This window comes from Hymenobacter sp. R533113 (assembly GCF_056835965.1).
Genome location: NZ_JAKWBD010000013.1, coordinates 223,088 through 280,175, shown reverse-complemented (window position 1 = coordinate 280,175; position 57,088 = coordinate 223,088). Strand labels below are relative to the sequence as shown.

Genomic DNA, 57,088 nt, shown 5'->3' with positions numbered 1-57,088 from the left:
GTTTGAATAGCCTCAGCTACCACGGGCCAGTTGGCGTTAAGGTCGCGGCGCAGAGCGTCTTCATCGAGCGCCAACTTGCTTAAACCGCGCTGCAAGGAGTTGAGCGCCAGCAGCGTATGGCCAAGTGGCACGCCCAGGTTTCGGAGTACCGTGGAGTCGGTAAGGTCGCGCTGAAGGCGGGAAATGGGCAGCTTAGCAGCTAAATGCTCCAACAAAGCATTAGCTACTCCCAGGTTGCCTTCAGCATTTTCAAAATCAATAGGATTCACCTTGTGCGGCATAGCCGAAGAACCTACTTCGCCGGCTTTAATGGTCTGACGGAAATACCCTAGCGAAATGTACTGCCACACGTCGCGGGCAAAGTCAATCAGAATGGTATTCAGCCGTTTTAAGCCGTCGCAGGTAGCGGCTAAGTGGTCGTAATGCTCAATCTGGGTAGTCGGGTGGCTCCGATGCAGGCCTAACGTGGTGTTCACGAACTGGTCCGCAAACGTCTTCCAGTCTACCATTGGATAGGCCACGTGATGCGCATTGAAGTTGCCGGTGGCGCCTCCGAACTTAGCTCCGTACGGCACCTGAGCCAGCAGCGCTAACTGGGCTGTCAGCCGGGCAGCAAATACTTCAATTTCTTTTCCCAAGCGGGTGGGGGAGGCAGGCTGACCGTGGGTGCGAGCCAGCATCGGAATTGCCCCCCAGGTTTGGGAAAGCTCCTGCAGATGCTGTTGCAGGCCAGCGTATTGCGGCAAAATTGTTTCTGTCAGAGCCTCGCGCAGGCTCAACGGAATAGCGGTATTGTTAATGTCCTGGGAGGTGAGGCCAAAGTGAATAAACTCCAAGTAATTGCCTAGCCCCAAGGATGAGAACTGGTCGCGCAAGAAATATTCAACCGCTTTCACGTCGTGATTCGTCACGCGCTCATGGGCTTTCACCACCTCGGCTTCATCAGCAGAAAACATCTCATAAATAGCGCGTAGAGGCTTAAATAGCGCAGAATCGACACCGGTTAGTTGGGGTAGCGGCAGCTCGCAAAGCGCGATAAAGTATTCCACTTCTACCCGGACCCGGTAGCGAATCAGCGCCAGCTCGGAGAAATAGGGCGCTAACGGGGCCGTCTGGCGGTGGTAGCGGCCATCGAGGGGGAGAGAGCGGTGAGCGGTGAAAGCGCAGTGTCAGGGGCAGACATGAGGAGCAGAAAAGTTCGGAAGGGCCAAAGGTAGCGAATGCGCCCGCGCTACCATAAACGCCGCGTGCGGCTTTTCGCTACCTTTGGGGCTCGTGCGGCCGTGGGTTCGGCGCGAAATTCGCAGAGCCTGGTCGCGATATCCTCTCCCTGATTATTCGCGTGACTCCTGCTACTAAGAAAAAAATCGCCCTTGGCTTCGGCATTCTCGTGCTGCTGTTGGCCGGCGCCGTTGGCATATTCTTTCTGAAGCGCCAGCAACTGCTGGACTACGCTCTTGCACAGGTCAAAACGCGGGTAGAGCGCAAGTACCCCGCGCGGCTTACCCTTGGGCCGGCTAAGTTTATTGACTTCAATACCGTGCGTATTGATGGTGTGTCGCTGGTGCCTACGGGCAAGGATACGCTGTTGCGTGCTCGTAGTATCAATGCTTCGCTCAGCGCCCGCTCGTTGTTCGCGGGGCGGCCGGTATTCAGCAACTTACAGATCGACGATGCCCAACTGACGGCACTTAAAACGGCTGCTACCGATAACTTTTCCTTCCTCTACAAAACCAAAAGGCGCCCGGCCACTGTAGCCCGCGATACCACGCAAGGCACTAATTATGGCCTGTTGTTAAATCAACTTATTGAGGCCGGATTTGACAATCTTCCCGCTGAGGCTGACTTTAAGAACTTCCTTGTTACCTACCGCAGCCCAGGACACGCGGCGACCATTTCTATGCCCCGCCTCACGATTGAGGATGGCAACATCGCGGGCCAGCTGACAGCTACTTTCGATTCCGTCGAGAACAGAGTAGGCATTCAGGGGCGCGTAGAGCCCCGCGACTACGCGGTGCAGGCCAAGGTATATGGCCTGAACAAGCGGCCGGTGGTGTTCCCTTATCTACAGCAGCGCTACAAGGCTCGCGTGCAGTTTGATACGCTACGTTTTAGTCTGACCGATAAGGAGTTAGACGACGATGAGCTAACCCTGCGCGGCGCGGCGGCAGCCAGCAACTTTGCCGTCTATCAGGCCAAGCTTTCTGATCGGGATATTGTGGTGCGCAGTGGAGTTATGGACTTTGTGGCTACGCTGGGCCAGGGGGCTTTCTCGCTGGATAAGGGCACAAAGGTGACGCTGAATAAAATGGTGTTTTACCCCGCCATCAGCTTGCGCAAACTGCCTGTTCAGCAGCGTCGCATTGGCAAAAAGCTGAACGGGCTAACCTCCCGCAAAGATTTATTGGCTGGCTTGCAGTTCAGTGCTGATATTAAGTCAACGGAAACGACGGCCAACGACTTTTTCGCTTCGCTGCCGGAGGGCATGTTTGAGACCCTAGAAGGAACGAAGGGGGAAGGCACGCTTACCTATAGCCTCCAGGCAGCGCTGGATATGAATAAGCTTGATAGCCTGAAGTTTAACTCAACGTTGCGGAGCAAAAACTTTCGGATTACCCGTTGGGGTAATGAAGACCTGAGCAAGCTCAACCGGGCTTTTGCCTATACGGCTTACAACGATAAAGGCGACTCGATTCGCACGTTTGCCGTAGGGCCTCCCAACCGGGATTTTACGCCTTTCAATCAAATTTCGAATCACCTCAAAAACGCCATCCTAACGGCCGAAGACCCGCGCTTTTTCACGCATAAAGGCTTTATGGAAAGAGCCTTTGTAAAGTCGGCCATTCAAAACATTAAGGAGAAGCGCTTCGCACGCGGCGGCAGTACAATTTCGATGCAGCTGGTTAAAAACGTGTTTCTGACTCGCAAGAAGACCCTAGCTCGGAAAGTGGAGGAAACCCTGATTGTGTGGATTATCGAAAACACGCGTTTGGCGTCGAAGGAGCGCATGTTTGAGGTATATCTCAATATTATTGAGTGGGGACCTAAAGTGTACGGGGTAACGGATGCGGCGCGGTTTTACTTCGCCAAATCGCCCGACGAGCTGAACTTGTCTGAGAGCTTGTACCTGGCTAGCATTGTGCCCAAGCCCAAGTTCTACCGCTACTCCTTCGACAGCTACGGTAATCTGCGGGGTAGTGCGCGCTATTTCTACCGGCTCATCGCCGGCATTATGGCCAACCGTGGCATGATTTCGCAAGGCGCTTATGATGATCTGTCGTTGGGTGTGGCGCTCAATGGCCCGGCGCGCAAGTACATCGTGACGGCCGTGGATACCGTCCGGGCCTTCGCGCCTGCCGACTCCGCGCAGTTTGAGCCTCTGAACCTGATTGATTTGCTCGGCGGCAATACGACGCCGGATGCGGGTGTAAACACCACCGCGCCCAATCAAGAAGATAATAATACACCTGCCCCAACGCCGCAACAGCCCTAATAAAGTAGATGCTCTGCTCGGGTTAGTTGATAAGAGAGAGCTACTATCAGTTCCTGTCTTAACATCATTTGGCAGAGAAACTACTAAGTAATGTTGTAAGCCTAAGTAGCGTAGTGCCGCAAAAAAAGCCCCCCAGAGATGTTTCTGGGGGGCTTTTTTTGCGGCGCTACGCTACTTAGGCAATGGCAAAGTATCTTCCTCTTCCTTCTTAGGCAAGGCCAAGGATACAATGACTGATACGGCCAGAATGAAGCCTACTACTCCCAACGAAATTGCCATGGGAATATGGAGGTAATCAGTAACCAAGAGCTTGAAACCGATAAAGATCAGGATGAGCGATAAGCCGTAGTGCAGATAGTGGAAAAGCCGCATGAGACCTTCCAAAGCGAAATACAAAGCCCGTAGCCCCAAGAGCGCAAACACATTAGAAGTGTACACAATAAATGTGTCGCGGGAGACGGCGAGAATCGCGGGAATGGAATCGGCGGCAAATACGACGTCTGTTGTTTCGACCATCACCAACACTACGAACAGTGGGGTAGCGAAGAGCAGATTTTCCTTGCGCACGAAAAAACGGCCGTCCTCTATCTTACTGGTAATGGGCATGTAGCGGCTCAGGAACTTGACCACTGGATTGTTGTCCGGATCAATTTCGGGCTCACTGCCGCTGGTGGCCATCTTTATGCCGGTATAAATCAGGAACGCGCCCAGCACATACAGCAGGAAGTGAAATTTGGCCAGCAGCGCTGCCCCCACCAGAATAAATATTGCCCGCAACACCAAGGCTCCGATAATTCCCCAAAAAAGGATTTTGTGCTGGTACTGTTGCGGAACCTTGAAGTAGCTGAAAATGAGCAAAAACACGAACAGGTTGTCCACGCTCAGGGACTTCTCAATCAGGTAGCCGGTGAGAAACTCCAGCCCGGCCTGTTGGCCCATCGTGCGATACACGAGGTAATTGAAAGTAAGGGAAAGGGCAATCCAGAACGCGCTCCAACCCAGGGCTTCACGCATTTTTACCACATGGGCCTTGCGGTTGAACACCAGCAAATCCAGCATTAGCATTGCTAATACAAAGACGTTGAAGCCAACCCAAAAGGCGGGGGTATTTTCCATTCGTTGTTAGTAGGTAGATACTAGACCGCTGCCTGGCAGCAACTCCGCCGTAGGTGCCTTACCTGGTTTGGCGGGCCGGGGTTGCGGTCGGAACTGAAATAGCGTCGGGGCTGACTGATAAAGTCCGGTCGAAGCGGCGAAACCAACTGGCCACTTTCATCTGCACGACGCCAAAAAACGCTTCCTTAAAAATGCCCTTCGACATCTTGGAAGTGCCGCGGGTGCGGTCGGTGAAGATGATCGGGACTTCTTTAATACGGAAGCCATACTTGTAGGCCAGCCATTTCATCTCAATCTGAAAAGCGTAACCCACAAAGCGGATGCGGTCGAGCTCAATAGTGCGCAGTACTTCCGCCGAATAGCATTTGAAGCCCGCCGTAGCATCGGCAATGGGCATACCGGTAATGAAGCGAACATACGCGGAGGCAAACCACGACATCAGCACCCGATCCATGGGCCAGTTGACGACGTTTACGCCCTGGCAGTAGCGACTGCCGATGGCCATGTCGTAGCTCTCCGTGGTGCAGGCTTCATACAAGCGCTGTAAGTCATCGGGATTGTGCGAGAAGTCCGCGTCCATCTCAAATATGTAGCTATAGCCGTGCTTTAGAGCCCAGCGGAAGCCATGAATATAGGCCGTGCCTAAGCCCAGCTTACCGCGCCGCTCCTCCAGAAACAGGCGGTCAGGAAACTCGCTTTGCAATTTTTGCACAACCTGAGCGGTGCCGTCAGGCGAGCCATCATCGATGATAAGTACGTCGAAGGCTTTAGGCAACGAGAATACCTTGCGAATAATCAACTCCGCGTTTTCGCGCTCGTTATACGTCGGAATCAGAACCAGCCCATCGTTCATTGGATCAAAGATAGAAATATAGGCACTCAAGCTGCACTTTCGGCGATTTTTTCTGCCATTCGGCGAGCGTAGCGCACACAGTCGGGCACGCCCACACCGGCCCGCCAATTGGCCACAGACTCTATGCCCTGGACCGCCAGAGCATCGGCAGCGGCATGAGCCGCTACAATATGCGTGTCAAATTGTGGAATGGCCCTGGCCCAGTAGTATTGGTGCTGCCAGAGTGGAGCGCCCTTTATGCCATAAAAACGGCTCAATTCCGTATGTACGGCCGCTTTTTGCTCTAGGGCCGTTTGTCCGGCCTGCTCTGCATACTGGCTGCCACCCACGAAGGTGGTAAACAGTACCTGATCGGAGGGGCAACGGTCGGGAAAGATAGAGCTGGTCCAGATGCTGCCGGCTGCGTAGGGCTGCTCCACCTTTGGGTGAAGCGCCCCAAAGCCATCAAGCGGGTGGGTCACATCGGTACGGCGGTAGGCGGTGAATACGGCCGCCATTGGCGGATAATTCACAGAGGCCAGAGCCGAAGCCGCTTCCGGGAAAAGTGGTTTTAGCAACGGCGCGGCAGCGTAGGCTGGCAGGGCCAGGACCACCAGATCGTAGGAGTCATCCGAAAAAGCCCCCCGAGCCGTTTGAACGTGGTATTTTCCCGCCGCATCACGCGTCAGGCCTGTAACCGTTTGGCCGGGGTGGCGGTGCGTGAGGTGGTTGGTAAGGGCTAGGGCCAGGGTTTGAAGGCCGCCGCGCAGAGAGAAGATTTTGCGCCGCCCGCCCGCCCCGCCCGATTTGGCCAAGCCGCGCAGTACCGATCCGTGGGTTTGCTCCAGGGCAGCAAGTTTGGGGAAAGTCTTGTGCAGTAGCAGTTGCTCCGGGTCGCCGGCATAAATGCCCGAAATGAACGGATTAAGCGCATAATCCACGACTTCGGAGCCAAAGCGACGCCGAAAAAAGCCCCCCAACGTCTCTTGGGTATCGGAGGGGACAGCAGGGCGGGTCAACTCGCGCAGCAGATTTAGCTTGGCTTTTAAGCTAAAAAAACCACTGGTGAGCAAGGCGGGAGGTGAAGCCGGCAGACGATGGTAGCGCCCATTACGCAATACATAACGATTGGCGCTTACGGCGGCCGTGTCCTGAATTTCGTTGGTGAGGTTCAGGTCATCGAGCAGGTCGCGCAGCTCGTCGCTGAGCTGGAGGGAGTTGGGGCCGGTTTCGAGCAAGTAGCCGTCACGGCGCTCAGTGCGCAAATTGCCCCCCAGCGTCTCATTACCCTCAAACAAATCGTAAGCAATGCCGGCTTTTTGCAGATAAAAAGCGAGTGTAAGCCCCGAAATTCCTCCTCCCAGAATAGCGACTTTCATAGTCAGCAAAAAGTAAATGTTACTGCATTATGCGAGCTGAATAGTGCCCCAAATAGCAACACTTTCACAAACACATAATGCGGCTAATAAATGCCCTTTGTTGGCAGTGGCGTCAAAGGTAGGCTGCTAATTTGCCCCCCAGCCAGAATCCGTAGCTTTATGCCGATGAATAACCCGCAAATTGCTGTTTCCTCCCGCGCCAAAGCCATTTTTCTGGACCGCGATGGGGTGTTAAACAAAGAAATCGGCGAATACGTGTGGCGCCTAGAGGACTTTGAGATATTGGAAGGCGTGCCCGAGAGTCTCGCGCGTCTCAAGGCAGCTGGCTATTATCTGATTGTAGTGACTAACCAGGCCGGCATTGCCAAAGGCTTGTACACGGCCGCCGAGGTAAAGGCCTGCCACGCCAAGCTGCAAGCGGCCTGCAATAATGCACTTGATGCTCTTTATTTCGCTTCAGCGCACCCTTCGGTGAGCGAGTCGCTGCGGCGCAAACCGGATTCCTTAATGTTGGAAAAAGGTCTCGCCCGATTTCATCTTGATCCGGCTCAGTGCTGGATAATCGGCGACCGACTCCGCGACCTGGAGGCCGGCGCTCGGGCCGGGGTACGGGGCATTTTAGTCGGTGACCCCACGCTTCACCCTAGTTTAGTGCAGGCCAATGATCTGGTTGGCGCTACCGACCTTATTCTTAATGGGGCCTAATGATGTAAGGCCTTACCGTTTGCCTGCTTTCTACACGCACCAAAGCCGGTCTCCCGCTAAAGGAAGGCCGGCTTTGGTGCGTGTAGCAGAACACTTAGCAACTTACTGCCGAGCAGCAGGAGTCTGTTCAGCGCTGGCCGTAATGGAAGACGAAACCTGAGTAGCAGGCTTAGTAGAAGAGTAAGCCGGGCACTTAGTGCGGCACGAGCCCAGGCCTACCAGCCCGACAACGGCTACTATAAGCATTTTTTTCATGATAAAATACAAGATGTGAGGAGATTCGGACGCAGATAATGCATTCCTCAAATGTTATGCCCGATAACGCTCAGGCGTTATTTTAATTATCTATGAAGGTATGAATTATTCAGAGGCTACTCAAAATTAACATTAGGAAACGTTTTACAGCTTTTAGCTCACTTTAGACTTTACTAATAATCATTTACCGACACCATTGTTGGAGCTTGTGCGAGCTTTGTACCCCTGACAGCTTCGAACGCTCTCTACCCAATATAAAAAAAGCCCCCCAAGGCGACCTGGGGGGCTTTTTGTATGTCAGTGGATACTATTTAAGAAATCAGGCGCTCAGTTCAATCTGCAATGCTAATGCTGATAGCCCAGAATACGCATCATACTGTCGCTGTTCTGCTCCGGCGCGAACTCCCAATCCAGCAAAGTGCCATCAGCATCGCGGTCAAGGATGACGTGCTTGGGAGCTGGAATCAGGCAATGCTTGATGCCGCCGTAACCCGATAGACTTTCTTGGTAAGCGCCGGTGTGAAAAAATCCTACATACTGCGGCTCAATAGTTTCCTGGTTCTTGGTGCGCAGCTCGGGCAGGAATACCTGGTAAATGTGCTTTTCAGCGTTGTAATAGTCCTGAGAATCGCAGGTGAGGCCGCCCAGCTGGATTTTATTGTACCGCTTCTCCCAGCCGTTCAGGGCCAGCATAATGAAGCGCTGATTCAGCGCCCAGGTATCGGGCAGGTTCGTGATGAAAGAGCCGTCAATCATGTACCACAACTCCTTATCGTTCTGGAGCTTCTCGCCCAGAATAGAGTAAAGGGTCATGCCACTTTCGCCTACCGTAAAAATACCGAACTCGGTGAAAATGTCCGGTTCCGGCACACCTTCCTCCGCACAGATGCGCTGAATGGTGCGTAGAATTTCTTCTACCATATACTGGTAGTCATACTCTGGCTGAATGCTGGTTTGAATGGGCAAACCGCCGCCGATGTCAATGGCGGTAAGGGTAGGGCACACCCGGCGCAGCTCACAGTACTTGTGCACAAAACGGCTCAGCTCCGACCAGTAATAGCTGGTGTCTTTGATGCCGGTATTGATAAAGTAATGCAGCATTTTGAGCTCAAAACGCGGGTCTTCCTTAATCTTCTGCTCATACAGTGGAATAGCGTCGGCGTAGCGAATACCCAGACGTGAGGTGTAGAACTGGAAGCGCGGTTCTTCATCAGAGGCTAGCCGCATACCTACGCTGCAGTTCTCACGCACATGATCGTGGTAGTAATCTATTTCGCCCAGGTTATCGAGAATGGGCATGCAGTTCACAAACCCATCGTTGATAAGGTCCGCAATGTCGCGCTTGTACTCCTCACGCTTGTAGCCATTGCAGATGACGTACGTCTCCTTCGTGAGCTTGTCTTTGGCATACATAGCCCGCACGATATTGATATCAAACCACGAGGAGGTTTCGATATGAATATCATTTTTCAGCGCTTCTTCCACGATAAAGCTGAAGTGCGACGATTTGGTGCAGTAGCTGTACGTGTACGTGCCATTGTAGCCTATCTTCTCGATGGCGTCGGCAAACCAGGTTTTGGCGCGCTGAATCTGGGAGCTGATTTTGGGCAGATACGTGAGGCGCAGCGGCGTGCCGTGCTTGCGCACGATGTCCATGAGGGGAATATCATGGAAGCGAAGCTCGTTGTTTTGGACGGTGAAATCGGCAGTCGGGAAATCGAAGGTTTGGGAAATCAGGTCGTGGTAGGTATCCATTAGGGGAAGGGGGTGAATGGCTAAATGGTTAAATGGCTAAATAATTGGTCGTTCTACATCACGCGTTAAACGACCAGGCATTCGGCCATTCAACCATTTAACCATTGTAAGAACAAATTGGCCTTTGTGCGGGCTTTTGCACACCTTTGTAGGCCGGCAAAGATAAGCGGTAGGTGGGTACTCCGATGCGGGGCGCCCAGGGCGAGAGCGGTGAGACGTGGTCCTGCTCTCTGGTATTCGGCCAAGGCCCTTAGCCGCCCGTTGCTGTCGGCGCATCGTTCTTTTATGAAACCTATTAAGCTCATCGAAGTCTGCTCCGAGCTAGGGGCCGGGACTCGCGGGGCCAGTCTGGGCGTAGATGCGCTACGGATTGCCTGTTTAAACAAAGGTTCTGATTATTTCCGCCGCTTCAATTCCGTGGCTGTACCAGACCTGAATCATGTGCTGTTCGACAAAAACCACTTCCCTTACGCCAAGCACATCGACTCCGTTTATACGGTTCAGAAAAACATTGCCAGCACGGTTGAACAAACATTACGCCTCGGGGAATTTCCGCTAGTGCTGGCCGGCGACCATTCCAACGCCGCGGCTACCCTGGCGGGCATTAAAACCGCCTATCCGCACAAAACCTTGGGCGTGGTGTGGATAGATGCCCACGCCGATATTCATTCGCCCTACACCACGCCTTCGGGTAACATCCACGGTATGCCCATCGCCATGGCACTGAACGAGGATAATCTGGAGTGCCAGCGCAACGTGCCGGAGCCTGAAACGGAGTTTTTCTGGAACCGCCTTAAAAATCTGGGCGAGCCGGGCCCCAAGCTCAGCCCTGACCACCTCGTGTATGTAGTGGTGCGCGATACGGAGCATGAGGAAAACGAAGTAATCAAGCGCCACAACATCAAGAACTTCGGCTTAGCGGAATTCAAAGAAAAAGGTCCGAAGCAGGTAGCCCGCGAAATTTATGAGCGCCTCCGCTTCTGCGACTTAGTATATGTGTCTTTCGACGTAGACTCCCTGGATTCGCGCTTTAGCAAAGGCACCGGCACGCCCGTGAAGGAAGGACTCAACGTAGAAGAGGCTATTGCTTTATGCCAGGCTCTGCTGGATAATGACCGGGTAGTGTGCTTCGAGATGGTGGAAATAAACCCGACGCTCGACTCAGAAAACACGATGGCCCGGAACGCCTTCGATATTCTGGAAGCGGCCACCGATACTATTCAAAATCATCTGCACCTGGCCGATGCCACCTCGCGCCAAAGCCGGGCCACTACGTAACGAAGTAGCGCTAAGGTTAAATTTGGCTCTGTTTTCTTTAGTGAGTTAAAGTAAGCGTATCGTTCAATGAGGGATGTTGGGGGGCTTTTTTGGCTGCCCGTGGTGCTTACTCTAAAGCGCAACTGTGGCTCCCACTGCTAAAGCTGCGGCGGCTTCCTTATATTCAATTCAGGTTCAGGCTAAAACTCAGGTAATATGAAGCTCAGTAAGGTGCGGTTGGGAATAATGGCCTTGGCGCTAAGTGCCTGCTCCGTAACGCCCCAGCAGCGCGAACCGAAAGCCGATATGCCCGGCCAGACCGTAAGTGCCGCCGTTACGGGCACCGTGACCTACCGCGAGCGGATGGCGCTACCGCCCACGGCCGTTGTGAAAGTGCAGCTGCTGGACGTAAGCTTCGCCGATGTGGCCGCCACCGTGCTCGACTCCCTGACCCTTCGCCCATCGGAGGGCAAGCAGGTGCCCTACGAGTTTTTGCTGCGCTACGACCCGGCCCAAATCAACGCGCGCAATACGTATGCCGTGCGGGCGCAAATTCTGGCGGATGGTAAACTGCTCTTTACCACCACCCAGGCCTACCCCGTAATTACCCGCGGCAACCCCCTCAGCGTGGACCTGGTGCTTCAGCAAGTTGGCCCCAATTAAGTGGCTGGGGGCTTTTTCGTAGGGTAAGCCGTAGCTTGCACTACTTTTGTGCCGCTTAACTTCCTAATTCTCCGCACCCCGTGCAACAACTCGAACAAGACATCAAAGCTGCGCTGAGCGCGGCCATTCAGCAGATATTTGGCGCCACGGTCGCGGCTGAGCAGCTGGTTATTCAGCCCACCCGCAAGGAATTCGCTGGCACTTTTACGCTCGTGACGTTTTCGCTGACCAAAAGCCTGGGTAAAGGCCCGGAGCAGATAGGGCAGGCGCTGGGCGAATGGCTGGCCGCTAATGAGCCCCGCGTGAGCGGCTTCAACGTAGTGAAAGGCTTTCTGAACCTGGAAATAGCTGACAGTGAGTGGCTGCGACAGTTTGCCGAGATGCTGGCCCGGCCCGACAATGCGCCCGTGCCTTCCAATGGCCCCCAGCGCGTGGTCGTCGAGTACTCATCGCCCAATACCAACAAGCCCCTGCACCTGGGCCACCTGCGCAATATTTTTCTGGGCTATTCGGTGGCCGAGATTGTAAAAGCCACTGGCGCCACCGTTACCAAGGCCAACCTGATCAACGACCGGGGCATTCATATCTGCAAGTCGATGCTGGCGTACCAGCGCTTCGGGCAGGGCGAAACGCCGCAGAGTTCCGGCATTAAGGGTGATCATCTGATCGGCAAATACTACGTGCTGTTTGAGCGTCATTACCGTGAGGAAATCCGTCAGCTGGAAGCGGAAGGAGTAGCGCAGGATATAGCCAAGCGCCGGGCTCCGCTCATGACGGAGGCCCAACGGATGCTGCAACAGTGGGAGCAGGGCGATGAGGAAGTGCTGGCGCTGTGGAAGCAAATGAACGGCTGGGTGTACGAAGGCTTCGACGAAACCTACCGCACCATCGGCGTCGATTTCGACAAATACTATTACGAGTCCGAAACCTATCTGCTGGGCAAAGAGCGCGTGGAAGAAGGGTTGCAGAAAGGTGTATTCTTCCGCAAAGATGACGGCTCGGTGTGGGTTGATCTGAAAGAGGAAGGCCTCGACGAAAAACTCCTGCTCCGCGCCGACGGCACCAGTGTCTATATCACCCAGGACCTGGGCACGGCCGAGCTGAAATACCAGGATTTCAACTACGATTCGTCGGTCTACGTTATTGCCGACGAGCAGAACTACCACATGCAGGTGCTCCAGGGCGTGTTGCACAAGTTGGGCAAGCCCTACGCCACGGCCATTCATCACCTGAGCTACGGCATGGTTGATTTACCTTCCGGCCGCATGAAGTCCCGCGAGGGAACCGTAGTCGATGCCGACGAGCTGGTGCAGGAAATGGTGGATACCGCCCGCCGCACTACGCAGGAGCTAGGTAAAATCGAGGGTCTCGCCTCTGAGGAAGCCGAGCAGCTCTACCACACGTTGGCGCTGGGCGCGCTTAAGTATTTTCTGCTGAAGGTTGACCCCAAAAAACGCATGCTCTTCAACCCCGAGGAGAGCATTAACTTCCAGGGCAACACTGGGCCGTTTGTGCAGTATACCCACGCCCGTATTGCGGCCATTATGCGCAAAGCCACCGAGCTAGGCCTGACTGGGGGGCAAATTGACGGCCCCGAAAGTCTGCACGAAACCGAGCGCGACGCCGTACAGCTGCTGGCCGGATACCCTGGTGTCGTGGCGGAGGCTGCCCATCTGATGGCTCCATCTATCCTGGTGCAGTACGTGTACGAAGTGGCGAAAGCCTACAACCGCTTCTATACCGAAGTGCCCGTGTTTGGCGAGCCCAACGAGACAAAACGCCGCTTCCGTGTGGCCCTTTCCGCCCAAACCGGCCGAACCATCAAAGCCGGTATGCGCCTGCTGGGCATTACGGTACCCGAGCGTATGTAACCCGAAGCGGCGCTTCGGCCAGTCTCGATTTTCCAGTTAAAACAATGATTGAGCGGGCCGTGGCGCGTTCCTACTCCTATGAAAAGTGTAGCAGTTTACTGCGGCTCCAGTGCCGGCCATAATGATATCTACCGCCGGCAGGCGGATGTAATGGGTCAAACCCTGGCCGAGCGCGACATGACGCTGGTGTACGGTGGCGGTCGGGTAGGCCTCATGGGTGCCGTAGCCGACAGCGTACTGCGCCACGGCGGCCGCGCCATCGGGGTTATCCCCGATTTTCTGGCCGATAAAGAGCTGGCTCATCTTGGCCTGACCGAACTGCACATCGTGAAGTCTATGCACGAGCGTAAGCTGCTGATGGCTGACTTGGCCGAAGGCTTCGTGGCTATGCCCGGTGGCTATGGCACGTTGGAAGAGCTATTTGAAGTGCTGACCTGGGGTCAACTCGGGCTGCACCCCAAGCCAGTGGCCGTGCTCAACGTGGGTGGCTACTACGACCAGCTCTTGGCTTTGCTTGATACGATGGCAGGAGAAGGCCTGCTCCGTCAGGACAACCGCGCGCAGCTTTTGCAGGATGAAACGCCATCGGTGCTGCTGGATAAAATGCTGAACTACCAGCCCATAGCCGTTGAGAAATGGCTTACTCCACCTACTACCTAGCGTTGTTGGCCGGGAAGCAGGCGCGCCGCATCGAGCAGCTAGCTTTTCTGCCCCTTTTACCTTGGTTGTACCAGAATGAAACATAGGCAGAACATTGGTGGTTTGGGCGGTGCGATTCATTGTCTGCCATTCTTTGTCTCAAAAAAGCCCCCCATGCAAGCTTCTATACTAATCCTGTTGGTCGCCTTGGCCTCCTGCGGATCTTCTTCTCAATCCTCAACTGCTTCCACCTCCATGACTACCACTGCTCCTGAAACCGCCGCTGCCAGCACCGTGTACGACTACTCCGTAAAAACCATTGAGGGTAAAGATGTGAAGCTAAGCCAGTTTGCAGGCAAGAAGCTCCTCATCGTGAACGTGGCCTCGGAGTGCGGCTACACCCCACAGTACAAAGAGCTGGAAGAGCTGCACAAAAAGCACGGCGATAAAGTAACCGTGCTGGGCTTCCCAGCCAACAACTTCGGCGGTCAGGAGCCCGGCACCAACGAGGAGATTGCTACCTTCTGCGAGCGGAACTTCGGCGTTACTTTTCCCATGTTTGAAAAGGTATCGGTAAAAGGCGACGACACGGCACCGCTTTTCCAGTTTTTGGCCGATAAAACAAAGAATGGTGCTATCAGCGACGCGCCCACCTGGAACTTTTGCAAATACCTCGTGAATGAGCAAGGCCATGTAGTTGGTTTCTATCCTTCCAAGGTAAAGCCCATGAGCGACGAGCTGGTGGCTGCAATTCTGAAATAGAAGGATTGGACTTTTGTTTCTTCTCCAGAACGTCATGCTTTGCCAGCCTTAGCATGACGCTTTGGTTTCCGCTTCTGGCGCATGACTACCTCCTCGGCTTCTCCTACATCTCCAAACCCAAGTCCCATCAGCGCTTGGGTGTCGGCTTTTCGGCCCCGCACACTGCCCCTGGCATTGGCCAGTATTCTCACGGGGGGCTTTTTAGCCGCCGCGGGGGGCAATTTAATGGTGCAGTCGTTGGGCTGGCGGCGCTTACCACCGTTTTACTCCAGATTCTGAGCAACCTCGCCAACGACTACGGCGATTCTCAAAACGGTGCCGATAGCGTGCACCGCGAAGGGCCACTGCGGGCGGTGCAGGCCGGTTACATCACGCCTACCCGTATGAAACAGGCGATGGGCATATTTGGCGTGGCTGCTTTCGTATCAGGGCTGGGGCTGCTGTGGGTGGCGCTGGGTGCAGCCGGCCTGTGGATTCTGCTGACGTTTCTGTTGCTGGGCCTGGCCGCGATTTGGGCCGCTATTAACTATACGGCGGGCAGCAATCCGTATGGCTACGCCGGACTGGGCGACGTGTCGGTATTCATCTTTTTTGGGCTGGTTGGCGTGGGCGGCACCTACTTTCTGCAAACCCAGACGCTGCCGCTGGCTGTCCTGCTGCCCGCCATTAGTCTGGGTTGCTTTGCTACGGCTGTGCTCAACGTAAACAACATCCGCGACTTGCGCTCCGACGAGCTGGCTGGTAAAATCACGATACCCGTGCGGCTGGGGGGCAAATCGGCCCGACGCTACCACTGGCTGCTGCTGGTGCTAGGCCTGGGCAGCGCCGTCATTTATGTCGCACTCACCTATCATTCGCCCTGGCAATGGCTATTTGTGCTTGCCATTCCCCTGTTCTGGTTTAATGGTCGCCAGGTATGGGCGCGGCACGATTCCAAACAACTCGATCCGTTGCTGAAGCAAATGGCCCTGAGCACGCTGGTGTTTGTGCTATTGTTCGGAATAGGGCAGCTTCTCTAGCAGTAGTCACTGTGCAGCATTATTTTCCGGCAGCAAATGCGCGTGCGTTAGCACCATTTTTCCTTTGTTTGGTCCTCTGAGTACGTGTAATTCCCTAAAAAGCCCCGGCTACTCAGGTAGTAGCCGGGGCTTTTTAGGGAATTGATAATGCGCGCCCTACTTAGTGAGCGTGAATGCGCTTACGCTTTTGAATACGACGCTGTTGGGCTTGCTTAACCCGGCGATACAGCGCCTCCAGAGGCGTTTCAGGTTGGCGCGTGGCAGTAGCTGCATCATTCAGCTCTTCGGCTTTTTTAATTTGGTAGGTTTCATAAGCAGAGTATGTAAGTGTCTATCAACGGGAGAGCTTCTTGCAAGGATACACTATCTCATCAAATTAGCCGGTACAAGCACTCTTTATCCTAGCTTCAGCTCAACAAATAGTGCAAAACCCGCTAGCCGAGCAGTCGCTCGCCTCCGCCCCCAGTTGACTGTGCTGTTTACAAGCATCTCACAGAATGTTTTACGCCTAAAAAGCCCGTCTTACCAGGATGTTATTTGGGTGTGCGCGTCGACCAGGCCTGGTAGGACGAGCGCATTGCCTAAACCGAAGACCTCGGCACCGGTCTGAATCGGCAGGTTCGCGCCGGCTTGGAGAATAGGTGGACCCTGCATCAGCACCACGCCGTTGGCAATAGATTGCTTTATAGAACAGAACTGTCTTTTTCAGTATTCGTACCGCGCATTCGTGAATCAAAAGCTCACCTTACAATTCCATAATTTTTTCATTAAAAAAGCCCCCCAGCAGTGGTGGGGGGCTTTTTTATTTCTGTAATAAATCCCTATTCACCGCTGGATACTGGCGGCGCGGCTTGCGTAGCTTCCGCGCTGCCACCTTCTGGTCGCGGGCCGCGATTACTGCGGTTGCGGCCGCCACGCTTGCGACGCTTCTGGCCTTCGCTGGCTTCGCCTTCCGCACGAGGCTCGCGGGGTGCACGCGCTTGACCATCCGTTGCTTCTCCTTCTGCTCGCGGTGGGCGTGGGGCACGAGGCTCCCGTACTTCGCCTTCGGGCCGCGGGGCGCGGGGCGGACGCTGGTAGGGCTGGGCAGGGGCACCACCCGCGTCGAGGGCGGCCAAGGCAGCATTGGCCTTGGCAATACGCTCTTTCTGGGCTGGGTCGTTGGCATCGGGAGCGTCGCGGCGGGGCGGGCGGCTGCCATCGCGGGGGCCTTCGCGGCGGGGGCCACGGCCGCCACCATCGCGTGAGCTGCCGCCGCCGGAATGACCATTACGGGCCGGACGACCGCCAATTTTGCCCCCCAGACCGCTAAAACGCTTCGGGTCGAACTCAGGAGCCGGACCCAGGCCGAGCTCCTCGGTGATGGTCTTCTTTTCAAGTTCCCGCTCAATGAGCTTCTCGATTTTCAGCACGCGGTCCTGATCCTGGTCGGCGATGAAGGTGATAGCCGTGCCGGTAGTAGCGGCACGGGCTGTGCGGCCGATGCGGTGCACGTAATCTTCCGCGGCCCGCGGAATATCGTAGTTCACTACGTGGCTCAAATTATCAATGTCGATGCCGCGGCTGAGCACATCGGTAGCCACCAGAATAGGAAACTGCTTGTTCTTAAAGTCGCGCATGATCTGCTCGCGCTCTTCTTGGGTGCGGTCCGAGCTGATGCCCTGGGCCACGTAGCCCAGCTTATTGATGGATCGTACAATGTTGCCCACGGCCGCTTTTTGCGAGGTAAACAGCACCATACTCTGCACATTCTGGGTTTTGAGAATGTGCTCCAGAATATAGATTTTCTGGCGGTCGAAAGCCATGTACAGCTGCTGGTCGATGCCAGCGGCGGGCTTGGATACGGCCAGCCGGATTTCCTCGGGCTCGTTGAGGATCTGCTTCGAGAAGTCGCGGATTTTGTTGGGCATGGTGGCCGAGAACAGCAGCGTCTGGCGCTGCTTGGGTATCTGGCGCACGATGTTCAGGATGTCATCGGAGAAGCCCATGTCCATCATCTTATCGGCCTCATCCAGCACCAAATACTTGATCTGGTCGAACTTCACGTAGCCCATTTGCAGGTGAGCAATCAAGCGGCCGGGCGTGGCCACAATGATGTCGGCGCCGCTGGTGAGGGCGCGCTTCTGCTGCTCCCAGCCTTCGCTTTTGCCGCCGCCATAAATGGCAATGCTGCTCGCTTCTACGAAGTAGCCAAAGCCTGTTATCTGCTCATCAATCTGGGTAGCCAGCTCGCGGGTGGGCACCAGAATGAGCGTGGAAGTGTGGCCATGCTTGGCGTGTGAAATCCGGTCGAGGAGGGGGAGGAGGTAGGCCGCCGTTTTGCCGGTGCCCGTCTGGGCGCAGGCAATCAGGTCTTTACCTTCAATAATCTTAGGAATTGCCTGCTCCTGTATGGGCGTGGCGTTCAGATAATTCATGGCGTCCACGCCGGCCAGCAGGTCGTCGTGGAGATTAAACTCGGTAAATTTCAAGGTACAGCTACGTGAAGTGAATAAAGGGCTGACCTTGCGCGTCTGGTCAGCGAACCGCTTGCTTTACTGCAAAGATACGCCATTTTGAAGCGCGGTCGTGCCAGGGAGGTAAGACCAATGTTGGGTTCCCGCAGAGGTGCGCAGAGGTAAGCGTGGAGGTTCGCTGAGTGCTGATGACTGAACACTGCGCACCTCTGCGCTTTTCCTCTGCGTAACTCTGCGGGAAATATCGTTTGAGTTTTTGTAACTCTGCCCAAATAATGCCGCTTTCCCCAAAAAAGCCCCCCAGCCGTTCGCTGGCTTGTATATCCTGGAGCTGGCCTCCGTACTGGCGGGCCCACAGGTTGGCCAGTTCTTCGCCGAGCTGGGAGCCACGGTCCTAAAAGTAGAAGCCCCGGCCGGCGACATAACCCGCACCTGGAAAACCGCCGCCGAAACATCCGAAACGGATGTATCAGCATATTTTTCTGCTTCTAACTGGGGCAAAAAGTCCATCGTGCTCGACCTGGCTACGGCCTACGGCCAAGACGCTATTCGTACCCTCGCTGCCCGCGCCGACATCGTGCTGGCCAGCTACAAGCCGGGCGACGCTGAAAAGCTGGGCGCCGATTACGCTACCCTTTCGGCTCTGAACCCGCGCCTTATCTACGGTCATCTCACCGGCTACGGTTCCGCTACCAACCGCGCGGGCTACGACGCGGTGCTACAGGCCGAAGCCGGATTCATGTACCTGAACGCTCCACCCGGCCACGAGCCCCTGAAAATGCCTGTAGCCCTCATAGATCTATTGGCTGCGCATCAGCTCAAAGAAGGCTTGCTCACCGCGCTTTACCAGCGCACGCACACTGGCCGCGGCGCGTGGGTGCAAGTGTCATTGCTCGACAGCGCGTTGGCTTCCTTAGCCAATCAGGCCGCGACCTGGCTCGTTACTGGCCACGACCCAAAGCCTTTAGGATCAGGGCATCCGAGCATAGTACCCTACGGCACGGTGTACCGCGCTGCCGACGGCCGTTATCTGGTGCTGGCTGTGGGCAGCGACCGGCAGTTTGGGTTGCTATGCGCCGCCCTGGCCCGGTCGGAGTGGGCAACAGATGCACGCTTTCAAACAAATGCCCTGCGCGTAACCAACCGGGCGGCGCTGGAAGAGCTGTTACATCAGCGTATTGGAGAGGTAAGCGGCGAAGAGCTGCTACAAACACTGGAGCAACAAGGAGTACCCGCTGGGGCAGTGCGCACGGTGGGTGAAGCGCTGACACATAAGTCGGCGGAGCGAATGATTTTGCCCCCCACCGCTGATTTTTCGCATTCGGGCCTGCGCACAGTAGCTTTCCAAAGCAATACCTGGGCGCCGGCACCAGCGCTTGCAGGCCCGCCGCAACTGGGTCAGCATCAACTGGAAAACGAGTTGTTGGCCCCTGAACCTGGGCAACACGATGTGGGATAAGGCGGACTGGCACAGCTTTGGTTCTCTAACCTAACAAGCTCAACCGCGTAACTTCTTAGGCCAGCTCACGGCCTTCAAGCCCGGAAGTTGTCTGTATTATCCATTACATATTATGGCCAAAAGAACTCCAAAAAAACCGGTTTCTGAACCTAAGAATGCCGCTAAATCGGCCCATGTACACGAAGAAGCAATGGCCGCCGCCGAAGTAATTACGGCTGAGGTTGCTACGGAGCGCTTGGCACTTATTTCGGAAGGACTAAAGCAAAAAGCTACGGCCAAGCAGGCCATTTTTCGGAATACCAGCGCCGCCTTTGATTTGCTGCGTCGGGTATCTCTGGAGCTGACACTGGAACTGAGTAGACGCATCACCTCCGTCGACTCTACGGTAGTCATTGAGTACCGGCCAATCAACGAAATGGAGTTCCACATTCGCTTTTCCGGCGACCTGCTCATGTTCGTGATGCATTCCAATATCATCACCTTCCCCGACGATTACGGCCCTATGCCGACCAAGTATGTGGAAGAGGATTTTCGGCGCCGCTTTTTCGGGCATATCATGGCCTATAATTTCATGGCCGACAGCATCAAATATCAGCGCCTCAATGACCCCGGTTACCTCGTGGGTCGGCTGCTCATCAATATTGAGAATCACTACTTCATTGAAGGCGTGAAAGAGCTAGAATTACCCGACATAAATATGGCCGATAACATGCTCACGCACGACGCGCTGAAATTGTTCGTGGAAAGCGCCATGATTGCCGCCGTAAACAACGATTTGATTGCGCCGCCGCTCCAGGAAATCCAGAAGATTACGGTGAAGCAGAAAATTGAAAATCAGCAGGTAAGCCGCGGCAGCAAACTTGGCTTTAGCTTTTACAGTGGGCAACATCACCTAGAGTAAATCTGAACCGCGGATTGTGCCGATTAGTCGGATTCCGCGGATTTTGGTAACGATGTATACTTAATAAAAAAGCCCCCCAGAATGGTTCTGGGGGGCTTTTTTACTCATTAGAAGCGACGTATTTAGTAGAGAATAATCGTCACCAAAATCCGCGGAATCCGACTAATCGGCACAATCCACGATTCAGATAGAGTACCCGACTTTTTCACGTACCCGATTCAGCACTTCCCGGCCGTAGGCCTGCGCCTTGCGGGCGCCTTCGGCCAAACGGGCATCAAGCTCGGGCAGGTTTTGCATGTAGAAAGTAAACTGCTCGCGCTCGGTAGCAAAACGCTGCATAATCAGCTCGAATAACGCCTGTTTGGCGTGGCCGTAGCCGTAGCCGCCGGCCAGATATTTCGCGCGCATTATGTTGGTATCGGCGGAGGTAGCAAGCAGCGAGTACAGCTTGAAAATCGTGTCGTTTTCCGGGTCTTTTGGGTCGTCAAGTCCGCGGCTATCGGTGACGATAGTTTTGATGGTTTTGAGCAGCTCTTTTTCGGGGGCGAATACGTCGATAATGTTGCCGTAGCTCTTGCTCATTTTCTGCCCGTCGGTGCCCGGAATCGTCATCAGTTGCTGATCGACGCGGGCCTGCGGCAGCACGAACGTCTCGCCGTAGCGACTATTGAACGTGGCGGCAATATCGCGCGCGATTTCCAGGTGCTGAATCTGGTCTTTGCCCACGGGTACGATGTCGGCGTCGTAGAGCAGAATATCCGCCGCCATGAGCACCGGGTAGGTGAACAGGCCCGCATTCACATCCGCCAGCCGGTCCGATTTGTCCTTGAAGGAGTGCGCATTAGCCAGCATCGGATACGGCGTAAAACAACTCAGATACCACGTCAGCTCCGTAACCTGGGGCACATCAGACTGGCGGTAAAACAAGTTTTTCTCCGTGTCGAAGCCGCAGGCCAGCCACGCCGCCGCTACAGCGTAGGTGTTCTGCCGCAGCAGTTGCGCGTCGCGCACGGTGGTGAGCGAGTGCAGATCAGCAATGAAATACAGCGAGTCGTTCTGGGCGCTTTTCGACAGCTCTATAGCGGGCAAAATGGCCCCCAGTAAGTTGCCAAGGTGAGGGCGGCCGGTGCTTTGGATGCCGGTGAGAATTCGGGACATAGTTCGTTTTTCGTGTTGGTAGTCAATTATCTTATAAAGGAGCGCTCTCAGAAAACGGAAAATATAGCACGTTAAGGCTTGAGAAGCGAAGTTCAAGTATGTCAAAGACTTACTTGGTACGCAATGCATTATTCTTGGAGAGAAGTTATCGCCTTTTCTACTGCTTCTAGGCGTTGAGTCACGGTGAGGTCACCACGCAATTCCAGCACTGGACAGGTAAAACGTGTTAGCCAGGCGGTATGGTTTGCGATGGTACGTGTCCCCCCAGTAGAGTTGTCATCATAGCCAGCCGCCCAGGTCAAGAAAGCCGCTGTGCGAGCGGCTTGCGTAGGATTATCTGTGCCATAACGTCCTTTCTCCCGCTCTCGTAGCCGCTGCAAGCGGAGGGCGGGGGAAGCCACAGAAACACCACCAAGTCGAACGCGGCAAACCACTCGTCCCCCCAGCCCCCAATAGACCCGCCTACCATCGCGTTTTGGTGCGAAGCTAGGTCGGTCACTAGCTGGCTGTTGCGCTCACTGGATAAACGGCGCTCTATATAGGGCGGCTCGGTCGGCAGCCAGAAATAGTCGTCTGTGTCAAAATAAGGCCAATCCAGTGTCACACTTAGTGCTTGCCCTAGGGTAGTGGTACCGCTACCCGAAGCACCAAATAAGTGCAGTTTCATAGCTGATTTAGGAAGAAATTTTTGCTGCTATTCAAGCTGCAAAGATGCGTGCGACATTACTTGATGAACAAGGATTAAGAGGCGCCTAACCCGCAAAGTGCTAAAATCGAGGACTAACCTTAGAAGCTAAAAAACCGTCCTTATTCCGGGAAATGTCTAACAAGGCATGTTATTTTAAGAGATTTTTTTTCGGAAGTAGGTCAGAATTAACTCCCTGCGCTATCACCTCAAGAATGCTATTACATTCGGTTACTCGAATTTGCTTAACGTGCTCTATTTTCCGTTTCCTGAGAACACCCCATAAAGCGGTATAGTCTTTAAAAAACGGACCCGACGAAAGACGAAAGACGAAGCTACACACTTACATCGGCCGCCGCTTCTTGTTGCAACTCCACAGTTTCTTCGCGGCCGAGGTAGCGGTCAATCAGAAAGTGAGCCAAATAGATAACCGGTGTCAGCAGAATAGCCGCCGCGAATTTATACCAGTAATTAGTGTTGGCCACGCTTAACACTTGGTCAAAAGTCCAGTTGCCGAATAAGTAAAAGGCCACAAAAAGAACTACGAAGCTATCCACGAGCTGGGAGATAAGCGTGGAGCCGGTGGCGCGCAGCCACACGTAGCGCCCGCCCGTCAGGCGCCGAATCAGCTGAAATACCGTCGCGTCGAGCACCTGCCCAACTAAAAAAGCGGTGATAGAACCAGCAATGATGCCCAGGCCCTGACGGAATATGCTCTGGTAAGCAAAATCGATGTTGAACGGCCGCCCTTCCGAATCTATCTTGTTGACGTCGAGCCAGAAGGCGGCGGGGGGCAAATGCGTGGTGGCCAGAATGACCACGAAGGAATACAGTATCAGGCCCACGGTGAGGTAGCTGATGCGTAGGACGCCTTCCTTGCCGAAGTACTCATTGATAATATCAGTGGTCACGAACACCACCGGCCAGATAAGTACACCGGCCGTCAGGTTGCCGGGTAGCCCCATCAGGGCATCTACCGAGAAAATCTTAACACCAATAATTTCTGCCAGCAGTGCATTTACTACAAAAATGCCGCTGAGCACGAGGTAAAGCTGTTGTTTTTTGCGCGCGAAAGCAGTCATAAAGGTGGTTGATAGGCGGTATGCAGTAATCACAAGAACGTCATGCTCCATTGGGCGTCCGGTCACAAAGCATCTCACGTGCTGACGAAGGATTAGTAAACTCAACGAAGCGGGAGAGATGCTTCAACAAGCGGACGCCCGATGGAGCATGATGTTCTTGTGAAAGCAGGCAGCACGTTCTTACAAGCTCACAATTTTGCCTTCGGTCGCAAGCTCTACCCACTCAAATACTGCTTTTGCCTCGTTTAATAAAGGCTCCAGTTCGCGGTAGCGGGAAGAGAAATGACCAATGAGCAGGCGGTGAGCATTGGCACGACGCGCCAGATGTGCCGCTTGCCGCGCCGTAGAATGATGGGTGAGCGTGGCCCGCTCGCGCATATCATCCAGAAAAGTAGCCTCGTGATACAGCAGGTCCACATCGCGCACCAGGTCGGCTAGGGCAGGAGTGTAGAGCGTATCGGCGCAGTAGGCATAGCTGCGCGACGGCGAAGGGGCAGTAGTCACGTCGGCATTGGCAACTAATATATTGCCGGCATCATCTAGTATGTCTTCGCCCTGAGCCAAGCGGCTGAGCTGAGTTGGCAGGAGGTTGGGCGGAAGGCGGGTTTTATCCAGGTGGCGGCGCTTGGGGTGCTCCCGAAACAAGTAGCCACAACACGGAATGCGGTGCCGCATGGGCAAACTGTGCACAGTCAGGTACTTATCCTCATACACCAGCGCGTGTTGCGTGGTGTCGACGGCGGTAAAGGTTAGCTCAAATGAGAGCTGGGTGTGCGAGTAGCGAAACTGTGTGCTGAGAATATCGTCGAGGCCGGCGGGACCGAAGAGCAGCAGCGGCTCGGTGCGACCGTGCAGGTGCATGGTGGAGAGCAGCCCAAACAGCCCGAAAAAGTGGTCGCCGTGGAGGTGAGAGATAAAAATGGCCCCCAGTCGCTGGTGGCGCACTTTGTATTCCATCAGGCGTCGTTGAGTGCCTTCGCCGCAATCAATAAGGTAGGAATTCGCGTCGACGGAGAGTACCTGGGCTGTGTGGTGCCGGTTGAGAAAAGGCGTGGCCGAAGCGCTACCCAGGATTTTTAGCTCAAACTCCATGTATAAAGGTGAATGAGTGAATGAGCGAATAAGCGAATGGGTTATCGTTCTGTAATTAAGTCAGAATACTCACTCATTCACTCATTTACCTATTCACTCATTGGGCCATAAAAAAATTGGTTGCCCGGTGCCAGCTTCAATAAACTGACAACAGACAACCAACAGCGGATACCTAAAAAGCCTATTCTTTACTGGTCAAGTCGCGCTCGATAGCGTGCAGAAATACGCGGTCAATGCCTTCTTCAACGGTGGGCAGGATATGCAACACGGACTCAAGCTTGCTGATGGTGATAAGCTTCATCACATGGTCTTGCAGGCCGGTGAGCACCAGCAAACCGCCGGTAGAGTTGCACAAACGGTTGGCAATCAGGATAGAGCTAAGGCCGGAAGAATCAGTGTACTTCACGTTGCCCAAATCCAGGATGAGGTTATTGATGCCTTCCGCGTTCAGCTTGACAAACTCCGATTTTAGGTCCGGGGCCACCGTGGTGTCCAGCTTCTTCTCATCAATGGTGATGATGGTGTAGGTTTCCTTTTTATCGATGGAGTACTTCATACGGACGTTAGGGACGGGTTAATGGGAATTGCGAAGGTAGCAAAAAATCAGTTCGCGTGAAATCGACGAGTCCCGGATAAGGAATACTCGCGCAGTGACAAAAATAAGACAAGAGAATGAATTAATTGGGCGTAGGTAAGCGGAATAAGTATCCAATGTTATCATCTCTACTTTTAAAAACGGATACTAAACTAGGAAAAATACTGATTAAATTTAAGTACTAATCCCAGATTTTAAAAGCCTTTCTGGGGGGCAAATCCAAAGGTAAGGGTAGCCCAAGTGCTTTGCCAATCGGCCGTTTTGCGGTCGGTGGCGGGCACCATGTACACAGTGCTGACCATATAGCTACCTGATGCCGACAATTGAAACAGCACCCGACCACTTTGGTTAGTATATAATTTGGTGCGACGGGTAATTTTTTGGCCAGGGGCTCCACGTTGCCAGACCTGCACCAGCGCTCGGGGCAGTGGCTTGCCCTCGTACAGCACGCGCACGGTAAGGGCCGCCCCGGCTTTTAGCGAGTAGGGATTTTGCTCTGGAATCAGCTCCAGCGGCTGTCCGATGGGGCGGGCAAACGTACTGTCGCGGGTGGCGACCGGGCCAGCCAGCAGCAGCGTTTTGGCACAGCGCCGATAGGCTTCGCGGCCGGGCTTGTTGGTCTCGCCCCGCTGACGGCGCAGCGCTAAGACATTCTCCAGGCCATCTTCCTGTAAATAAGCAGTGAATTTGTCGCCCGCCAGCTCAATGAACGCATTAGTAGTACTAAGCGCTACTAACTGCAAGCCAGGCTTCGGAAAAGCAATAGTGGTTTGCAGCGTGTCGGCGCGGGTAGCGGCGGCAGTAAGGTCGGCCGAATCGGTGGCAGTGTAATGCACCAGGCGCGTGAGGCGTAAGCTTTTGCCGGCCCATCGTTCCCCCTTGAAATCCTCGCCCACAAAAACGTGGAGATTCTGCTTGCTGCCCGCTGCTATAAAAAAACGCGGTGGCAACAGCCAGAACTCATGGGCCAGGGCAGAGGCGGCGGTGGCTGCGAATAAGAGGAGTAAGAGCTTGAATCTCATGTGGAAATAATCTAAACTCCGACCTGGGAAGTCATTGTAGTCGTTGAATGGCAGTAGCGCGAACCGCAGGCAGACAAGGCCAAGCTTTTGCTTCGCGTATCGTTGCTTAGTTGAACAACGCTGGCAAAATGCCCTCCGGCGAGTCGTTAACGATACGCGAAGTGAATGCTTGGCCTTGCCTGCCTGTAGTTCGCGCTACAAACAAAGACCGTGACAACTCACCAAGCTAGAGCTTAGCTGCGCTGTCCTTTACTTCGTTGGTGTTATATCCGTTCCAGGGCCAGCGAATAGGCGCGGTCGTAATACTGGCGCAGATTTTTCCAGTCGAATAACTCCGACGAGCTCTCCACTTTATTGCGTTGCATAATTCGCTCGCGCCGATTTAAAAGCACAAAATTCCAGAGCATATTGGTGAGTTCCTCGGCGGCTTCGTCGAAGCTTTTTTCCTGGCGCTGCACCACATAAATACCTTTGTCTTCGTGGTCGGGCACGTTCTGCATCACGTAGTCGCCGAAGCCAGATAAGTCGCTGGTAATAGCTGGTACGCCACGGGCCACGCACTCCAGCGGCGTATAGCCCCAAGGCTCATAATATGACGGGAAAATACCCAAGTGGCAGCCGCGCACAAACTGCCCGTATTCCATGCCAAATAAAGGCGAGGACGGCGAGATAAAATCGGGGTGGTACACGATTTTTACGCGGTCGTGCTGGTTGTTAATTAGGTTAGAGCGCCGCAGAAAATTCAGGATATCATCCTTCGCGTCGTCTAGTAGGTTGTGGGTGATAACTGAAGGTAATTGCGTGGTTTTCCAGCTTTGCAGCGTGCGGCGGTAGCGCAGGCGCCAGTAGTCGTCCACCATATCCGAGAGGTTGGGCAGGCGATGGTCAGTGCTAGCGGCAGCGGCATACACGAGTCGTTCGCCTACCTGCCGCTCGATGGCCGCGCAGGTTTCGCGTACTTCATCCAGCACTGCCCGGCTCTGGAGCACCAGCGGGTTAATGCTGGTAAAGGGCCGCTTGGTAATAAAAAACATCACTACCTGGCCTTCCATGCCGCTTTGCTGCAAGCGGTAATTCAGGCGCGCCAACGCTTCCAGGGTTATATCAAAGCCTTTGTTATGATACTCATAGCGGCCCGAGGTAAACATGTACAGCGTATTATCCAGATCGAAGGCGTAGCTCTGGAAAAAGTGCGCCATCACAAAGTCATGGATTTTGGCCTTGTACTGCTGGTGCAGATTCTGGAACTCGTGCAGGGCCACGAAGCGCTCAATGTTGAGGCCGTTGGGCAATACCGCGTCCGGAATCCTATCTAATAAATAAATACACTCGCGCACCGTCAACTCACTCACGGTGGTGAACACGTGGGCACCGTGGGCAGCAGCGCGCTCCACCCGCACGGCCGTTTCGATGTTGAAATTGCGACATTCTGCTTCCCAATCGACCTGCATGAGGTGGTCGTAGAAGTCGGGGTCGTTCATGGCCAGATAGCGGCCCAGCAGCGTGGCGTGCGTGGTAAACACGATGTGCACGGGCACCTGCTCGCGGCGCAACACCGGAATAGCTACGCCCGTCATCCACTCATGAAAATGGGCTACTATACGCTGGGGCGGCACCACTTCGGCAGTCAGAATTTGCAGGAAAATGGTGGCCAGATGCCCGAAGGCTTCTACCTGATGCAGCAGGTCGTCGTGGTCGGGCGTGGGGATGCCGTGATGGTGCCACAAGTCAGCTTTGATGCTGCCCAGGCGGTCGTACACCTGAAAGGGGTTGATGAGCACCACCCGCGGCCGGCCCGTTACGAGCCAGGTACCGTACTGCACGTCGTAGCCCATCAGGCGCATTTGACGCACAGCCCCGGCAAAAGGATCAGTGAGGAGGGTTAGCTCATGATCTTCAATAGGCTCAAACTCGCCCTGGGCCTGCTGGGGAAAATAGGGCCCTAATAAGCAGTAACGGTCGCCCCAGCCCTGCACCGTGGCGGGCACTTTGGAGCGAATAACGGTATAAATGCCCCCCACCTGATTGCAGACTTCCCAGGCAACTTCAACGAGCAGGGCATCGGGAGCAATGATTTCGGGGGCGGAGGCGGGCGGTTGCATATGGCAGGAGGTTTTGGTAGGGCTGGCAAGATAGACGGCCTGACGGATTTCTCGCAGTGTTCCGCAGTGAAAAGACGCAGTGGCTCGCAGTGTACTGCCGCTTCAACCCTGCGGAGCACTGCGAGAAACTTTACCCAGGCTCCTGCGAAAGTATCAGCACCGAATACGGGGCCAGCCCGAACGCGCCGTGAGCCGGCTGGTCGTCGTAAATGCCTTCCTCCGCCTCCGTATCTAGGCTCTCGAAATTGCCAAACTCTCCGTCGTAGCCTGCCCAGTCGGAGTTGAAGCGCACGCGCCAAGTGCCACCACGAGGCAGCCCAATGGTGTAAGCCTCGTGGGCCTGGTCGGCGAAGTTGGCTAGTATGATGGTTGCGTCGCCGGGGCCGCCCTGGTCGCGGCGTACGAAGGCCAGTACTTTGGTTTCATTATTTAAGTGAAAAACGTCGGTGTGTTGGCCCGTCAGGCCGCGGGTGGTGCCGCGCAGGTTGCGGCGCAGGGCCATCAGGTCGCGGTAAAGATGAATCAGACCGCTATGTTTTTCGGCGCGGCTCCAGTCCAGGGGCTGGTCGTCGGAGAAAAAACCATCGGCCAGCATAGCCTGACCCTGAAAAAGCATCGGAATGCCGGGGGCGGTGAGCACCAGCGCCGCACCTAAAGTGGCGCGCTTTTTTGGGTACCAATGGTGGGCCGCACCGGGCATAATTTCCTCCGGCACCCGCGACTTACCGTTGGCTACCTCATCGTGCGACTCAGTGTAAATAACCCGCTGAAAGGCGTCGCCATTATAGGTCTGCGCTATGGCGGCGGCAACAGCATGCATGTCGCGGTCGGCATCGTGCCGGGTCGTTAGCGCTTCACGAATAGGGTACACGAAGGCCGAATCCCACTGGCTGGAGAAGCCCTGCCCATCCTGATCAGTGGGGCGAGTGATGTACTCATTACCCAGCAAATCCTCAGCAATCGTGATTTTCCAGGGCATACGGGCCTGAATCTCCTCATTGATCCAGCGCATCAGGTCCCAGCCTTCGGGCAAATCGGTGGTAGGGTCATCGCTGCCGTGCACATTGCGAATGTGGGAGATAGAGTCAGCCCGCAGCCCATCGACCCGAAACTCTTCCAACCACATCAGGGCGTTGTCGCGGATGTATTGGCGCACTTGGGGGCGGCCGTAGTCGGGGCGGTTGTGGCCCCAGGGCGTCTCGGCCCGCCAGTCGTTGTAGAAGTAAATGCCGCCACCGTCGTTTTCCTGCCAGCCGTCAAACTGCCACAGGTCGAGGTCACCGGGGCCAAAGTGATTATAGACTACGTCCAGAATAATAGCTATGCCGTGGCGGTGAGCCTCTTTTACCAGCTGCTTAAACGCCTGCGCCCCGCCATAATCGGTTTCGATGGCGAAGGGATGGGAGGGGTTATACCCCCAGCTGCGGCTGCCTGGAAACTCCGTGGGGGGCATTATTTCGAGGGCATTAACGCCTAGCTCCCGCAAATAATCCAGCTTCTCGATAACGTTGTAAAAGGTGCCGGGCTTCTCAGGATCGGGAGCGTTGAAGGTGCCCACGTGGATCTCATAAATAACAAGCGTGTTCCAGGGAGGCATTTCAAAGTGGTCATCCTCCCAGTCAAAATCGTGGTTGGGTACCACCGAGTTGCCGGCCGAGTGGGTCACTTCGCGGGCGTACGGGTCGTTTTTGCTTAGCTCCTGCCCCTTATAGCAGATCAGAAACCGGTACTCGTCGCCGGACTTCGCGCCGGCAACATCAGCGGCCCAGTAGCCGTCGGTCTCGGGCTGGAGGAGGTGGCTTTTGTTGGACCAGTCGTTGAAGGTGCCTGTTACGTTTACTTCTTCGGCATGGGGCGCCCATACGCGAAAGGTGGTGCCGGTAGTGTGTGGAATAGCGCCCATACCCGGCTGAAGGGTAGAGGCAGAGGGGGCGGGGTGAGAGGGCATTTAGGGGCAGTAAAACACGGAGCCGTCGCTACAAAAACTGGACGGTAGAGCGTGTTAAACTGTCGAGGTCCATATTTGGTTGTCTGGGGCGCGGCCACCAACTCCTGACTACTAAAACGACCTTAAACTATGACATTGCACAAGCCCTGAAATTTGCCGTGCTTAGTCGCAATGAATCCTGCTTCTCCCTCTACTCACACGCAGCTTTACGACAAGCGCCACGCCTTACGCCAGCGGGCAAAGGGCCTTTCCCACTTGGTGCCCGCGTTTGTGCTACTAAGCAGCATCTTAGCAGTGCTCAGTGGAGAAGAGCCCCTGACCGCGCTGGTTGTTATTGAGTTAGTAGTGGGAGCAGCCTATGTTATCCTGCTCGTGCAGGAGCTACGCCACTTGAGTCGGGGGCATCTGCACCCTGGCAAGATAGCCTGGCTGGAAATTGCGGCTGGTGGGATTCTGGCCCTGGAAGGCTATCACATCATGCACCGCCATCATGTAGCCGAGGCGGCCGGCGCTCCACAGCGGTTTCATGTGCTGCCCTGGGTATATTTTGCGGTGGCAGTAGTGTATGTGGCTATGGCCTTTTGGCTGCCCCGCGTATTACAGCGGCGCCATTTGCATTTGCATGATGCCGGTTTTGGCGGCCGTCTGCACCCTCTGCGCCGGGGCTTTTCCTTTGCCTGGGAACAAATAAAGACTATTGAGGCCATTGGACCAGCCGACGTGTTGGTGCACTTAAATGATGGCACGGAAAAGCGCATTTCCTTCGCCAAAATGCACGACGGCCCCGCCCACCGCAACCGGCTACTCGCGCATGCCACGCAACAATTAAAGAAATAGCGCACTCAGGCCAGCAGGTATAAAAGTGATAAAGGCTTGGGAAGTAAGCCTTGCTACGGAATAAATTGCCGGCGTTTCGTGTTCTGAAATTTGCCCCCCAGTCTCGCCCAACCTATTGGCAGACGGCTGGTTGTTGAATTTTCGTATCTATCTCGCTTTCATGGCTCGACCTAAACCTGTTCGTTACGGCCTATACCCCTGGACTCCCGATTATGGCCTGCGCTACATCCATCCGGCCAACCGCCGCACCTTCGAGTGGCTGGAGCCGATGGGTAAATTATTTGAGAAGATTGATGAAACTGACGATTGGATTCTGATTCGCTACGACGAGCAGCAGTTCAAAGTCAGCGGTGAACTGTTCACGGAGCTAAGCGAAAAGCCCGTATTTAGCTTCGGTGATTTGGTGGAAGAAATAAACCCGGAGCCGGGCCGGGAACCGCACCGCGGCCTTATCTCCGATGTGTACTGGGACGAAAGCCGCGACCGGCCTCAGTTTCAAATAGTGGAGAAAAAGCGCAAAATAAAGCGGGTGTTTGAGCCCGAAGAATTGCGCAGCGTGTAACCGTAGCTTATCTCTGCATGGGCAATACATTTCATAAAAAAGCTCCCCAAATATTCATCTGGGGGGCTTTTTTATGAAATGTATATCTGGTTCAACCATTATCCAATTAACCAGGGTCACAGCCTAGCGCGCCGCTTTCATTTTAAAAAATAGTGCGATTACGCTAACGAGTGTCCTTGCTTGTTCCGGAAGTTTTTACCCATCCGATAGCAAAATCGTGAACTTCATCAATATGATCAACCCAATTAGTTTTTTCATTTGAGGTAATTTTCTCTTGAAAATAATGGTCATAGGTTGGATATACTTTGTATGTTAAGTTATTTTTCCTTCTTCGTATAAACTCAAGCCTAGCATAATCCATATTAATTATATTTTGATTTTTGTCTTTGCCACCAGCTATATAAAGAATAGGAATCTTTAGCGCAAGCATATTCTCGATTGGAGTTTTCGCGGTAAAGCTGCTCCACTTATAATAAGTTTCCCCAAACCAATTGCTTGTGGTAGTGGTAGGGTTAGCATATATTTTTTCATATTCTACAAATAGCGAATCGATAGTGGCCTGCGCCTCTACAGGTGTTATTTCTCCTTTTTCAGCTTTTAGTCGTTCTTGAATTAAAAAGTCGTAAAGCTGACTAAGCGAGTTTCCCATCATTGCAATGACGTGCGTTACTTTCGGATTCTCCACCGCCACTGCGGGCGCAACTTGGGCACCCTCTGAGTGTCCCATCACCACTACGCTGGATTTTTCAATCGACAGTGTTTTAAGTAAATAGTTTATAGCAAGTGAAGCGGCCTTAACTCTCCAGGTTAAACTATATTGCTCAGTATAAGTAGAATTCTTGGGATAATATTTTCTTCCAGAATCGGAGTAGCTTAAACTGTCGCTAAAAGGAATTCCTGGTTTGCTGATTATTGCAATATGATAGTCCTTACTGTATTTCTTGTAATCTAGCGTAATACCGGTTCCATATTTCCCATTTCTGGATTTATAAAATAAAGGGAAATTGCCGGAACCCTCAAGATATATTAGTAATGGCTTTTTTGTATCTATAGCTGGTTTAGTTACATGAATTGCTATTATTCCTAAAGATTTATCTTTAATTTCAAAATGTTTCCAATAGTCATTCGGATCATTTTGACCGAAGCTATTAGAAGTAGATAGTAACGCGAAAAGTAAGAACGCACTGAATTTCATAGGCTTTCATCTTGAATTGTTGACGCCTAAGTATAAGCGCGCTTGTACATTGATGCAAAAGCTATTACTGAAGTTGCACAGCTATTCCTGCCACCACAGCCAGCGCGCCCAACACCAGCAACCCCAGATATAAGGGTAGCACAAATTTCCACCACGCATCAAACCGCACACCGCAGGCCGCCACAATGGCCATCAGGGCACCATTGGTAGGCGTTATCAGTTCACACAACCCAGCGCCGTATTGGTAGGCTAGTACCGTGACCTGCCGCGACAAGCCCAGCAAATCGGAGAGGGGGTGAGAATGGGCATAGTGAGCACTGCCTGGCCGCTCACGCTGGGCACGGGCAAGTGCAAGGCCGTGTGCACCGCCATCATGCCCAGGGCCGACAGTGTAACCGGTAGTCCCGCCAGCGGTGCCGACAAGCCCTGCACGATAGTATCCACGATCTGGCCCTGCTCCAGTACCACAAAGATGGCGCGGGCAAACCCGATAAGCAGGGCCGAAAACGCCAGGTCGCGGAAGCCGGCAATGAAGCTTTCGGCCGTGCCGGTCAGGCCCAGGCCGCCTACTAAGCCAGCAGCCACGCCTAATACGAAAAACAGCGCGCCCATCTGCTCAAATTCCCAACCCAGATTCAGCACGCCGTAGGTAAACGCGGCAAAAGTGAGCAGCAACAACAGCAGTACCAGCCCGTGGCGGCCCGCGCCGCCCGCCGCCTCGGTTTCCGCTTCGGCCGTTTCGGGGGCTACGCGGTGGCGGACAGCATAGCGCATGGTGCCGCCAATCCAAAGAGTGAGGGCAGCGGCAAGAAAAATCAGCCGAAAGCCCGCGCCCGAAAGCAGCGGCAGCTGTGCCAGCTTTTGGGCAATACCGACCTGAAAAGGATTAATCGGGCTAAACGCTGCCCCTACGGCAGCGGCACCCAGGCTCACGGCCGCGGCCGTGAGAACCGGATAGCCCAGACGACGCATGAGCACCAGCAGCACGGGCACCAGCGGAATGATTTCTTCCTGCATATTCTCCAGTGCTCCCATCGTGGCGAAGAGCATAGAAATGAGCGGAATAACCAGCGCCTCCCGCCCCCGGAAACGCGCCAACAGCCAGTCGACTCCCCGCCGTAGGGCACCCGTATGGTCGACCACGGTAAATGCCCCACCCGTCAGAAAAACGAAGAAGATGACGCTGGCTGCTTCCTGCAAACCCCGCGGAATACTAACCACCGCCTCCAGCGGACTTACCGGCGAGGGCGCCACCCGGTGATAAGAGCCAGCAATGACTACTTCGCGGCCAGTAGCCGCATCAGCGCGGCGCTCAAACGCGCCGGCCGGCAGTACGTAGCTCAACAGCGTGGCCAGCACAATAAACCCAACCAGAAGAACCAGCGGGTGCGGAAAACGAAAGGTGTTCATGACGTGAAATAAGGAATGCTGAACTGTCAGCAAACATCCACGAAAAAATGCATTCTCCGCTACCTAGCCTTAAAACTAAGTTGGCCGCAGGCTGTGACGGCCAGAACAAACCAGAGGTGGAAAGTGCCGGGTTAAACGGCTAAATCAGACAGGGACACTGGCGTAGTGCTCATCGATGGCTACGTCCATGGATTCGCGAAAAGTCACCAGGAGCTTGCTGCGCTCGGCATCGGGCATACTCTGAAGTGCCTGCTCAAAAGTGGTTCGGTACACATGCACCATAAACTCGGCGCCGTGACTGGCCAGAAACCCGTCGTGAATACTCTTAAATACCACTTTCTCAGCGGATGAGATAGAAAGCGAAAGAGCTAACCACTCCTTCGCATTGTTAGCTAAGCTGAGGCGTAGGTCTTCATTCATAAGCGTACTGATAAAAGGAAGGAAGTAGAAAGCGCTACGGATTGAAGATCCTTGAAAGACAAAACTTTAGGTTGCTGAAGTGGAGCCTGCTCGTGCGGTCAAATAGCTGCAGGGGGCTCCGCTGCCCAGTTTACCTGCCGCAGCAATACCCGAAACTCCGCTTCGGAAGCCAACCGGCCCTGAAAACTATAAAGCATCTGGCCATCAACGACTTCGAGCAAGGCTAGCTCGTCATCTTCGTAGAGCACAATAGTTTCCTGTCCGCAGGCGCTGGGGCGGCTATACCGCATTTGGCGGGGCGGCGAGCGAAACTCTGCGAAGCCGAAAGCCCGCAGCAACTCAGCGGATGGTTGATAAAACACAGACATAGGAGCTACCACTTGGAGAGAGCGCTAAGCAACTACGCCGAGCGGTAATATATAAGGCGTAACAGGGCAACTCGCTGACTATTAGGCAGCACTTAGCGTAAAGAATGTGGTGAAGACCAAAAAGCAGATTCAGTGTCAGCTGCTCAGAAGGGTCAGAATTCGAAGTGCGCCACGTATTCTATCGTTCCTTGCCCTTAAGACACAACAACACAAAGAACGGTCCAGCTTAAACCAATTTCTGCCAGCACCAGCGGCGGCTATTATCTTTGAGGGGACTACTATATAAGTAACTGATGTTACGCGGCATATTAGTCGATTGCTTGGAAAGGATGTTTCCTGAAGCAGCAATAGCTTCTTTCTGAGGCAGAGGTGCAGTTGCCGCGTAACATCAGTAAGTAACTGTATAACAAAGATTTAATTGTATTAATAAATATTTTCACTACCCGTAAGTCACTTCACCAGAAAGGCAGCAGGTTTCTGTAGTAGCTCTACCCTCGTCTAATAAGAGTCTGCTTCCAAATTTGCCCCCCAGAAAGGTTGTACTAGATGATTAGAACTGTCCGTTCCGGGTAGCTGAGGCTGGCTCGGCGGGCTGTATGGCAGCGGCGGTAGCGGCATCGAGGGGGCGGTGGGTACCAAAGAAAAGCCGGTAGAAGCCGAGTAGCTTGCGTTTTTCAAGTATAAAAAACAGCAGCGTACAGAATATAGTCGTGAAAATAATCACGGCAAAGGTGATGGTTTGAATGGTAGGGCCGCTGGGTAGGCCCCGCTGGGCGGGCAGCGTAGCCAGTACGGCCGCGCCCAAACCCTTGGGAATCATGATGCTCATGAAGGCCGTGTCAAACAGCGGGGTTTTAGTGTCGGCGGAGGCAAGGACTACCGGAATGCGCACCAGGAAGAGCAAAACGGTGATGGCGGCCCCCAGCCCGATGAGGTAGGCGTTGTCGAGCACAATGGACATGCCCACATACACGAAGAAAAACGTGCGCAGCAGAAACACCATCTCCGAGAAAAAACCTTTCTCAGCTGTGGTCAGCTCAATGTGGCGGGTGGGCAGATAGCGGTAGAGCAGGCGAGGGCGCAGCAGCGTAACGTTGCCGAGGGTGATGCTGAAAAACAGCACTGCAATCGGGCCGCTAAAGTTCAGTAGCTCCACCAACCCATACACGATAAAGACGAAGGCCGGCGTGGAAAAGCGGGTTTTAAGCAGCGTGGGTACTTTCGTCAGCAGTATTGACCACAGGTAGCCGGAGCCGATGCCTGCCAGTACTGCCAGCACCAGCGAGGTAAAAATCTGCCCGAACATCGAACCCAGACTAAATGAGGCCCCGGTATAGAGGCTGATCAGGGAGATGGGAATGGCCAACGTGTACACGTCGCTAAAGGCCGATTCCATGACGAGCGTAGTGGAGGTTTGCTCCTGAATATCCACCTTCCGGGCCAGGGTGGTAACCACTGCCGAGGAAGTGCCCCCCAGAATGCTGCCCAGAATAACGGAGCTGAGAAAATCGAGGCCCGCGAATAGCTGCGCCATGGCCGCCACCAGCATGGTGGTCACAATGAAGTTGAGCGTGGTAAGCGTAATGGTGCCGCGCAGCGCCGATTTTAGCTGCTCGAAACGCACCTCCAAGCCGCTCTCAAACAGAATAAATACCAGCACGATATTGGTAAAAACTCTGCCCGCCTGTCCAAACGAAGCCGGATCGATGAGGTGAAATACCGGGCCTATCAGCATGCCAACCAGCAGTAAGCCCACCACGTCGGGAATGCGGGTCCGGTCGAACATCTCAGCCAGATAATGACCAAAGAAGATCAGGAAACCGATAAAAATAATGAGTACGGGAGTTATCATGCTGAATTTAGTTGCCCCCAAAGCCGGCTCAAGTGCCCTGGGGCGGCCCGAACGAAGCAGCCGGTTTGGGCAGTACGTGCTAAGTGGGAGGCGTAGTTGTCTGCCAGCAGATACTAATTTTGGGGCCTGGGGGCAAAACTGCCAATGTTACGCTGGAAACAGCCCGCCAAAGTACTCACCCGGAACCCCCGCGGCGGCGGCGGCCGTTGAGGGGCTATATCGCTATGCAACTCACCGCTTTCAAGCTACTATCCATGGGCCACCAGGCCGTCCTGCTGCGGCAGGCAGGCCATTTTTTGGCTGAGCGCCAGCAAGATAGCTTCAGCCTGCAACTCTATGCCTTCGGCGATTTTTACGCCGAAATGTGGCGCGTGCAGGATGAGGAGCGCATTCTGTTCATTCATCTGTTTCAACATCCGGCGGGGCTTGCCGCTTACCTGGAGAAGATTCGGCTGCCGGAGGTATAAAAAAGCCCCCCAGCCCCCCCATACAAAAAAAGCGCAGCCATTGGCTGCGCTTTTTGCATAAAAAATGATGGTACGAATCTGGTTATTGAATTACCAACTTCTGGGAAGAGGACCGGCCGGCTACCTCAAATTTAGTGATGTACATGCCCTTGGGCAGCGCACCCAGGTTCTGAGTCAACGACAGGCGTTGCGTGCCTTTGGTGCGGAATACTTCGCGGCCGCTCAAATCAGATACTATCACGCTGATGGGCTGGTTTTCCTCAGCTACTACGTTGAAAGTGACCTCACCCGTGGAAGGGTTTGGGTACACGTTAGCCTCAGTGCCGAGGGCTAAGCCGCCGCTGCCTTTGATAGAAGAGGAGGCTACTGCCGTCAGCGATTCGCTTCTCACGCGGTTCTTCAGTTGCTCGAACACCACATCAGCCTGCACGAAGCCATGGCCGGTTTTGAAGTCGAAGCCAGTATCAAAAACGCCAGGAGTGAGCGGGTTGTCCATGTCAAGCGCCGAGGCAATGAGGCGCTTTCTGATTTGGGTGGGGGGCAAATTGCCGACCACGCCGCCCAGCATGAGCGCGCCCACCGCGGCTACGTGCGGCGCCGCCGCCGACGTACCAAAGAAGTTGGGGAAAAGGTCCGCATCAATAGCAATATCAGCTCCGAAGAAAGTGGTGTTGGCACCATCAGGGCCAGTCACTTCGGGCTTCTGATAAATCTGAGGCTTTTTCAGCTCTACGCCATCCTCAAAATAAATCGGCGTACCGCCCAAAGATGAGAAGCCATTAATGAGGGGACGGGGCGTATTGGGGTTGAACTGCGGGGTATTGAAATATGCCGAAGCGCCCACAGCAATTACCTTCTCCGCGTTGGCGTGGCCGGCAATGGTAGAGCTGCGCGTATCGTACTGCACCGAAATGGGCGTGCTGCCGTAGTTTATGTACTTGAGCAGCTTAGGGTCGGGGCCGGCAAATTTGGTAATAACCAATTCATAAGTAGCAGTTGCACCAGTGGTGTTGACAACTTGAAAAATCTCCAGTGGATCGCCACTAAGTAGGTTATCCGAAGCAGAGAAGCCAACAAGCACCCCGTTCCTGAATACGAAAACGTCCAAATCAGTTTTAGCGCCTACTTTGCCATTGGCAGAGAAGAATGGATCGGTCCATTGCAAGGATATCAGAATAGACCCACCTGCTCGAAGCACAATATCCTGGCGTACATCGCCGGGGGCGAAGGCATGGGCCGGACCTGCACCTGCCAGAATTGGTAACCCAGGTGCATCCTGACCCGAATTGACAAAAGGTGCTTGATAGGATTGCTGGCCCTGGTTGCCCGCGGATGAGAAGTAAGAAGAGCCCCGATCTACTACTTCCTCGGCAGCCTGCGCGATAATGCCATCCTCAAAGAATGGCTCAGCAAAGTAAAGTACGTCGTCCACAATCATGCGGCAGCCAGCTTCCTCAAGGCGTATGATACCTTGCGCAAAGCTCGCCTGACCCAAAAAAGCGGTATTGAAGGCAATGCCGGCACCGGGTGCTACGTCGTGTACGAGCTCGGCCATGCCACGGCCTTCATCGCTGCCGCCGGAAGGCAAATCTTCCAGCACCTGTACATTGGCTGGCAAGTCACCGCTGGCTACTCCGGCCGCAGCCCCCTTCTGATTGTCGTAGCTGTCAGAGAGAATACCCACTTTCACACCAGCGCCCGATACGTTGTACTTAGCACGTACAAGGTCCGACTTGAGGGATACATCACCCTGGCTGGTCACGGCACCCACGTTGCGAACCGGCGCGTAGGCCGGCCGCACAAAGCGCAGCGAGTTGACGGCTTCCAGGCCTTTGAGCTTGTCTATGGGAAATAGCCCCGAAACCATAACGCCGTAGGAGGCACCATTCTTCAAGCCCTGAGCCTGTAACTCGCGCAGCAATCCACTAGCGTCGCCTTCAGTTGAGGTAGCCTCAATAACGACATACCCGTCAAAAACCTGAAGCTCAGGGCCAGAGGAAAGCTCTAGGCCTTCACCTGTCGATGAAATTGATTTTCGTGAAGTGCTTGCCTCTGCTACCTGCATCAGGTCACCAGAGATTTTAGACTTTTTGTTTTTGGCTGCGCCAGGGCCCTTACCAGCGCTTTTCCCTTGCGCCAATACTGGAGTTTCGCTGACTAATGCAAGGGCCAGAGTGCCTAGCAGTAGTGGCTTCATGTAATGTTTTTTCATGCAAAAAATAAGTTAGGTAGGTGATGGAATGAGGTGGGGTGAATAAGTATCATAATGTATAGTTTAAATACAATAATTACAAACAATAGAATTATAGTACTATTAAATAGCTTGCTTAATGCTTTATTATTTTATCAGTCTGTTTCCATTACGCCTGCCAAATTCGGTCGTTACCAGCCTATTTACTGTTGAATAGTAGCAGGGCGATTAGTATCGTTTCCATGAAATAATTTGTTACGAACAAGGTTATGTTATGCTTGGCTTATTCATGAAGCCACCATACTTTACCTCGGGAGTAAAAGACTATAGCTTGATCAGCACTTTGCGTAGTAGAATCAATTAGCGGTATAGTAGTATGCATCACTAGCACAAGCACTCAGCACCAATAACTTTGCCTCTGACCCGCCGTACTGTGGAGTACCCGGTAAGGCAGTCGTGGCTAGGTAGCTGGAGAAGCGTGAGTGCCGGGGTAGTTGACAAAGCCGAAGCGTATGTGGATTGTCTTTTTCCTTGTTAGCGGCCGTGTCGGCAGCTGTGGTAGTTACTCTTTCCAAGGCCGGCATCAAGAATGTTGATTCCAGTCTGGCCTTCGCTATTCAGTCAGTGCTGATACTGCTGGTGGCTTGGAGTGTGGTCGCTTATCAGGGCAATCTGCCGGATGTGTCGCGCATCGACCGGCGTAGCATGACCTTTCTGGTAATAGCCGGCATCGTGACGTGTGTGTCGTCGCTGCTGTCGTTTCAGGCCCTTAAGCTTGGTGACGCTTCGCGCGCCTCCCTTTGGATAAAGTATCGCTGGTGTTTTCTATAATTCTGGCCGTCGTATTTCTTAAGGAAAAGATAAACTGGCAGGTAATTGTGGGGGCGCTGCTGATGGCCGCTGGCGCGCTGTTTATCGCGCTTGCCAAGCCCTCATCCAACTAAAGTATTCGGCGAATCAGACCTGACTAAGACCGGCGCATGGGAATGTGCGGAATACCGTCTTCCAGGTACATTTCGCCGCACTGTACGAAGCCAAAACTGCCATAAAATTTCTCTAAGTATTGCTGCGCGCCAATCTTGATGGGCTGGGGGGCAAAATGCCGCTCGCAGTGCGCTATTGCCTGCCGCATCAGCTCCTGCCCCAGGCCGAAGCGCCGAAACTCAGCCCCTACAATTACCCGCCCGATGCTGACTTCCTCGTAACAGATGCCCGCGTCGAAAAGCCGGGCGTAGGCAGCTAATTTCCCGTCCGGTGTGTGCCCCAACAGGTGATACGCCGCCATATCCTGGCCATCAATATCCTGAAAAGCACAAGTTTGCTCCACTACAAACACCTCGCTGCGAAGTTGCAGCAGCTCGTATAATTCGGTTAAGGATAAGTCGTCGAATTTTTTGCAGGTCCAGGATACTGTCATCGGGAGTGGAGCTTGTTTGGGCTGGAGTGGTACTACGACTTTTTTCTGTCGTAGTACCACTATCGTTGAACGACGTTGTTCGCGCATCAGCAGCGAGAGTAGTAGTACGACTCCAAAGTCGTACTACTACTCGGCCACTCGTGGCTTATTTGCGCTTGATTTTCTTCAATGACTCAGCCAGATCTTTGGCCGAATAAACCTTGCCGCGGGAGATAACCGCGTCTATCTTTTTGATGTTATTGATGTCAGCCAACGGGTTCTGATTGAGCAGCACCAGGTCAGCGTATTTTCCAGTCCCGATGCTGCCCGACTGATCGGCCACGTCCATAAACGTAGCGCCATTGATGGTGGCTGCACGTAAGGCTTGCGCCGGGGTAAGACCAGCCTGCACCAGCAAGTCCAGCTCGCCCTGCAACGACGCGCCAGGATACACAAACGAGTTGAAAGGCCCGCTGTCGGAGCCGGCTAGAATGGTCACGCCTGCCGCCTGCATTTCCGGTATCATCGTCATGAATTTGGCCGAGAGTTTCTTGCCGAATGCAACATTCTCCTTGCTCTGCCGCTTCGCGCTGTTATAGCGGCCCAGGTAGGTAGCCTGAATACCAGGGTCGATGTAGGCAAGCATAGAGTCGCGGGCGTGGTCCTGCTCGGTTATTTCGGCTAGCGTTTTCTGAATAAATAAGGTCGGCACTACGGCCGTTTTTCGCTCGGCCAGCGTTTTAAACATAGCCGCCGCCACTGCCGGATTATAGGTTTTATAAATGGTGGGCAGCACCGCGAATAAGCCGAGCGGCTTGGGCGTCAGCAGGCTCTGTTTGATAACGGCCGTTAGACTGTCTTCGCGCGAAGAGCATCCTTTGAACACATAATACAGGTGCTCACTCGCGTCGAGGCCGCGCTCGGCGGCCTCGCGCAGCGTTACCGTGTAGGGCATGTGGCCCGTCGTTTTGAGCCCGCGCTTTTCGGCTTCGGTAATGACGTTCAGGAAAGCCTCACCTGAGATTTTGCTTTCATAAATCTTGACGTAATCAACCCGCAGCTTCTGCAAAGAATCCAGCGCGACGGTTATTTGGGCGGGGGTTTCTACTTCCAGGGAGCCGGGCCAGGTGCCGCCCGGACCGTCAATTTTTGGGCCTGAAGTAAAGATTCTGGGGCCTGCTAATGTTCCAGAATTTATCTGCTCGCGCCAGGCGTAAACCGCCGGCGTAAGGTCGCCGCCCGCGTCGCGGACGGTCGTAATTCCGTGCGCTAAATACAGCGGCAGCAGGTTCTTATTGGCCTCCGTCAGCGTGTCGCCGCCCCGAAAGTGCACGTGCATATCCCACAAGCCAGGCATGAGGTATTTGCCGGTGCCGTCCAGGCGTTGGGCAGTAAGCTGGGGGGCTTTTTCGGCGCTTTCTATTCGCTGAATAAGGCCGTTGGCAATAACTACATTCTGATCGGGCTGCACGGTGCCGGTTATCACGTCGATTACATTGACGTGGGTGATGACCAGATCGGCTTTATCTGACTTTACCGCCGCACATTGGCTCAGAAATAAGGCGAGAAAAAAGGCAGTAGTAAGAACTCGTGTTTTCATACGGGAGCGGCGGGGCAAGAAATTGTGAGCTGAGTTATTTCGCTCATAATTGGCTCTGCTAAAGTAGTAGAATTTGCCCCCCAGCGCCTCGCCTAACCATAACCACCTTTTATTATTACCCCACTAGAACGTCATGCTGCGCGCAGCGAAGTATCTCGCGTGCTGATGTTGCAACGCTAACTCCAACGACTGCACGCGAGATGCTTCGCTGCGCTCTGCATGACGTTCTAGTGGGGTAACAGATAACAGATTTAGAAAAGCTTGCTGTGCTCTACCGGCTATTCGTTCGGTCAATAATATTCTGCACATCCTTGGTTGATACTTTCTGGCCGGTTTCGGCGGCGCGATAAATAGCGGCCATCAGCTGCACGTCGCGCAGACCCATTTCGCCGGGTACGCGGGTAGGTTTGTTATTGAGAATGCAATCGGCAAAGTTGTCCATCTGCCGGGCCTGCTGATTCACGTTTTGCAGATTCATCGGACCTTTGCTGGTAGTGCCTTTGATGCCGCCGTAGCCAAAAGCGGGCGAGAGCTCAAACTTGCCTTTGGCCGCTTCGGCCTGTAAGCGGTTGGGCAAACTTTCCGCGTAACTAGTGCGGCAATCGGCCACTGAGCCGTCGGCAAACTGAAACTGCCAGTTTACGCCCGCTTCCACTTCTTTGAACAGCCCATTGTTGGGCTTAGGCGTGAACTTAGCCGTGACGGAGGCCGGAATCTGGCCTTTGGTGTACACCACGCCTTGCACGCAATAAACACCAAGATCGACGAGCGGACCGCCGCCGGCCAACTCCTTGTCCACGCGCCAGGGCGTGTCGTTGTTGAACACGTAGCCATTGTCGGCCACCAGGCGCTTGATGGGGCCATACACCTCTTTCTGCCCCAGACGCATCATCTCGTGGTGGTGAGGCTCGAAGTGCAGACGGTAGCCGATGCTGAACTTCTTGCCAGCTTTTTTGGCGGCCTCTATCATCTGCCGACACTCGGCGGGCGTCATGGCCATGGGCTTCTCACAGATCACATGCTTGCCCGCCTGCAGAGCCCGAATCGTGTATTCAGCGTGCATAGCAATGGGCAGCACCACGTACACGATATCAATATCGGGGTTGTCGATGATGCGGTCGAAGGACTTGTAGTCGTAGATGTTTTTGTCGGGGATGTTGTACTTGGCTTTCCAAACGGGCACCTTCTCCGGCGAGCCCGTCACGATGCCGGCCAGGCGGCACAGCTTGGTTTCCTGCAAGGCGGGGGCTAATTCGCCGGTGCTGTATTTGCCCAACCCCACCAGTGCAACATTCAATTGCTTGCCCGTCTGCCACGCCTCCAGACTAGCCGGCCCGAACTGGCTTGCAACGGACTCCGCCAGACCCGAGGTGCTCAGCAAAATGCCCCCCAGGCCCAAGGATGCATGCCGTAAAAAGTCGCGGCGCGAAGCGGCCGTTACGGTAGCAGAAAATGATGAATCGTCGAATGTTTTCATAGCACGAATAGGTAACGTATGCTAGCAATACCCGGCTGTCTGGGTAGAAGTTGCGTTGATATTTTGAGGATAAGCAGCATACTGCGAAAGTGAGCCGGTTTAAGGGCAAGTGTTTGCTAGCCATTGAGCCCAGATCAGTAAAAGAAGTAGCAAAAAAAGCGGCAACTGATAATTCAGTTGCCGCTTTTTTATTTCACGAAATGACGCCTAGCGTAAACGGTGGTTGTCCTCGATAGGCCGGTCGATGATGCGACTGCGCAACACCGTATTATTAGCTTCAGGCTGGGTTTCGGGCGTAGGAGAAGCGGTAGGATCTGAGTGAGGGAACGGGGCCGGCCCATGAGCCGAAAGCGGCACGCCACCGTGTTTGGTAACGTAGCGGCGGGCGTATTCATGGGCATTCACGGCACCGTGCTGATCAAGAATTTGCTGCACCTGCTCGGCATTCTGGCGGGAAGGTACGTGCACCGTTAGCGTAGTGCCGCAGTGGGCGGCGGCGGCATGGTCTTGCACGTCTTTCTCGTGGCCGGTAAACAGAGCACGGAAAAAGTTATGGAAGGAGTCGTTTTCGGGAAACTCGCCCGTGGGGTTGTCTTGCGTAGTATCGGCCGTTGAGACATCAATGTGCTCACGCCCAACGCCTTGGCTGGTGAGGGCGTGGAGGGCTTTGTTGGCGATGTTGGCGTCTTCAAAAACGCCGATTACAGTGTGCGTCATAGCAAGTCGGAATTTGGAGTGGGGAATGACAGGTGGCCAGGGCTTTGACTACTAAGGAAAGGGGGTTTTTGCAACGACAAATACCTGGGCTAGGTTGGGGCACGGGCGGAGCAGCATTGCTTTTCATCACAGCTTCTATATCGAAGCCATTCTTCGTGAAGCCTAGGCCACCTGTAGCAGCTTGTATACTACATAGCGCTGGGGCTATCTTCAAGGTATGAAATTTTCCCGTCTCCTGCCAGTGCTGCTGGCTTTGGTAAAGTTTGGGTCCGGCTTTGGGTTGGCTAGTCCCGCCTACGAGCTGCACCGCGACGAATATCTCTACCTCAACTACGGCCGTCACCTGGCCTGGGGCTACCTGGAGCTGCCGCCGCTCACGGCCGTGCAGGCCTGGCTTACCCACGCTGCTACCGTACGCCTTCACCTTGTTTGGGCCGGGCCCGCTTGAGCGCATCGGGGCGGCGTACCGGGGCACGGGCGTGCTACGCTGGGAAGACGGCCAGGACCACCCGCTGCCCCAGGATTTTGCCGATATGCTGGGCTGGCAGGAGCTGGACGATAAAGTGTGGGGTGCCCATCAAACACTGCCCGACTCGACGCGCCGCTTCACCCTTATCAAATGCGACAACTACGGCCAGGCTGGGGCCATCAACTACTACAATCGTCACCGCGATATGCCCGCCGCTCACAGCTTCAATGGCTCCTATCTGTTCTGGTTTCCGGCCCGCCCGATTCGCCCTTTTCGTCAGCTGCTGCTCATCGAAGACAATAAGCCCGAGGGCGTTGCGGCCCATAGCCGGGAACTTCGGCGAGTTGGCACCGTGCTCAACCCTTACGCCCGCGAAAAAGGCACCTGCATCTACCTCGTTATCGACCCCGATTCAGTACTGATGAACCGCGTCTATCAGGAGCACCGCGTCGCGCTGGCGTACTGGGAAGGTCCTGATGCGGAAGCCGGCTCGCGGGGCAACTAACGGGCTGCAAGCCTGTTCCTCCGCTGGCACGGGCGGGTTTGCAAACGCTTCATCTGGCTTATCCGACACTTCAGTAACCTTTCTTTTCATCCGGCTTAGCAGCCGACCACTTTTGGTCATTACTTCGCTGCTACCCCAATGAAACGAATCCTCCTCCCGCTGCTTCTATTCCTAGCCACCACTGTCGGCCATTTAGCCGCCCAAACAGCCACCACTACGCTTACTGGTACAGTCCGCGACCAAAGCGGGCGGGCGCTACCGGGCGTAAACGTTTTCCTAAAAACCACTTTTGATGGCGCCAGCACCGATTCGCTGGGGCGCTTTCGCTTCAGTACCCGGCAGAACGGCACACTGCCGCTGGTTGTTACGCTGCTTGGCTACCAGGCTCAGGAACAAGTAATTGTACTCGACGGTACCGCTCAGCGCTTCGCTTTTGCCTTAAAGGAAACGCGCAACCAGCTCGGCACCGTGACTATTACCTCCGGCACTTTCGAGGCCGGCGGCGACAAGCGCAACATCGTTTTTTCATCGCGCGATGTAGTGACTACCGCCGGTGCTTCCGCCGACGTGGCGGGCGCCTTGAACACGATGCCCGGCACCACCCGCAACGGAGAAGAAGGCCGCCTGTTTGTGCGGGGCGGGGCCGCCGGCGAAACCCGGCAATACCTGGATGGGGTGCCTTTGCAAAGCCCGTATAATGCCAGCGTAGCCGGGGTGCCGGCCAGGGGGCGTTTTTCGCCGATGCTATTCAAAGGCATGGCCTTCAGCACGGGCGGCTACTCGGCCGAGTACGGGCAGGCGCTATCGGCTATTGTGGCGTTGCAGTCCGAAGATTTGGCCCCCGAAACGCAGACGGGTATTTCACTGCTCTCGCTGGGGGCGCTGAGCTTATCGCACCAGCAGCGCTATGAGCGCTCGTCGGTGGCCGTGACGGGCGACTACATGAACATGCGGCCTTATTTCGGGCTGGTGCCCCAGCAGCTGCTCACGGCATTTCAATCGTCGGGTGGCTCGGTGGCGCTGCGCCAGCGTACGGGCGAGGCGGGCCTGGTAAAGGCCTATGGTGCGTTCAACCAGCAGCGTATCGGGGTGCGTCAGCCGGAGGTAGAATGGGAAGGAGGCCGGCCGGTGAATCTGGAAGCGAACAACGTGTACCTGAATACCACGTTTCGGAGTCCGCTCCGGCGGGGCTGGTCGGTGCAGACGGGTGCTGCTGCCACGCGGGATGTGCAAACAGCCCGTATTGCTGTCCGCGATACCCAAACCCAGGCAGTGCGCGACCAGGCACACCGCGAGCTAGAGCAGTCGCTGGTGGGTCGGCTGGTGCTCACGAATGATTCGGCCAGTGCCAGCTTCAATTTAAAACTAGGCGTCGAAGGCCTGGTGCAAGGCAACGAGCAACGCTACGAATTTGCCCCCCAGGATACTTCCTTCCGCTTCACGGAACAGCGCATGGCTGGCTTTGCTGAGTCAGACATTGCCTTCAGCAACAAGCTCGTAGGCCGGGTAGGTGGCCGGGCCGAATACTCGGGAATACTGAACCGCTGGAATGCAGCTCCCCGCTTGGCACTGGCTTATCAAGTAGATGAAAAAACGCAGCTCTCGGGGGCCTGGGGCTACTTTTATCAAACTCCCGCCGCTGACTTATTGCTGCGTGCCGCCCAGGTGCGGGACTTACGCTTCGAGCGGGCTCAGCACTTCCAGCTTACTTACCTCCGCAGCTACCACGACCGCACGCTGCGGGTGGAGGCTTACTCCAAAACCTACGGCCAGCTCGTGCGCTACGCTGAAAATGCCCCCCAGAACCTGCTCACGCCCTTCGACCCCACCACCTACCGCAGCACCGGCCACGGCTACGCCCGCGGCGTGGATGTACTCTGGCGCGACCGCACAACCATCAAGAATGCCGATTACTGGGTAAGCTACGGCCTGGTAGACACGCGCCGCCAGCAACGCCTCGACCCGGTGCTGGCCGTGCCCACCTTCGCCGCGCGCCACAACCTGTCGGTGGTAGGCAAGTACTGGATTTCCAAGCTGCACACGCAGGTAGGCGCTACCTACACCTACAACAGCCCCCGCGCCTACCACAACCCCAACGAAGCCGCTGGCTACAACCAGGGCCGCCTGCCCAGCTTCCAGGACTTTAGCGTGAATGCCAGCTACCTGACCACGATCTGGAAAAACTTCACCATCGTGCACGTATCGTGCACCAACGTGCTGGGGCGCGAGAATGTGTTTGGCTACCGCTACGCCGCCCAGCCCGACGCCAGCGGGCGATATGCGCGCACGGCCGTGCGGCCTTCGGCCCCGCGTATGGTGTTCGTGGCTTTGCTCATCTCCATCAATAAGAAGCGGCCAGCTGATATTAATACGGCTCCGGAGTAGGGGCCTGACGGTTAGCCTCACCCCCGGCCCCTCTCCTAGGATTCCGCGTATTAAGCGGCGAAGGGGGAGCCAGGCGCTCGGCCTCCGCAGCTGCGTCGGCTGCCGCCTCCGCAACCGCTACCGGATAGGTGTTGTGATAAGTTAAGCATCAAAAAAAGCCCACAACTTGCTGTCGTGGGCTTTTTCTATTCCTTCTCTGATAGCGTGGTAGCAGTGCCTGAGGCGAGAGCCGAAGGGGCTGCGCAGGCCGAGCGTGTGGCTCCCCCTCTCCCTTAGGCTTCGCGCATTAAGCGAACCGGGGGCCGGGGGTGAGGCCAATCGTTGAGCCCTCATCCACCGCTTCCGCCGCTTCATCCTACTCATCCGACACTTCGGTAACAGAAAATTTTTCCAGCCTCAGCGCCGGCCCATCTTTGACGCAGTTGTTCCACAGCGCGTTTTTCCTCACTTCTCTTATTCTGAAAATCATGAAAAAGCTCATCCTCCTGCTGGCCCTTGTTGCCGCTTCCTTCTCGACCTTCGCCCAGCAAACTGCCACACCCATAACTGCCGCGCCCGCCGGCTACACCGAGATGATGGCAGCCACTATCACGGAGCTAAACAGCACCGGCGACCCTGCCCAGCTCAAGCAGCTAGCTAGCAAGTTTGAGCGCGCTGCGGTGGCTGTGCCTACCGATTGGCTGCCTCCCTACTATCAGGCTTACAGCTACCTGCTTACAGCCTTCCAAAGCAAAGAAGACGGAGACATAAAGGACAAATACCTCGATCGGGCGGAAGCCGCATTAGCCCAGGCCCGCAAGCTGCGCGGCGACGAATCGGAGCTGCTGGTGCTGCAAGGCTACATCTACCAGGCGCGGCTGGGCATTTCGCCCATGGTTCGTTCCATGAAGTACTCGGGTATGGTGAATGAGGTGCTTGGTCAGGCCAAAAAGATCAATCCAGCCAATCCGCGCATTTATCTGGTGCTGGGCAACAACATTTACTTTACACCCAAAATGTTTGGTGGGGGCGCGGAGGCCGCTAAGCCAGTATTTGATGAAGCTAAAACCCGGTTTGCTGCCTTCCAGCCCAGCGGCCCCCTGGCGCCCGGATGGGGTGAGCGTCAAGTGTTGGGCCGGTTGAAAGCCTACGAGCAGGCCGCCGCCAGCGCCCAGATCAGCAAGTAGCCTGCGTGGCCTTCGGCGTTGCAAGGGCAGCGTCGGGGGCCATGTTATCTGCCTGACTTTTGTCATCATGGACCTGCTGCATCAACTCAATATCGGTTTACATATTCTGTGTGGCACGCTGGCGATGTTGTTTAGCTTGGTGCCGATGCTCGGCCCGATTTATTAAAGAACAGCCTTTCCGCCTGACCCATGACTTCCCGCCCGTATCTTGCCAGCCTTCCCACGCTTGCGCCTGGTGTTCACGCCTGCTCTATGTCCGCACACGCTCCCATCATGCCCCCCAGACAGGCCACCCACGCCTGGCTGCGCGTGATCCTGCCGCTGCTCTCGGTTTCGGTCACCATCAGCATTTTTACCTGCCTCGATTGTCTGGACAAGCCGCAGAAAATGCTGTTGAACTTCGCGCTCACCACGCTCTACACTACGGGGCTCTGGCTGGTCAATGGGTACTCCGTGGATTGGCTCGATCAATACGTGAGCTGGAAGCAGGCCCCAGCCAAGCGCTTCGCCCTCACGCTACTGGTGTCGCTGGGGGGCTCTTTGGTGGTGATTCTGATTGTGCGCCTGGGCTATATCCTTTATCGGGGCCAGAATCCGGCCTTGTTGTTTTCGCCCCAGAATATTGGTGGCTATCTGTTTCCGCTGTCGATTACGGCCCTTATTTCCATGTTCATGCACAGCCGGTCTTTCCTGCTGGGCTGGCGCGAAGCCCTGGTACAAACCGAGCGGCTGCAAAAGGAAATGGCCCAGGCCGAAGCCCAAACCCTGCGCCAGCAGCTCGATCCGCATTTCATGTTTAATGCCCTGAATGCCCTGACCTCCCTGGTGGAAGAGGAGCCCCAGCTGGCCGTGCGCTTCATCCGGCAGCTTTCCCAGGTGTACCGCTACGTGCTCGATGCCCAGGGCCGGGAAGTGGTGCCCCTTGCTGATGAGCTGGAGTTTGCCAAGGCGTACCTTTTTTGCAGCGTATTCGCTACGGCGAGGCGTTAAAGGCCGAGCTGCCCGACCCCGGCAGCGTGCCAGCTCATCTGGTAGTGCCGCCCTTGAGCCTACAGCTGCTCCTGGAAAATGCGCTCAAGCACAACATCGCCTTGCAGCAGCAACCCCTGCATATCAGCTTTGAACTGAACCTAGCAGCCCGGCAACTCACCGTGCGCAACACCCTACGCCCGCGACGCCTCAGCCCCGAGGAAGCCAGCGGTCTGGGCCTGCGCAACCTACAAGCCCGTTACGCTTTTCTAACCAAACAGCCCATGCTCATTCAGCCCACCGCCACCGAGTTTGTCGTGACGCTGCCGCTGTTAGAGTTAGGGTAATGGCTTGGTCCAATGCTCTCTAAAATATTTGGCCGTCATGCTGAGCGGAGCCGAAGCATCTCTCCTGGTTACTAATCAATAGCACTACAACGAAGCAGTAGAGATGCTTCGGCTCCGCTCAGCATGACAGTTTTGAAAGTTTAAACCAACATTGCTGATTGCCTTAATGCTTGCCAAAAAGCCCCCCAGGGCAGACGAAACTACCCCACTACACATGCTGACTTCACCTGCGCTGCGTGCTCTTATCATCGAAGATGAACCTCTCGCGGCCCGGCGACTAACGGAACTGTTGCGTCGGCAGCAGCCGATGGTGGAGGTGATTGCCACGGCCGAATCGGTGGCGGCGGCCAAGGTGCTGCTCGATACGCTGCAACCCGCGCCCGACGTGCTGTTTCTGGATATTCACCTGGCTGATGGCCTGAGCTTCGAGCTGTTTGAGCAGACCACGGTGCCCTGTCCGGTTATCTTCACCACCGCTTACGACCAATATGCTATTCGGGCTTTCAAGGTGAATAGCGTGGATTATCTGCTCAAACCCATTGATACCGCTGAATTGCAGGCGGCCGTGCAGAAGCTGCGCGAGCGGCGTGGCTCCGCCCAGGCAGCCACGCCCGCTACCGCTTTTGATGCGGCTCTGCTGGCGCAGGTACTACAGCAGATGCAAGCCCGCCCCGCCTACAAAGAACAATTCGTGGTGCGGGTGGGTGAGCATCTCAAAACCATTGCCACGGAGCAGATAGCTTACTTTTTCAGCCTCGAAAAAGCCACCCTGATCCAGACCCGCGAGAACCGTCGGTTTGTGGTGGATTATACATTAGAACAGCTGGAAACCCTGCTCGACCCGCGCCAGTTCTTCCGCCTCAACCGCACGTATCTCGCCCAGGCCAGCGCCATTCAGGATATCATTCATTACACCAACTCCCGCCTGCAAACCGTACTTCAGCATTGCCCTGAGGGTCCCGTGCTGGTGAGCCGCGAGCGGGTGCCGGCTTTCAAAGCGTGGCTGGATAGGTAATAGGAGTAACAACGTTGACTAGATACTTATTGCCAGATGATAGGACAAGCTACCATGCTCTCACGTCGCAGGTTACAATGGGTCGCTTCGTGGATATCGGGGCTGGGGCACCCGCTGCTCACGGTGGCGGCCTTTGTGACCTTTGCTGCCTTTCGTTTGCTAGACCCCCCAGCCGCGCGGTGGACGACAGCCGGAATTATTGGCCTCGTGCTGTTGCCCCTAGCTGCGTGGAACTACCGACAAATGCGAACAGGGGCGTACACCAACTTCGACGTTTCGGTGCGGGAGCAGCGGCACTCGTTTTATCCCTTGCTACTAAGTCTGCTGGGTATTGCTACCGCCCTGCTCTTTTTGGCGCGGGTGGCAGCCGCGTTTCGCTACGGAATGCTGGCTGGCTGGGGCTTGCTGGCAGCCTGCTTTCTAGTCAATTTTCGCCTGAAAGTATCCTTGCACGCAGCCATGTCTTTCTTCATGGCGTACACCTTGCTCACGCTGAATGCCCGTTGGGGCACGGTAGGGCTAGGCCTAGCCAGCTTGGTCGCAACCTCGCGGCTGGTACTAGGGCGCCACTCGGCGCTTGAGCTGCTGGTGGGTGCTGGGGTAGGTATAGTGGCAGGAGGAGCGTTGTGGCTGTTGTTGAGGTAATGAGAGCTGGTGCCGAGGCGGTGAGCTAGCCTTCCAGCCACTGCTTAAATACGCCGGCTTTTTCCCGGCTCACCACCACTTCATCAGTAGGGCTGGGGGCCAAATCCAGCTTCAGCTTGCCGTTGAAATAAGGATGCAGGCGCTGCACGGCCTGCAAATGCGCCACAAACTGCCGGTTAAGTCGAAAAAACTGGCGCGGGTCCAGTAAGCTTTCCAGCTGTTCCAGCGTGTAGTCTACCACAAACCGGCGGCCATCCAGCGCTGCCAGCGTCGTGACCTCGTTGCGGCTCTGAAACCAGGCAATTTGCCCGGCGGGCAGGGGCAATAGCTGCTCCCCGCTGCGCACCAGAAAGCGGGATTTGTAGGGCTGATCGGGGCGGGGCAGGCTGTCGAGCAGGCGCTCCAGGCGCTGGGCCGCGTCGGGTGGGGGCGGAGCAGCTGGCGCCCGCCATTGCTCCAGCTTGGTAAGGGCCGCCGCCAGCTCGGCCAGCTTAATGGGCTTCAGCAAATAATCGATGCTGTTCGTTTTGAAAGCCCGAATAGCATAGGCATCATACGCCGTGGTAAAGATGACCGGGCTGCGCACGACAGTGCGCTCAAACAGCTCCAAGCTCAGTCCATCGGCCAGGTGAATATCAGCCAGAATAAGGTCGGGGGCAAATTTGCTTTCAGCCACGCTAAGCCTGCCGTCACGCTGTCCAGCACGGCTACAACCTTAGCTTCGGGTGCCGCCTGATGGAGTAGCCGCTGGAGGCGCTCTGCGGCTGGGTACTCATCTTCGAGCACTAAAACGGTCATGAGTGAGAAGAGTAAGCCTCTAACGTGGAGGCAAGGTGGCGGGCAAACTGCTGAGCTGCTGTGCTTGCGAAAGGCTGCTTGGTGGACTGATAAAAGCTGCCTGCAAACGCCATGTTAAAATAAGTTGCCGTTAACCTGAAAGGAACCTCAAATCCGGTTGGTAGTTCCGGGTCGGAGCCAGTGGCCAGGAGAAACACCTGACGGCCGGCTAGTTGCCGGCCTAGGTGCTTGTGCGTAGTAGTGAGGTCGGTGAGTCGGTCAAAGAAGTTTTTCATCAAGCCGCTCATACTATACCAATATACTGGCGTGGCGAACAGAATGACGGGGTGGCGTAAGAGAAGGTCTGCCAGATGCGAAAAGGTATCAGTGGCAGGATAAGCCTGAACGTAGCTGTACGGCGCGACGGGCGAATCGAGCAAATCGATAAGGACATACGGAACAGGCGGCAGCACCGCTTCCAGCAAGTGGCGGGTGTCGCCACCGGGTCGGGCGCTGCCCAGAATTATCAGCAGGGGAATAGGAGACGAAGAACTTATCAATGAAGCCATTCAGTCATTAATTTCTGAGAAAGAAAGCAGTTGGCAAGCATCTAAAGTAATACGCCCCACCGATACGGCGACGGCCAAAAAGCCCCCGCACCTTACCGAAGTCCCAACAGCGGCAGCCGCACTCGAAACCACTGATCCGCCGCGCTGATTTCCACTGGCTGGGGGCATTTAGCAGCTCGTAACGGTTGCGCACATTGCGCAGGCCGGTGCCCGTGCCCGGCGCCAAACCTGCCAGGCGCGGGCGCAGGATATTTTCTACGGTAAAGTAGCCCGTAGCCGGGTCGGCGGTGAGGCGCAGCTCTAGCGGGTTTTCGCGCGAGGCGACGTTGTGCTTGAGCGCATTTTCTACTAGCAGCTGCACACTCAGCGGGGCCACATGTTGCTCCAGGGCTTCGGCCGGAATGTGCTGCTCCACCCGCAGGTTGTCGCGAAAACGGACTTTTTGCAGGGCCACGTAGGTATCCACGAAAGCCAGCTCCTCAGCTAGTGGCACCGTCACTTTGTCGCGGCTGAGCAGCACGTAGCGGTATACATCGGCCAGCTGCTCCACAAACTCCTGCGCTGCCGCATTGCCGGGCTCAATAAGGGCAGAGAGCGTGTTGAGGGAATTAAACAGGAAGTGCGGGTCCAGCTGGTTTTGCAGGGCTTCGAGCTGACTTTGCACCCCCGCCTGGGTAAGCTGCTCAGCCCGCCGTACATTCTGCTCCCACTCCCGAAAAAATGCTGGCTCTCGTACACGAGCAGCACCACCGAGGTAGGCACCAGATTCATTACTACTTGCACGAAAATTCGTTCGGCACTCAGCACCCCAAAAATTTCTACGGGTAACACAAGCGTCAACCCTACCGTGATAATAACCGTGGCCAGACTGGCGTAGAGCAGGCAGGCAGCGGCCAGCCACCACAGGCGCACTGCCGTCTGGCCCACATTCGGAAAACGGCGAATCAGCCGTTGCCAGATGGCGCGGGTTCCCAGCCAAATGATAAGCGTATAAACGAGCGAAATGGGCCAGCTAACCAGGAAAGCGGCAACAGACTGGAAGGCATACTCGGCCTCGGAAAGCAGCATGAGCACGCTTACAATCGGAATTCCAAACAGCAGTAACTGACGGTCTTGCATGAGCGGCGTGGGTTTTGGCCCCCGTGGGCCTGGCGGCAACTTACGCACTTTCCCTTAGTGCGAAAGCAGCGGCAGACCACTCAGCGCCCGCCAATACAGCAGGGCCACCCCGCCGGCATAGAGCGCCGCGAAAGCAAAAATGCTTGCTGTTTGGGCACCAGCGCGCCCATTAAGTGCCGTGCGGCCCAGCAGCCAACCCACCCAAGGAATTGCCTGCAAGGCGTGCAAACCCAGAAAGTGGGCGGCGCGCAAATCGCCGGCGCGGGTGCTCCAGCCCAGCACCGGCAGGCCGGCACCGCCATCGGGGGCGCCCACGGTGTGGCCGCCTTGCCCAATCATGGCCCCACCAATGGCGCTGCCCAGCAAAAACAGCAGCAGCCCCAGGCGCATGCCCCACACGTAGCTAGCCGACCCAAATGGCCGGTGGCGCAGCATCAGATACAGGGCCCACGCCAGCAGGATGGTATTGATGGCAATAAAAATGCCCATGGCGGCAAATACGAGGCCGTCGAAGGCGGAGCTGTTGTTGAAGTGGGAAGTAGTGCCACGAACGGACTGCAGGAAAATAGCCACAATTTCGGCCGTCATGCTGATGGCTATGCCCCAGCTGATTCGGCTTACGGCCCGCTGGGCGGGAGCAGGCAAATCGGCCAGCAGCCAGCCCACCGACCACAGATAGATGACGTTGGAAAGGGAAAATTTGAGAGGCTTGAACCAGACGTTGAGGCCCGTCACTACGCGCTCATCAAAAGGCGCCAGGGTCAGGGCTACCACGGCCAAGCCCACACTCAGCCAGCCAGCCCACGACAACACGGGGTTGCAGCGGTGCAGAATAACTAGCCACTCGCGCAGGTCCTGGCCCGAACTCAGGAGCAACGGACGGCGGGGGGTAAATGAAGCGGAATTGCCGGAAGCGAAAAGGAGCGTTTTCATACCTGCGATGAATAAGATGAGCGAACAGAATTCAGGGTTGGGGCGGGGCTGGTGGGCAAATTCAGTGGATAAAAGCGGCGTACGATGGCATACAGCAGCATCCCCATGGGCCCAAGCATGAAGGTGAACAGCAGACACGGAATCAGCAGCAGGTGCGGCACCGCACGGCGGTGGGCATCGCGCACAGACCACGCGCCCACGGCCAGATCGAAGCACAGATAATGCACCCAGCCCGCCAGCAGCGCCCACGGGTCCTGGAACAGCAGCGCGACCTCAGCCAGCGAAGAAAAGCCCCCCACGCTGCCCTGCGAACCAGCATAGTGCACCCCAATCACCACCGCATATGCTACTGCCAGGCCCAGCGGCAAGGCCCCACTAAGCACCACGCGCCGCGTGCCGGCCCACCGCGGCACTAGCAGCAGCAAGACCCACCCCAGCATGGCTACGGCGTTGGCAACAGAAAACAGAGTAGCAGGCGTAAGCATAGTGGGGGGCATTTTTTGCCTAAACTACCCACCATTTTTCCTCACGGAAATTCCAATCCAAGTGAAGCCGACCCCGCGCCAGGTGAACCGACGGATTTCTGTGGTGAAACGTAGCCGCGTGCCGGAGCAAATTGCGAACAAGGAATTTCTTTGAGGGCTGCTGCGGGCCTACTGCTACCAAACAGCATGACAAGTCAATAGGAATTTCTTTGAGGATAATTTCTATTGACTTGCCCCGGCTTTGCCTCCGTCAGTCGATAACCCATGGGGCATAACTGCGTTGAATCAAAGCACCCAAGCTCAGTCAGATTTGCCGCTCCGGCTGTGTCAGCCGCTCGTCGCCAAATCTTCCGCTCACATATTGCTACCTGGTGGTCGCGTACTATTCGCCTGTGAATAAGCTGGTAATGTTGTTGTTACTGTTGCTGCCAGCACCGGCAACTGCCACGCTGGCGGCCCACCTAACGGCCTCGCCCGTGGTGCCCGACAGCACCTTTGTGCGCCAAAGCCATCGTCGGCCAGTGTTTCAGTTCGACCAGCGGTTTTCGTTGCTCAATGGCAAGGTGGTTGGCATAAACGGGCTGAAAGGCGGTATTGAGTGGAACGGGCGCTTGCGGGCCGGCCTGGGCGTGTACCTGCTCAGCGGTGGCGTGCCCACCGATGCCCCTTTACCCCCCGATTTGCCCCCCACCACCCGCGACGAGCTGCGTTTCCGCTACTTGGTGGGCTATGGCGAGTACGTGCTCATCGGCAACCCGCGCTGGGAGCTGAGCACGCCCATGCAGCTCGGCGTGGGCAAGTTTTACTCCCGCTACCAATTGCCCGACGGCAGCGTGCGCCGTTCGCCCAAAGACCAGATTTATATCCTGGAGCCTTCCATCGTCAGCCATTACCGGGTGTTCAAGTGGCTGGGCCTGGGTGGGGGCGCGGGCTACCGCCAGATGCTATTCATCAACGATAAGCTGG

General features: G+C 55.3%; 53 protein-coding genes and 2 pseudogenes (2 of these 55 cut by a window edge). 24 read left to right on the top strand and 31 right to left on the bottom strand.

What is annotated here, in order from left to right; genetic code table 11:
• Positions 1-1,183, bottom strand: a pseudogene (gene purB, locus MKZ35_RS10200) (adenylosuccinate lyase) (it extends 175 nt beyond the left edge of the window).
• A 159-nt stretch (positions 1,184-1,342) separates the two neighbouring features.
• Between purB and MKZ35_RS10195 the strand changes: the two are divergent.
• Positions 1,343-3,493, top strand: a complete 2,151-nt coding sequence (locus MKZ35_RS10195; protein ID WP_482513193.1) for a transglycosylase domain-containing protein — start codon at positions 1,343-1,345, stop codon at positions 3,491-3,493.
• A gap of 171 nt (positions 3,494-3,664) precedes the next feature.
• Here the strand turns inward: MKZ35_RS10195 and MKZ35_RS10190 are convergent, their stop codons facing one another.
• Genes MKZ35_RS10190 through hemG form a run of 3 tightly spaced genes read right to left on the bottom strand, consistent with a single transcriptional unit; the run spans position 3,665 to position 6,820 of the window.
• Positions 3,665-4,609 carry a TerC family protein gene (locus tag MKZ35_RS10190; protein WP_482513192.1) on the bottom strand — a complete coding sequence of 315 codons (945 nt, stop codon included), beginning with the start codon at positions 4,607-4,609 and terminating at the stop codon, positions 3,665-3,667.
• A gap of 58 nt (positions 4,610-4,667) precedes the next feature.
• Entirely contained in the window at positions 4,668-5,462 is a 795-nt protein-coding gene (locus MKZ35_RS10185) for a polyprenol monophosphomannose synthase (RefSeq protein ID WP_482513191.1), read from the bottom strand.
• 26 nt (positions 5,463-5,488) lie between these two features.
• On the bottom strand, positions 5,489-6,820 hold the full coding sequence (gene hemG / locus MKZ35_RS10180; protein ID WP_482513190.1) for a protoporphyrinogen oxidase: 1,332 nt from the start codon (positions 6,818-6,820) through the stop codon (positions 5,489-5,491).
• A gap of 165 nt (positions 6,821-6,985) precedes the next feature.
• On the opposite strand from hemG, the gene MKZ35_RS10175 reads away from it, so the two are divergent.
• Positions 6,986-7,525, top strand: coding sequence for a D-glycero-alpha-D-manno-heptose-1,7-bisphosphate 7-phosphatase (locus MKZ35_RS10175; RefSeq protein ID WP_482513189.1), 540 nt, complete (start codon positions 6,986-6,988; stop codon positions 7,523-7,525).
• Between the two features lie 102 nt (positions 7,526-7,627).
• Here the strand turns inward: MKZ35_RS10175 and MKZ35_RS10170 are convergent, their stop codons facing one another.
• The gene (locus MKZ35_RS10170; RefSeq protein ID WP_482513188.1) at positions 7,628-7,780 is read right to left on the bottom strand and encodes a hypothetical protein; all 153 of its coding nucleotides are present in this window, start codon (positions 7,778-7,780) and stop codon (positions 7,628-7,630) included.
• A gap of 345 nt (positions 7,781-8,125) precedes the next feature.
• On the bottom strand, positions 8,126-9,535 hold the full coding sequence (locus MKZ35_RS10165) for a type III PLP-dependent enzyme domain-containing protein (protein ID WP_482513187.1): 1,410 nt from the start codon (positions 9,533-9,535) through the stop codon (positions 8,126-8,128).
• A 285-nt stretch (positions 9,536-9,820) separates the two neighbouring features.
• Here MKZ35_RS10165 and rocF point away from each other — a divergent pair, with 285 nt between their 5' ends.
• The 6 genes from rocF (at position 9,821) to menA (ending at position 15,746) form a co-directional block, all read left to right on the top strand.
• Positions 9,821-10,813: an arginase gene (gene rocF / locus MKZ35_RS10160; RefSeq protein WP_482513186.1), complete on the top strand. Its 993-nt coding sequence runs from the start codon at positions 9,821-9,823 to the stop codon at positions 10,811-10,813.
• Between the two features lie 195 nt (positions 10,814-11,008).
• Positions 11,009-11,455: a YbaY family lipoprotein gene (locus tag MKZ35_RS10155; protein WP_482513185.1), complete on the top strand. Its 447-nt coding sequence runs from the start codon at positions 11,009-11,011 to the stop codon at positions 11,453-11,455.
• Between the two features lie 80 nt (positions 11,456-11,535).
• Positions 11,536-13,326: an arginine--tRNA ligase gene (argS, locus tag MKZ35_RS10150; protein ID WP_482513184.1), complete on the top strand. Its 1,791-nt coding sequence runs from the start codon at positions 11,536-11,538 to the stop codon at positions 13,324-13,326.
• 78 nt (positions 13,327-13,404) lie between these two features.
• The gene (locus MKZ35_RS10145; protein ID WP_482513183.1) at positions 13,405-13,986 is read left to right on the top strand and encodes an LOG family protein; all 582 of its coding nucleotides are present in this window, start codon (positions 13,405-13,407) and stop codon (positions 13,984-13,986) included.
• Positions 13,987-14,220: 234 nt separating this feature from the next.
• The gene (locus MKZ35_RS10140; protein WP_482513181.1) at positions 14,221-14,727 is read left to right on the top strand and encodes a glutathione peroxidase; all 507 of its coding nucleotides are present in this window, start codon (positions 14,221-14,223) and stop codon (positions 14,725-14,727) included.
• A 53-nt stretch (positions 14,728-14,780) separates the two neighbouring features.
• The gene (gene menA / locus MKZ35_RS10135; protein ID WP_482513179.1) at positions 14,781-15,746 is read left to right on the top strand and encodes a 1,4-dihydroxy-2-naphthoate octaprenyltransferase; all 966 of its coding nucleotides are present in this window, start codon (positions 14,781-14,783) and stop codon (positions 15,744-15,746) included.
• Between the two features lie 821 nt (positions 15,747-16,567).
• Here menA and MKZ35_RS10130 read toward each other — a convergent pair.
• Positions 16,568-18,163, bottom strand: a complete 1,596-nt coding sequence (locus MKZ35_RS10130; protein ID WP_482514730.1) for a DEAD/DEAH box helicase — start codon at positions 18,161-18,163, stop codon at positions 16,568-16,570.
• 355 nt (positions 18,164-18,518) lie between these two features.
• On the opposite strand from MKZ35_RS10130, the gene MKZ35_RS10125 reads away from it, so the two are divergent.
• A complete protein-coding gene (locus tag MKZ35_RS10125) occupies positions 18,519-19,661 on the top strand; it encodes a CaiB/BaiF CoA transferase family protein (protein ID WP_482513177.1) in 1,143 nt (380 codons plus the stop codon).
• A 112-nt stretch (positions 19,662-19,773) separates the two neighbouring features.
• Positions 19,774-20,562, top strand: coding sequence for a hypothetical protein (locus MKZ35_RS10120; RefSeq protein WP_482513175.1), 789 nt, complete (start codon positions 19,774-19,776; stop codon positions 20,560-20,562).
• Positions 20,563-20,745: 183 nt separating this feature from the next.
• Here MKZ35_RS10120 and trpS read toward each other — a convergent pair whose 3' ends face one another.
• From trpS to MKZ35_RS10080, 8 genes are all read right to left on the bottom strand, one after another.
• Positions 20,746-21,720: a tryptophan--tRNA ligase gene (trpS, locus tag MKZ35_RS10115; protein ID WP_482513174.1), complete on the bottom strand. Its 975-nt coding sequence runs from the start codon at positions 21,718-21,720 to the stop codon at positions 20,746-20,748.
• Between the two features lie 298 nt (positions 21,721-22,018).
• Entirely contained in the window at positions 22,019-22,387 is a 369-nt protein-coding gene (locus tag MKZ35_RS10110; RefSeq protein WP_482513172.1) for a P-loop NTPase family protein, read from the bottom strand.
• Positions 22,388-22,740: 353 nt separating this feature from the next.
• Positions 22,741-23,487, bottom strand: a complete 747-nt coding sequence (locus tag MKZ35_RS10105; RefSeq protein WP_482513170.1) for a queuosine precursor transporter — start codon at positions 23,485-23,487, stop codon at positions 22,741-22,743.
• Positions 23,488-23,667: 180 nt separating this feature from the next.
• Positions 23,668-24,579 carry a ribonuclease Z gene (locus MKZ35_RS10100; protein ID WP_482513168.1) on the bottom strand — a complete coding sequence of 304 codons (912 nt, stop codon included), beginning with the start codon at positions 24,577-24,579 and terminating at the stop codon, positions 23,668-23,670.
• A gap of 181 nt (positions 24,580-24,760) precedes the next feature.
• Positions 24,761-25,135, bottom strand: a complete 375-nt coding sequence (locus MKZ35_RS10095; RefSeq protein WP_084446661.1) for an STAS domain-containing protein — start codon at positions 25,133-25,135, stop codon at positions 24,761-24,763.
• 233 nt (positions 25,136-25,368) lie between these two features.
• Positions 25,369-26,196, bottom strand: coding sequence for a DUF4198 domain-containing protein (locus MKZ35_RS10090; RefSeq protein WP_482513166.1), 828 nt, complete (start codon positions 26,194-26,196; stop codon positions 25,369-25,371).
• A gap of 263 nt (positions 26,197-26,459) precedes the next feature.
• A complete protein-coding gene (locus MKZ35_RS10085; protein WP_482513164.1) occupies positions 26,460-28,298 on the bottom strand; it encodes a glycosyltransferase in 1,839 nt (612 codons plus the stop codon).
• A 130-nt stretch (positions 28,299-28,428) separates the two neighbouring features.
• Positions 28,429-30,246, bottom strand: coding sequence for an alpha-amylase family glycosyl hydrolase (locus MKZ35_RS10080; protein WP_482513162.1), 1,818 nt, complete (start codon positions 30,244-30,246; stop codon positions 28,429-28,431).
• 171 nt (positions 30,247-30,417) lie between these two features.
• On the opposite strand from MKZ35_RS10080, the gene MKZ35_RS10075 reads away from it, so the two are divergent.
• Both MKZ35_RS10075 and MKZ35_RS10070 read left to right on the top strand, forming a co-directional pair.
• Positions 30,418-31,083, top strand: coding sequence for a hypothetical protein (locus MKZ35_RS10075; RefSeq protein ID WP_482513160.1), 666 nt, complete (start codon positions 30,418-30,420; stop codon positions 31,081-31,083).
• A 160-nt stretch (positions 31,084-31,243) separates the two neighbouring features.
• Entirely contained in the window at positions 31,244-31,645 is a 402-nt protein-coding gene (locus tag MKZ35_RS10070; protein ID WP_482513158.1) for a DUF6960 family protein, read from the top strand.
• Between the two features lie 163 nt (positions 31,646-31,808).
• On the opposite strand, the gene MKZ35_RS10065 is transcribed toward MKZ35_RS10070, so the two are convergent.
• The 5 genes and pseudogenes from MKZ35_RS10065 to MKZ35_RS10045 form a co-directional block, all read right to left on the bottom strand.
• Positions 31,809-32,840, bottom strand: a complete 1,032-nt coding sequence (locus MKZ35_RS10065; protein ID WP_482513156.1) for an alpha/beta hydrolase family protein — start codon at positions 32,838-32,840, stop codon at positions 31,809-31,811.
• A gap of 64 nt (positions 32,841-32,904) precedes the next feature.
• Positions 32,905-34,250 (bottom strand): annotated as a pseudogene (locus MKZ35_RS10060) (YfcC family protein).
• A gap of 144 nt (positions 34,251-34,394) precedes the next feature.
• Positions 34,395-34,670 (bottom strand): hypothetical protein, encoded by a 276-nt coding sequence (locus MKZ35_RS10055; RefSeq protein WP_482513154.1) that lies wholly within the window; start codon positions 34,668-34,670, stop codon positions 34,395-34,397.
• Positions 34,671-34,768: 98 nt separating this feature from the next.
• A complete protein-coding gene (locus tag MKZ35_RS10050; RefSeq protein WP_482513152.1) occupies positions 34,769-35,038 on the bottom strand; it encodes a hypothetical protein in 270 nt (89 codons plus the stop codon).
• 550 nt (positions 35,039-35,588) lie between these two features.
• Positions 35,589-36,890, bottom strand: coding sequence for a cation:proton antiporter (locus MKZ35_RS10045; protein ID WP_482513150.1), 1,302 nt, complete (start codon positions 36,888-36,890; stop codon positions 35,589-35,591).
• 224 nt (positions 36,891-37,114) lie between these two features.
• On the opposite strand from MKZ35_RS10045, the gene MKZ35_RS10040 reads away from it, so the two are divergent.
• A complete protein-coding gene (locus MKZ35_RS10040) occupies positions 37,115-37,357 on the top strand; it encodes a hypothetical protein (protein WP_482513148.1) in 243 nt (80 codons plus the stop codon).
• 82 nt (positions 37,358-37,439) lie between these two features.
• On the opposite strand, the gene MKZ35_RS10035 is transcribed toward MKZ35_RS10040, so the two are convergent.
• Complete coding sequence (locus MKZ35_RS10035; protein ID WP_482513147.1) at positions 37,440-39,569, bottom strand: T9SS type A sorting domain-containing protein; 2,130 nt, start codon at positions 39,567-39,569, stop codon at positions 37,440-37,442.
• 498 nt (positions 39,570-40,067) lie between these two features.
• Between MKZ35_RS10035 and MKZ35_RS10030 the strand changes: the two genes are divergently transcribed.
• Together MKZ35_RS10030 and MKZ35_RS10025 are read left to right on the top strand one after the other, a co-directional pair.
• Complete coding sequence (locus MKZ35_RS10030) at positions 40,068-40,379, top strand: EamA family transporter (protein ID WP_482513145.1); 312 nt, start codon at positions 40,068-40,070, stop codon at positions 40,377-40,379.
• Positions 40,367-40,492 (top strand): hypothetical protein, encoded by a 126-nt coding sequence (locus MKZ35_RS10025; protein ID WP_482513143.1) that lies wholly within the window; start codon positions 40,367-40,369, stop codon positions 40,490-40,492. The genes MKZ35_RS10030 and MKZ35_RS10025 overlap by 13 nt, the downstream gene beginning before the upstream one ends.
• Before the next feature lie 23 nt (positions 40,493-40,515).
• Here the strand turns inward: MKZ35_RS10025 and MKZ35_RS10020 are convergent, their stop codons facing one another.
• The 4 genes from MKZ35_RS10020 to MKZ35_RS10005 all read right to left on the bottom strand — a co-directional run bounded on the left by MKZ35_RS10020 (position 40,516) and on the right by MKZ35_RS10005 (position 44,738).
• Complete coding sequence (locus tag MKZ35_RS10020) at positions 40,516-40,965, bottom strand: GNAT family N-acetyltransferase (RefSeq protein WP_482513141.1); 450 nt, start codon at positions 40,963-40,965, stop codon at positions 40,516-40,518.
• A 145-nt stretch (positions 40,966-41,110) separates the two neighbouring features.
• Positions 41,111-42,544: an amidohydrolase family protein gene (locus tag MKZ35_RS10015; RefSeq protein WP_482513139.1), complete on the bottom strand. Its 1,434-nt coding sequence runs from the start codon at positions 42,542-42,544 to the stop codon at positions 41,111-41,113.
• A gap of 271 nt (positions 42,545-42,815) precedes the next feature.
• A complete protein-coding gene (locus MKZ35_RS10010; RefSeq protein ID WP_482513137.1) occupies positions 42,816-44,021 on the bottom strand; it encodes a Gfo/Idh/MocA family protein in 1,206 nt (401 codons plus the stop codon).
• Positions 44,022-44,228: 207 nt separating this feature from the next.
• Positions 44,229-44,738 (bottom strand): hypothetical protein, encoded by a 510-nt coding sequence (locus MKZ35_RS10005; protein WP_482513135.1) that lies wholly within the window; start codon positions 44,736-44,738, stop codon positions 44,229-44,231.
• A gap of 217 nt (positions 44,739-44,955) precedes the next feature.
• On the opposite strand from MKZ35_RS10005, the gene MKZ35_RS10000 reads away from it, so the two are divergent.
• The 8 genes from MKZ35_RS10000 (at position 44,956) to MKZ35_RS09965 (ending at position 52,239) form a co-directional block, all read left to right on the top strand.
• Positions 44,956-45,186, top strand: a complete 231-nt coding sequence (locus MKZ35_RS10000) for a hypothetical protein (RefSeq protein ID WP_482513134.1) — start codon at positions 44,956-44,958, stop codon at positions 45,184-45,186.
• Positions 45,164-45,712 (top strand): hypothetical protein, encoded by a 549-nt coding sequence (locus MKZ35_RS09995; protein ID WP_482513133.1) that lies wholly within the window; start codon positions 45,164-45,166, stop codon positions 45,710-45,712. The genes MKZ35_RS10000 and MKZ35_RS09995 overlap by 23 nt, the downstream gene beginning before the upstream one ends.
• Before the next feature lie 138 nt (positions 45,713-45,850).
• Positions 45,851-48,097, top strand: coding sequence for a TonB-dependent receptor (locus MKZ35_RS09990; protein ID WP_482513132.1), 2,247 nt, complete (start codon positions 45,851-45,853; stop codon positions 48,095-48,097).
• A gap of 467 nt (positions 48,098-48,564) precedes the next feature.
• Positions 48,565-49,263 (top strand): hypothetical protein, encoded by a 699-nt coding sequence (locus tag MKZ35_RS09985; RefSeq protein WP_482513131.1) that lies wholly within the window; start codon positions 48,565-48,567, stop codon positions 49,261-49,263.
• 252 nt (positions 49,264-49,515) lie between these two features.
• Positions 49,516-50,253 carry a sensor histidine kinase gene (locus MKZ35_RS09980; protein WP_482513129.1) on the top strand — a complete coding sequence of 246 codons (738 nt, stop codon included), beginning with the start codon at positions 49,516-49,518 and terminating at the stop codon, positions 50,251-50,253.
• A complete protein-coding gene (locus MKZ35_RS09975) occupies positions 50,223-50,579 on the top strand; it encodes a hypothetical protein (protein ID WP_482513127.1) in 357 nt (118 codons plus the stop codon). The genes MKZ35_RS09980 and MKZ35_RS09975 overlap by 31 nt, the downstream gene beginning before the upstream one ends.
• Positions 50,580-50,793: 214 nt before the next feature.
• A complete protein-coding gene (locus MKZ35_RS09970) occupies positions 50,794-51,594 on the top strand; it encodes a LytR/AlgR family response regulator transcription factor (RefSeq protein ID WP_482513125.1) in 801 nt (266 codons plus the stop codon).
• A 54-nt stretch (positions 51,595-51,648) separates the two neighbouring features.
• A complete protein-coding gene (locus MKZ35_RS09965) occupies positions 51,649-52,239 on the top strand; it encodes a phosphatase PAP2 family protein (protein ID WP_482513124.1) in 591 nt (196 codons plus the stop codon).
• A gap of 25 nt (positions 52,240-52,264) precedes the next feature.
• Here MKZ35_RS09965 and MKZ35_RS09960 read toward each other — a convergent pair whose 3' ends face one another.
• The 6 genes from MKZ35_RS09960 to MKZ35_RS09935 all read right to left on the bottom strand — a co-directional run bounded on the left by MKZ35_RS09960 (position 52,265) and on the right by MKZ35_RS09935 (position 56,134).
• A complete protein-coding gene (locus MKZ35_RS09960; protein ID WP_482513123.1) occupies positions 52,265-52,915 on the bottom strand; it encodes a LytR/AlgR family response regulator transcription factor in 651 nt (216 codons plus the stop codon).
• Complete coding sequence (locus MKZ35_RS09955; RefSeq protein ID WP_482513121.1) at positions 52,852-53,037, bottom strand: hypothetical protein; 186 nt, start codon at positions 53,035-53,037, stop codon at positions 52,852-52,854. The genes MKZ35_RS09960 and MKZ35_RS09955 overlap by 64 nt, the downstream gene beginning before the upstream one ends.
• The gene (locus tag MKZ35_RS09950; protein WP_482513120.1) at positions 53,034-53,585 is read right to left on the bottom strand and encodes a flavodoxin family protein; all 552 of its coding nucleotides are present in this window, start codon (positions 53,583-53,585) and stop codon (positions 53,034-53,036) included. Before MKZ35_RS09950 ends, MKZ35_RS09955 begins: the two co-directional genes overlap by 4 nt.
• Positions 53,586-53,592: 7 nt before the next feature.
• Positions 53,593-54,249 carry a sensor histidine kinase gene (locus tag MKZ35_RS09945; protein WP_482513119.1) on the bottom strand — a complete coding sequence of 219 codons (657 nt, stop codon included), beginning with the start codon at positions 54,247-54,249 and terminating at the stop codon, positions 53,593-53,595.
• Positions 54,250-54,758: 509 nt separating this feature from the next.
• Positions 54,759-55,637, bottom strand: coding sequence for a hypothetical protein (locus MKZ35_RS09940; protein ID WP_482513117.1), 879 nt, complete (start codon positions 55,635-55,637; stop codon positions 54,759-54,761).
• A complete protein-coding gene (locus MKZ35_RS09935; RefSeq protein ID WP_482513116.1) occupies positions 55,634-56,134 on the bottom strand; it encodes an ABA4-like family protein in 501 nt (166 codons plus the stop codon). Before MKZ35_RS09935 ends, MKZ35_RS09940 begins: the two co-directional genes overlap by 4 nt.
• Positions 56,135-56,529: 395 nt before the next feature.
• Between MKZ35_RS09935 and MKZ35_RS09930 the strand changes: the two genes are divergently transcribed.
• On the top strand, positions 56,530-57,088 hold the 5' portion of the coding sequence (locus MKZ35_RS09930; RefSeq protein WP_482513115.1) for a hypothetical protein. 131 nt of this gene lie beyond the right edge of the window; only the first 559 of its 690 coding nucleotides appear in the window; it begins with the start codon at positions 56,530-56,532; the stop codon falls past the right edge of the window.

Bases quoted from the DNA above. Each gene is read 5' to 3' on its own strand.
- MKZ35_RS10165 (WP_482513187.1), bottom strand. From the start codon at position 9,535: ATGGATACCTACCACGACCTGATTTCCCAAACCTTCGATTTCCCGACT.
- MKZ35_RS09970 (WP_482513125.1), top strand. From the start codon at position 50,794: ATGCTGACTTCACCTGCGCTGCGTGCTCTTATCATCGAAGATGAACCT.
- MKZ35_RS10035 (WP_482513147.1), bottom strand. From the start codon at position 39,569: ATGAAAAAACATTACATGAAGCCACTACTGCTAGGCACTCTGGCCCTT.
- MKZ35_RS09965 (WP_482513124.1), top strand. From the start codon at position 51,649: ATGCTCTCACGTCGCAGGTTACAATGGGTCGCTTCGTGGATATCGGGG.
- MKZ35_RS10175 (WP_482513189.1), top strand. From the start codon at position 6,986: ATGAATAACCCGCAAATTGCTGTTTCCTCCCGCGCCAAAGCCATTTTT.
- hemG (WP_482513190.1), bottom strand. From the start codon at position 6,820: ATGAAAGTCGCTATTCTGGGAGGAGGAATTTCGGGGCTTACACTCGCT.
- MKZ35_RS09950 (WP_482513120.1), bottom strand. From the start codon at position 53,585: ATGGCTTCATTGATAAGTTCTTCGTCTCCTATTCCCCTGCTGATAATT.
- MKZ35_RS10085 (WP_482513164.1), bottom strand. From the start codon at position 28,298: ATGCAACCGCCCGCCTCCGCCCCCGAAATCATTGCTCCCGATGCCCTG.
- MKZ35_RS10120 (WP_482513175.1), top strand. From the start codon at position 19,774: ATGGCCAAAAGAACTCCAAAAAAACCGGTTTCTGAACCTAAGAATGCC.
- MKZ35_RS09985 (WP_482513131.1), top strand. From the start codon at position 48,565: ATGAAAAAGCTCATCCTCCTGCTGGCCCTTGTTGCCGCTTCCTTCTCG.
- MKZ35_RS10110 (WP_482513172.1), bottom strand. From the start codon at position 22,387: ATGAAACTGCACTTATTTGGTGCTTCGGGTAGCGGTACCACTACCCTA.
- MKZ35_RS10050 (WP_482513152.1), bottom strand. From the start codon at position 35,038: ATGTCTGTGTTTTATCAACCATCCGCTGAGTTGCTGCGGGCTTTCGGC.
- MKZ35_RS09955 (WP_482513121.1), bottom strand. From the start codon at position 53,037: ATGACCGTTTTAGTGCTCGAAGATGAGTACCCAGCCGCAGAGCGCCTC.
- MKZ35_RS10080 (WP_482513162.1), bottom strand. From the start codon at position 30,246: ATGCCCTCTCACCCCGCCCCCTCTGCCTCTACCCTTCAGCCGGGTATG.
- MKZ35_RS10185 (WP_482513191.1), bottom strand. From the start codon at position 5,462: ATGAACGATGGGCTGGTTCTGATTCCGACGTATAACGAGCGCGAAAAC.
- MKZ35_RS10045 (WP_482513150.1), bottom strand. From the start codon at position 36,890: ATGATAACTCCCGTACTCATTATTTTTATCGGTTTCCTGATCTTCTTT.
- MKZ35_RS10070 (WP_482513158.1), top strand. From the start codon at position 31,244: ATGGCTCGACCTAAACCTGTTCGTTACGGCCTATACCCCTGGACTCCC.
- MKZ35_RS10140 (WP_482513181.1), top strand. From the start codon at position 14,221: ATGACTACCACTGCTCCTGAAACCGCCGCTGCCAGCACCGTGTACGAC.
- MKZ35_RS10000 (WP_482513134.1), top strand. From the start codon at position 44,956: ATGAAATTTTCCCGTCTCCTGCCAGTGCTGCTGGCTTTGGTAAAGTTT.
- MKZ35_RS10095 (WP_084446661.1), bottom strand. From the start codon at position 25,135: ATGAAGTACTCCATCGATAAAAAGGAAACCTACACCATCATCACCATT.
- MKZ35_RS10170 (WP_482513188.1), bottom strand. From the start codon at position 7,780: ATGAAAAAAATGCTTATAGTAGCCGTTGTCGGGCTGGTAGGCCTGGGC.
- MKZ35_RS09990 (WP_482513132.1), top strand. From the start codon at position 45,851: ATGAAACGAATCCTCCTCCCGCTGCTTCTATTCCTAGCCACCACTGTC.
- trpS (WP_482513174.1), bottom strand. From the start codon at position 21,720: ATGTCCCGAATTCTCACCGGCATCCAAAGCACCGGCCGCCCTCACCTT.
- MKZ35_RS10040 (WP_482513148.1), top strand. From the start codon at position 37,115: ATGCAACTCACCGCTTTCAAGCTACTATCCATGGGCCACCAGGCCGTC.
- MKZ35_RS10015 (WP_482513139.1), bottom strand. From the start codon at position 42,544: ATGAAAACACGAGTTCTTACTACTGCCTTTTTTCTCGCCTTATTTCTG.
- MKZ35_RS10005 (WP_482513135.1), bottom strand. From the start codon at position 44,738: ATGACGCACACTGTAATCGGCGTTTTTGAAGACGCCAACATCGCCAAC.
- MKZ35_RS10075 (WP_482513160.1), top strand. From the start codon at position 30,418: ATGAATCCTGCTTCTCCCTCTACTCACACGCAGCTTTACGACAAGCGC.
- MKZ35_RS10130 (WP_482514730.1), bottom strand. From the start codon at position 18,163: ATGAATTATCTGAACGCCACGCCCATACAGGAGCAGGCAATTCCTAAG.
- MKZ35_RS10155 (WP_482513185.1), top strand. From the start codon at position 11,009: ATGAAGCTCAGTAAGGTGCGGTTGGGAATAATGGCCTTGGCGCTAAGT.
- MKZ35_RS09980 (WP_482513129.1), top strand. From the start codon at position 49,516: ATGTCCGCACACGCTCCCATCATGCCCCCCAGACAGGCCACCCACGCC.
- MKZ35_RS10190 (WP_482513192.1), bottom strand. From the start codon at position 4,609: ATGGAAAATACCCCCGCCTTTTGGGTTGGCTTCAACGTCTTTGTATTA.
- MKZ35_RS10065 (WP_482513156.1), bottom strand. From the start codon at position 32,840: ATGAAATTCAGTGCGTTCTTACTTTTCGCGTTACTATCTACTTCTAAT.
- menA (WP_482513179.1), top strand. From the start codon at position 14,781: ATGACGCTTTGGTTTCCGCTTCTGGCGCATGACTACCTCCTCGGCTTC.
- MKZ35_RS09940 (WP_482513117.1), bottom strand. From the start codon at position 55,637: ATGAAAACGCTCCTTTTCGCTTCCGGCAATTCCGCTTCATTTACCCCC.
- rocF (WP_482513186.1), top strand. From the start codon at position 9,821: ATGAAACCTATTAAGCTCATCGAAGTCTGCTCCGAGCTAGGGGCCGGG.
- MKZ35_RS09935 (WP_482513116.1), bottom strand. From the start codon at position 56,134: ATGCCCCCCACTATGCTTACGCCTGCTACTCTGTTTTCTGTTGCCAAC.
- MKZ35_RS10020 (WP_482513141.1), bottom strand. From the start codon at position 40,965: ATGACAGTATCCTGGACCTGCAAAAAATTCGACGACTTATCCTTAACC.
- MKZ35_RS10100 (WP_482513168.1), bottom strand. From the start codon at position 24,579: ATGGAGTTTGAGCTAAAAATCCTGGGTAGCGCTTCGGCCACGCCTTTT.
- MKZ35_RS10010 (WP_482513137.1), bottom strand. From the start codon at position 44,021: ATGAAAACATTCGACGATTCATCATTTTCTGCTACCGTAACGGCCGCT.
- MKZ35_RS10090 (WP_482513166.1), bottom strand. From the start codon at position 26,196: ATGAGATTCAAGCTCTTACTCCTCTTATTCGCAGCCACCGCCGCCTCT.
- MKZ35_RS10105 (WP_482513170.1), bottom strand. From the start codon at position 23,487: ATGACTGCTTTCGCGCGCAAAAAACAACAGCTTTACCTCGTGCTCAGC.
- MKZ35_RS10055 (WP_482513154.1), bottom strand. From the start codon at position 34,670: ATGAATGAAGACCTACGCCTCAGCTTAGCTAACAATGCGAAGGAGTGG.
- MKZ35_RS10145 (WP_482513183.1), top strand. From the start codon at position 13,405: ATGAAAAGTGTAGCAGTTTACTGCGGCTCCAGTGCCGGCCATAATGAT.